The sequence below is a fragment of the Azospirillum griseum genome, from assembly GCF_003966125.1.
Lineage (GTDB): Bacteria > Pseudomonadota > Alphaproteobacteria > Azospirillales > Azospirillaceae > Azospirillum > Azospirillum griseum.
Window position 1 is genome coordinate 1 of sequence record NZ_RXMA01000021.1, and the last position, 57,671, is coordinate 57,671.

Sequence of the window (57,671 nt, forward strand, 5' to 3'; positions counted from 1 at the left end):
CCAGGAACTCACTGCCGACCTTGTTGCCGCTGGCGTCGAAACGTTGGCCGTAGATATCCCAGTAGCTGCTCCCCGAGGCTTGGTTGTAAGACTGCCAGACGGTGACCCAGCCGCCACCTGACAGCGTGACCGACGTCGGCCAACTGCGCTCAGAGGAAGGGGACGCGGCGCTGTTGACCTGCTGTTCGCCGCCGATGCGGGTGTTGGCGGCGTCGAAGCGCTGCTGCCAGATCGACCCGGCGGAGGTGTTGCCGGAGATGGCGCCGTTGGTGCTGTACCAGCCGATGACATAGCCACCGTCGGACAGCGCGGTGACAGTGGCGCCGCCCTGGTTGAGGCTGGTGTTGGTGTTGACCAGGAAGGCTGCCCCGGCCGCCGAACCATCGGCATTGTAGCGGCGGGCATAGATGTCCGACGCATTGCCTTCCGCCGTCCACCAGACCTTGACGTAACCGCCGTCAGTCAGGCTCGCCACATAGGACTGCTCCAGCGGCTCGTAGACCAGGTTTGCCGCCACATCTCGGGATTCGGTGCCCACCATAAGCGATGTAAAGGATCCGGCGCCGGTGCTGGATACAGACACCGTGACGTGAGCGCCGGCTGAGCCGCCATGCCCATCGCCGATCACATAATCGAATCCAGCCGCTCCAGAATATCCCGGGGTCGGAGTGAATAGTACGCGACCGCTGGAGTCAGTGGTTACCGTGCCGTGTGTCGCATTGCCAACACCCGAAACGGTCAGTGAATCGCCGTCCGGATCGACATCGTTGGCAAGGAGGGCAGAGGCCAGGATCGACACCGTCGAGCCGAGGCCGGTGCTGAAATTGTCCGCCCCCGCCACCGGCGCATCGTTCCTTCCCTGGACGGTGACGCTGAGCGTCTGCGCCGTGGTCGCGATGCCGTCGGTCACGCCGTAGCCGAAGGTCAACGTGGCGCTTTCCCCCGCCGCCAGATCGTTGAACTGGGCCGGGTCGAGCGTCAGGGTGCCGCCCGTCCGGGTGACGCTCACCGCGCGCCCGCCGGTCTGGCTGAAGCCGGTCACGGACAGAACGTCGATCAGGTCGGGGTCGCTGGCTCCTTGCAGCAGGTTCACCACCAGCGCCGCCGCGTCCTCGTCGGTCGCCGCAGTCACCGGCCCGCTCGCCACGGGCGCGTCGTTGCGTCCGGCGACCGTCACCGACAGCGTGCGCGCGGTGCTGGCGCTGCCGTCCGACACGGCGTAGGCGAAGGTCAAGGCGGCGGTCTGCCCGGCGGCCAGGCTGTTGAACGGGTTGGGGTTGAGGCTCAGCGTGCCGCCGCTCAGGCTCACCGTCGCCGCCGGTCCGCCGGTCTGGACCAGACCCGTCACCGACAGGGCGCTCCCTTCGAAATCCCAGGCCCCTTGCAACAGGTCCACCACCAGCGGCGTGGCGTCCTCGTTGGTCGCGGCGCTCAGATCGTTCGGAATCAACGGCGCGTTGTTGACGTCGAGCCGGATCGTCGCGTCGGCGAACTGGGCGATCTCGACCCCTTGCAGCGTGTCGGTTCCGTCCGCGCCGCTCAGCGCCTGGATCGTCCAGGTTGCGCCGCTCAGCGCCGCCGCGTAGTCCCGGACGTTGCCGCTGAACACCGCCGTGTCGGTGCCAGCCCCACCGATCAGCGTGTCGTTGCCACCGCACCCCTCCAACCGGTCATCGCCCGCGCCGCCGTCCAACCGATTGGCACCGGAGTCGCCCGACAGCGTGTCATTGCCCGCTCCGCCCGTCACATTCTCGATGCCGGTCAGCGCGTCCCCGGCGGCGTCGCCCGCCGTGCCGGTCCCGCTGGCCAGATCGACCGCCACCCCGGCGCTTGCCGTCGCGTAGCTGGCCGTGTCGGTTCCCGCCCCGCCGTCGATGGTGTCGGCCCCGGCCCCGCCGATCAGCGTGTCGTTCCCCGCGCCGCCCGACAGGTTGTCGGTTCCCGCCCCGCCGTCCAGAAGGTTGGCGGTCCCGTCGCCCGACAGCGTGTCGGCGTGGGCCGAGCCGGTCAGATTCTCGATGGAAACGAGCAGGTCGCCCGCCGTCCCGACGCCGCTGGCCAGATCGACCACCACGCCGGACGTGGCCGCCGCGTAGCTGGCCGTGTCGGTGCCGGTTCCACCGTCCAGCGTGTCGGCCCCGATGCCGCCGATCAACGTGTCATTGCCCGCAAAGCCCGACAGGCTGTCGTCGCCGTCCGCCCCGGCCAGCCGGTTGTCCAGCGCGTTGCCGCCGCCGCTGAACGGCCCCGTCCCGGTGTAGGTCAGCGTCTCGACGTTGGCGCCCAGCGTGTAGGCGGCGAGCGCCGTGCGAACCTCGTCGGTGCCCTGGCCCGCCGCCTCCGTCACCACGTCGCCCGCGTTGTCGACGAGGTAGACGTCGTTGCCCGCCCCGCCGACCAGGGTGTCGGCACCCAGCCCGCCATCCAGGATGTTCGCCCCGCCATTGCCGGTCAGGACGTTGTCCAGAGCGTTGCCGGTCCCGTTGATCGACGCCGCGCCGGTCAGGGTCAGTTTTTCCACATGGTCGCCCAGCGCCCAGGACACCGAGGCGTTGACCGTGTCGACGCCCTCGCCCGTCCATTCCGTCACCACGTCGCCCGCGTTGTCGACGACATAGAGATCGTCGCCGACCCCGCCGACCAGGGTGTCGGCGCCCGCCCCGCCGTTCAGCGTGTCGTCGCCGTCCAAACCCGTCAGCAAATTCGCCGCGCCGTTGCCGGTCAGCGCGTTGTTGACCGCGTTGCCGGTGCCGGTGATGGCGGCGGAGCCGGTCAGGGTGAGGTTTTCGAAATCGGCCAGCAGCGTGTGGGTGATCGAACTCTGCACGGTGTCGACGCCCTCGCCGGGCAGTTCGACCAGGACGTCGCCAACGTTGTCGACGACGTAGGTGTCGTTGCCGGTGCCGCCGATCAGCGTGTCGGCTCCGGCCCCGCCGTTCAGCGTGTCGTTGCCGTCCAGCCCGGTCAGCAGATTGTCCGCCGTCGTGCCAGTCAGGTTGTTGTTCAAGCCGTTGCCGGTTCCGGTCAGGGCGGAGCCGGTCAGCACCAGGGCCTCGACATGGTCGCCCAGCGTGTAATCCAGCGCGCTGCGCACCGTGTCGCTGCCCTCGCTGGACAGCTCCGTGACGACGTCGGCGACATCATCGACGTAATAGGTGTCGTTGCCGGTTCCGCCCGCCATGCTGTCGGCACCCAGGCCGCCGTTCAGCGTGTCGTTGCCCGAACCGCCGTCCAGAACATCCGCCCCGGCCCCACCGTCGAGCGAATCATTGCCCGCCGCCCCGACCAGCGTGTCGGCCCCGCCGCCGCCATGGAGCGTGTCGTTCCCAGCGCCGCCCACGCCGTTGAAATCGCCCGCGCCGGTGTAGGTCAGCACCTCGACGTTGGGCGACAGGGTGAAGGCAGACAGCGACGTCCGCACCTCGTCCACGCCCTCACCCGCGTTCTCCACCACCAGATCGGCGACGTCGTCGATCCGGTACAGATCGTTGCCCGCCCCGCCGATCAGCGTGTCGACCCCAAGCCCACCCGACAGCGTGTCGTTGCCGGTGCCCCCTTGGATCACGTTGTCCAGATCGTTGCCGACGCCGGTGAAGGATCCGCTGCCGGTGTAGGTCAGGGTCTCGACGTTGTCGCCCAGCGTGTAGGCGGCGAGGCCCGTCAGCACCGTGTCGGTGCCCTCACCGGCGGCCTCGACGATCTGGTCGAGCGGATTGACGATCTCGTAGACGTCGTCCCCGGCCCCGCCGACCAGCGTGTCGCCGAGCGGGGCGCCAAGCTCGCCGCCAATCAGCGTGTCGTTGCCCAGACCACCGTTCAGGCTGTCGGCACCAAACGAGCCGTCGAGACGGTCATCACCCTCCAACCCGTCCAAGCTGTCCGCCTCAACCCCTCCGATCAGCGTGTCGCTCCCCAACGTCCCAACGATGATCGCCATCCCCCAAACCCCCATAGAGTGGTTGCGTCCAAGCGCTTTGCCCCCAAAGCGCGTGAAACTTGCATACCACCATACGGATGGATGTGACAGCCATCACACCAGATCGGCCCGGTGTAGGGGGCGTGACGCATTGCGCTGGGAAAATGGCAGTCGAGGGAGTCCGGCAGACGACCCTTTGACGGCCAGCCGCCAAACTGTTTGTTCGGAACCCCGCGTTGACGACGGGTTTCCGGACAAACGGAGCGGACGGTGGCGAACATCGGCCATGCCAGAGTCTCGACCACAGATCAGGAACCAGCTCTGCAACTCGACGCCTTGGCCAAGGCAGACTGCGAGCGGGTCTTTCAGGATCAAGCATCCGGAACCAAGGCTGATCGACCGGGGCTGGCGGCGGCCATCGCCTTCGCACGGGCTGGCGACAGTCTGGTGGTTTGGAAGCTGGATCGTCTCGGCTGATCTCTTCCCCGCACCTGATCGAGACCGTGAACATGCTGGAGGTCCGTGGCGTCGGCTTTCGGTCGCGGACCGAAGCGATCGACACGACCACATCTGGCGGTCGGCTGGTGTTCCACATTTTCGGCGCTCTCTTCAGGTGAAGCTGCTGCACGTGCTTCAGGAGCGCGAGGTGGAGTTCGTGGCGACCCGGTGCGGGACGCGGTGTGGGCTGGGGCCTGATCCCGCACCGCCGATTCACCCTGCGGTTCCGCAGCGTTGCCAAGGCAGCAGAAACCGGCCCCGGATGTTGCCTTGGCAACGCCATCTCCACCACACACGTCGGCTAAACACCTGAAAAGAAACAACACACAACATGGCACCCTTGTTGCCGGACAGACCGGGAAACCGCACAACCGGAGACCGCGACCGTGTCCCGCAAAATCATCGACCTGCGCAGCCGCCCGTCCTTCCTGCATGATTTCTATGGGGCCACCCCCGGCACCCCAGCCTTTGACACCGCGCGTTGGCTGAATCGGCGGGTCGGTGCCCGTGGCGACGACCGCCACTTCACCCGCGCCCACACCCTGGACGGCTTTCTGGCCGAGGTGCGCGACGCCGGAATCACCGCCGCCGCGATCATCGGTCGCGACACGCCCGGCGTCAGCACCTCCAACGACCGGGTGCACGAGCTGGTCACGGGTCGGCCCGAACTGATCGGCGTCGGCTCGGTCGATCCGCAGCGCCAGGGCGTCGCGGCGGCGGTGGCGGAGGCCGAGCGCGCCGTGCGCACGCTGGGGCTGAAGGGCATCAATCTGGAACCCGGTTTCCTCGACCCGGCGCTGCCGTTCGACGATCCATCGCTGCTGCCGGTCTACGACGCCTGCGACCAGTTGAAAACGCCGGTGTTCCTGATGACCGGCCCGACCACCCCGGATCCGCGCTTCAACGATCCGACGCCGGTGGCCCGCATCGCCCGCAACTTCCCCAACCTGAACATCGTGATCCATCACGGTTTCTGGCCGCGCGTGGCCGAGATCATAGGCATCGCCTTCCGCTACCCCAACGTCCACATCGTACCGGACATGTACATCTTCCTGCCCGGCAGCCACCTGTATGTCGAGGCCGCCAACGGTTTCCTGCGCGACCAGCTTCTGTTCGGCAGCTCCTTCCCCTTCCGCCCGATGAAACAGACGGTCGAGGATTTCCTGAAGCTCGGCTTCGACGGCGCGGTGCTGGGCGGGCTGTTGCACGACAACGCCCGCCGCCTGCTGGCGCTGGATCTGTGAACGACGCGGGGAACACGGACATGGACATCTTCTGGTTCCTGCCGGTCTATGGCGACGGCCCCTATCTGGGCAGCCAGATCGACAGCCGCCCGGCCACATTGGCGTATTTGAAGGAGATCGCGCAGGCCGCCGACCGGCGGGGCTATCACGGTGTTCTCGTTCCCTGCGGCAAGGCTTGCGAGGAACCCTACATCGTCTCGGCGGCCTTGATCGAGGCCACGGAGCGCCTGCGCTTCCTGGTCGCCACCCGCCCCTCGTCGATGACGCCGACCTTCGCCGCGCGCCTGGCCGCCGGGCTGGACCGGCTGTCGGGTGGGCGTTTCTATCTGAACGTCGTCGCCGGGGGCGACGCGGCGGAGTTGGCCGGGGACGGCGTGTTCCTGGACCATGACGCGCGTTACGCCCAGGCGGTCGAGTTCTTCACCGTGTGGAAGCGGGTGTTGTCCGGCGAAACGGTGGATTTCACCGGCGACCATGTGACGGTGAAGGGGGCGACGGTCCCCCTGCCGCCGGTGCAGCGCCCTCACCCGCCGCTGTTCTTCGGCGGCTCCTCCCCCGCCGGGCACGCGGCGGTCGCCGCCCATTTCGACACCTATCTGACCTGGGCCGAACCGCCGGAGGCCGTGGCCGCCAAGATCACCGACGTGCGGGCGCGCGCCGCCGCCCATGGCCGCCGCCTGACCTATGGCCTGCGCGTCAACGTCATCGTGCGCGAGACGGAGGCCGAGGCCTGGGCCGCCGCCGACCGGCTCATCAGCAAGATCGACCGTTCGGCGGTGGAGGCGGCGCACAGCGCCTTCCGTCAATTCGAATCCGAAGGCCAACGCCGCATGACCGAACTGGCGTCGCGCCGCGATCTGGTGGTGTCGCCCAACCTGTGGGCCGGGGTCGGGCTGGTGCGCGGCGGGGCGGGGACCGCGCTGGTCGGCACCCCCCGGCAGGTGGCCGACCGGTTGCTGGAATACCGGGATCTCGGCATCGACTCCTTCATCCTGTCCGGCTACCCGCATCTGGAGGAGGCGCACCGGGTTGCCGACCTGCTGTTCCCGCTGCTGCCGGTGGCGGCTCCGCCACCCGCCGCCCAACCGGCCCCGGATGTGTCCTTCGTCAGCCCCTTCGGCACTCTGCAACCGGCGCGGAGCGCATCGTGAGTCCGGCTCCCCTGTCCGCCCCGGAGCGGCGCGCGGCGCTGGACACCCTGTGCCATCATCTGGCCGACACCGCCGTGGCCCGCGACCGGGCGGGCGGCACGGCCAAGGCGGAACGCGACGCGATCCGCCGCTCCGGCCTGCTGTCGCTGGCGATTCCGGAAGCGTATGGCGGCGCGGGCGAGGCGTGGCCCGCCATTCTGGGCGCGGTGCGGACGCTGGCGCGGGTGGATTCCTCCCTGGCGCATCTGTTCGCCTTTCAGCATCTGATGATCGCCTCGGTCCTGCTCTACGCCAACCCGACCCAGCGGGCCGGGCTGCTGACCGCCACCGCGCGGCGCAACCTGTTCTGGGGCAACGCGCTGAATCCGCTGGACCGGCGCACCGCTCTGACCCCATCCGGCGAGGATCGATGGGTGTTGTCCGGAATCAAAAGCTTCTGCTCCGGGGCCACCGATTCCGACCGGCTTCTGGTGTCGGCGGACGGGCCGGACGGCGTGTTGCGGGTGCTGGCGCTGCCCACCGACCGGCCGGGCATCACCGTCCACAACGATTGGGACGCCATCGGCCAGCGCCAAACCGACAGCGGAACCGTCAGCTTCACCGAGGTGGCGGTGTCCGCGTCCGACCTGCTGGGGCCGCCGGGGCCGTTCGGCGACGTCGCCAGCAGCCTGCGCCCTTGCATCGCCCAAGCCATACTGGCCAGCCTGTATCTGGGCATTGCCGAAGGGGCGCTGGCGGCGGCGCGCGACTTCACCCTGACCGATGGGCGACCCTGGCGCGCGTCGGGCGTGGCGACCGCCGCCGAGGATCCGTATCTGCTCCACCATGTCGGGGAGGCGCAGCTCGCCATCGCGTCCGCCGACGCGCTGGGCGGCGTCGCGCTGGACCGGCTGCAAACCGCCTGGAACCGTGGCCGGGGGCTGGAGGCGGCGGAGCGCGGGGAAACCGCGTTGGCCATCGCGACCTTCAAGCTCGCCGCCGCCCGCGCCGGGCTGGACGCCGCCAACCGCCTGTTCGACATCACCGGGGCGCGCGGGGCCGCCGCCCGGCATGGTTTTGACCGCTTCTGGCGCAACATCCGCACCCACTCCCTGCACGACCCGCTGGATTACAAGCTGAAGGAGCTGGGCGTCTGGGCGCTGACCGGGGCGTTGCCGGAACCGGGTTTCTACTCCTGACCCCGCAGAAGTGCGGAAAACTGCGGCGGACGAGTGAGCGGATGGAGCGGATCGAAACACACAACTGGGCAGAGGTCTCCGTCATCCTCATTATGCCCGGCCACACGCGGGATTCCTGACACTCTCCCGTCACCCCGGAAGGGGCGGACTTCGTCGGCAATGTGGCTGACGCACCAACGTCGGTCGATGATGTTTTTCCGCGCAGGACCCGCCCGTTTCGTCCGTATGTCCTGATGCAGGGGATCCCTGCGTCACAGGACGGGGCGGCGGGCCGCGTCGGAACGGAAGGAAGCCGGGTCATGGCGGATGATGCCCTCTCCAGCGTCAGTTCCATGGTGTCGAGCCTCAACGCCTCCATCGCCAACGCGGTGTCGGCGCTCCAGGCTTCGCAAAGCTCCAACTCCGCCGAGGAGGTGACGACCTACGAAAAGACGGTCAAGAAATCCAAGCTGACCAGCGTCGGCGGTGCCACCGACATCGGCATTCTGGCGAAGAACACCACCCGCCTGAACGTCGCCAGCACGTTGGGTGCCAACGACAACGTCGATTTCTACAAATTCAAGACCACCAGCAAGGGCGAAGCGACCTTGGGTCATGTCGGCGACGACGGCGTGCGCGTGCAGTTGATGAACCGGCTGGGCACGGTGCTGGCCGACAGCGATCCCAAATCCGGCGACGATTACGAAGCCTTCAAGTCGCTGGAGAAAGGGGAGCTGACCTTGGACAAGGGCGACTACACCCTGCGCGTCACCCGCAGCAAGGGGGAGTCCGCCGCCACACCGAAAAACTACGCGCTTCAGATGATGATGGGGTCCTACAGCCAGGATTACGACACCGTCGCCAAACAACCGTCCGCCAGCGACAACCCGTTTCAGATGTCCTCCAGCCAGCAGGCGTTGCTGGATGGGTTGAACTCCGCCATCAGTTCGGCGAACTCGATCACCTACGGCCAGACCGGGACCGAAAAATTGATGGGCAGCTTCAGCCTGTTCGTGTGAGGCGCTGCGATGCTATGACGCGTCTCCTGCCCCCCGCCACTGGAGACTCGTCGATGCCCCCGCCCTCGCTTCAGCTGCTGCCCCCCGCCGACTGCCGCCGCGTGCCCTGGCGCAACGGTCTGGGAACCACCACCGAAATCGCGGTGGAGGCGTTTGACGACTCTCGCTTCCTGTGGCGCGTCAGCGTTGCCGATGTCGCCGCCGCCGGTCCCTTTTCCAATTTCTCCGGTTACGACCGTTTGATCGCGGTGATCGACGGCGTTGGCATGACGCTGGCGGTGGACGGGGCCGATCCGGTGACGCGGCGGCGCATGGACCCGGCCTTTGCCTTTTCCGGCGATGCGGCGGTCGAGTGCGCCCTGTTGGACGGGCCGATCTGCGATTTCAACCTGATGGTGGACCGGGCGACCGCCACCGGTGCGCTTGATCTGATGGCGGGGGCCGCCCGTTGCGTCCACCACGCGGACGTGATCCTGGTTCACGCCCTGACCGGAACCGCCATGGTGCGCGCCGGATCCGGGGAATCGCTGGACGTGCCGCCGGGCCACACGCTGCTGCTGCGGAACCAAACGGCGACGATTGCCGTTCCGGAGGAGGCCGAAGCGGTGGTGGCGACGATCAACCGCCGCGCCCTTTGACCGGCATCGGCCACCCATTGCCCACCCATTGCCCACCCATTGACGGCCCGTTGACCGGTGCCGCGATCCAGCGCGCTTGACGTCTCTCGGCCCAGATTGTACCGTTCGGTCAACTTTGGAACGAAAGGTACAGAGATGCGCCGTTACCTGCTGCCACACCTGCCCACCCCGTCACCGCTGCGCTGTCTGCTGGCCGGGCTGGGCGCGATCCTCGCTGTTGGGCTGGTGGGCGGATTGAGCGTTCACATGGGCACGCCGCTGCTGATCGCCCCCTTCGGCGCAAGCTGCGTCCTGTTGTTTTCCGTGCCCAACAGCCCCTTGTCCCAACCGATGCATGTGGTGGGCGGCCATGTCCTGTCCGCCCTGGTGGGGTTGCTGCTGCGGGCGGCGCTGCCGAACGAATGGTGGGCGGTGGCGCTGGCGGTGGGGGCGGCGGTGGCCCTGATGGCGCTGTTCCGTGTGACGCATCCGCCCGCCGGGGCGGATCCCATCGTGGTGTTTGCCGCCGATCCCGGTTTCGCGTATCTGGTGACGCCGGTTCTGGCCGGATCGGTCAGCCTGGTGATGATCGCCGTGCTGTACCACCGCGTGACCAACACCCCCTACCCGTTGAAGCCCGCCTGATGCCCCGGACCATCGCCGAACGCGCCGACGTGCTGCCCGTGCTGGGCGAACTCTTCCGCCGCCATGGCTATGAGGGGGCCAGTCTGGCGGTGATCGCCAAGGCCACCGGCCTGGGCAAGGGCAGCCTTTACAACTTCTTCCCCGGCGGCAAGGAGGAGATGGCGGCGGCGGTGCTGACCAACGTCGAGGAGTGGTTTGAAACCAACCTCTTCACCCCGCTGTTCGCGGTGACGGACCGGGTGGGCGCGGTGGCGGCCGTGGCGGCGATGGTCACGGCGGTGGACACCTATTTCCGGTCGGGGCGGCGGATGTGTCTGGTCGGTGTCTTCGCGCTGGGTGACGTGCGCGATCCCTTCGCCGACCGCATCCAGGGCTATTTCCAGCGCTGGATCGATGGGTTGGCGCACGCCCTGGCCCGATGCGGTCACGATCCCGCCGACGCGCGCGGCATCGCCGAGGAGGTGGTGGCCGGAATCCAGGGAGCCTTGGTGACGGCGCGGGCAACCGATGACCCGGCCCTGTTCACCCGCGTGCTGGATCGTTTGCGGCGGCGCTGCGGCGTCCCGGAATAGCCGCTCAGGCCCGTCCCTGGGGTTCGGCGTTGGCCAGTTGGTCGCGGTCGGCGCGCACGGTCGCCAGGGTCAAGCCTTGCCAATACAGGTCCAGCAACGGTGCGGGCATCCCGCCATTCTCATGCCCCGGCAGGGGCTGGATGGTCGCGGCGTGGGCCAAGGCGGCGTTGGTGGCGTTGACGCTGCGGCTGGCGGCGTCGCCCAACAGGGACAGGGTTTGCGCCAGGGCAGCGGCGTCAAAGCGCAGCCGGGCCGGGGCCACCGTCAATTGCGCCGCACCGCCGCGCAACCGCCCAATCGCCACATAGACGTCCAGCAGATCCTTGCGGTCCTCCGGGCGGATCAGCGCGGTGACGATGCGGTTGCCGGTCAAAGGGCCATGCCCGTCGAACTCGTACAGGGTGGCCCGTTCGGTTTGCCGCGCGGTGGCGAGCGGACGCAGTCGGTCGGTCAATGGGATGGCGGTCTGGCGGGCGGCGGCGTCGAACAGGTCGGCGTGGCCCCCTTCCGTCATCACCACCAGCGGCGCGTCGGTGGCCGCCGCCGTCGCCAACAGCCGGGCGAGTTGGGCCAGCGGGTCGGTGTCCGTCTCTGCCACTGCCTCCGCCTCCGCGCTGTCCTGCGCCATCGCCTGCAACAGATCGGCCCCACGGCGCAGCAGCGCTTCGGCAAAGCTGATGTCGGTGTCCATGGCGTCGGTGTCCCCTTGGTCGCGCGGTTCGGGGGCTGTTTGTAGGACAGGAAACGGGGAGCGCTCAACCCTTCCCTGCTTGATGGCCTCAGGGGAGTGGCTTCAGTGCGGCGGGTAGACGCTGGTGATGCCGGACAGGATGGTTTGCGCGGCGAGCGCGGCCAGCACGATGCCCAACACCCGGCTGACGGTTTGGATCACCGTGCGGCCCAGCATCCGCCGCACCACGTCGGCCCCCAACAGAATCAGCGTCACCCCGCCGATCACCGTGGCCGCCGCGCCCAGCACGCCGATCTGCCCGACCACCGTCGCCCCCGACCGGTCCATCAGCAGCAGGATGGAGGTGATCGCCCCCGGCCCGGCGATCAGCGGAACCGCCAGCGGGAAGACGGCCAGATCATGGGCGTCCTCGTCGGTCAACGCGTCGTCGGTGTCGCGGCCCTTGCGGTCGGACCGTTTGCCGAACAGCATTTCAAAGGCGATCCAGAACAGCAGCGCGCCACCGGCGATGCGGAAAGCGGGCATGCTGATGGTCAGGGTGTCCAGAACCAGCTTGCCGAAATAGGCGAAGAACACCAGGACGATGAAGGCGATGGCGGTCCCGCGCACCGCGATCATCCGCTTTTGCCGCGCCTCGAACCCGCGCGTCAGGGCGATGAAGAGCGGGACCAGACCGGGCGGATCGACCACGACGAAGAAGATCACGAGGTTGCTGATGTAATCGGACATGGGCGCGGCTCCGACGGTCAGGGTTGGGGGGCGAATGGGCGGAGGCTTACGGGGCGATGGGGTCGCCTTGGATGCGGCCGAACCACCGGGCGTCGTGGTAGGCCCCCTTGAACCAGCCGCGCCCGCGCGTGGTTCCTTCGTAGCGAAAACCGGCCTTTTCCAGCACCCGATCCGACGCGCCGTTGCCCGCCAGGGTCCAGGCCTCCATCCGATGAAGGCCAAAGCTGTCGTGGCCGCACACGACCACGGCGCGCAACGCCTCCGTCATCACGCCCCGGCCCCAACAATCGGGATGGATTTCATAGCCGACCCCGGCGCAACTCCAGTCGCGCATGAAATAGTTGAAGCGGATGGAGCCAAGGAAGGCCGCCGTTTGCCGATCCTCGATGATCCAGGAACAGCCCATGCCGCGCGGCAGCGCGTCGGCCATCATGCCGACAAAGTCGCGGCCTTGCTCCGGCGTCGGGTCGTTGGGCCAGTTGGAATGATCGACCACCCCCGGCGTGGCGAGCAACGCGCGGAACGGCTCGGCATCGTCCAACGTGACCGCGCGCAGCAACAGCCGGTCGGTGTGCAGGGTGGGAAATTCCGTGACCTCGGCCATCGGCATCGCGGGGCGCTCCCTCTCATCGCTCGGTGCGGGTGTGGTGGAATGATAGGCGGGCCACCGGGCGGCGTCACGCGTCGTTCAGCGCCGGGCCGAAGGTCTCCAGCCCAGCCAGCCCGGCGGGGGTGAGTTGGTAGGTTCCACGCGCCACCCGCTCGAACCAGCCATAGACGTCGCGTTGCAGCAGGGCCGCCACATCCTTCGGCGCACCGGCGGCGCGCAGGGCGGCGACCGTCTGCGGCTCGTCGCGCAGCAGGCGGGCGCAGCGGATCGCGTCCTGGCGGTAGGCGGTGATGATCGGCACGCGGGTGGAGCCGCCCCGGTTGGGGTCGCCGACCCGGCGCGCGTGCTCCCCCAACAGACGCTTGGTCCGCTTGACGTCCTTGCGCGGGGTGTAGGGAACCGGATCGAGCAGAACGGTGACGCGGTGGCCCTCCGCCAAAGCCGGATCGACGATCATCAAGCCAAGGCCAAGGCGGCGGCACAGCTTCTTGACCCCCGAATCCAGCGGCGACGGCCCGCTCGCCCGTCGCCCCGGCGACGGCACGGCCAGATACACCCGGTCGGTCATCGCCAACCGGTCCACCCCCTGGAGCAGCAGGTCCAGGGTGAAGCGTTTTTTCAACTCCACGATCACCGGCGGTTCGTCGCCGCGCACGCCGACCAGATCGCAGCCCTTGATCTCCCCCTTCACGGCGTAGCCCTGCCCTTCGAGGAAGGCTTTCACCGGGGCGTAGAGGTCGGTTTCGGCGGCGACGGTCAAAAGTCGCCTGTCAGCACATCGATGGCGCGCCGGATGTCGGCGTGGGCGCTCTGCGCCGTGGCGACCACAGCACCAATTCTTGTGACCGACAGCGCGCCGATCTGGGGTGTCACCGCGACAAACTCATCCTCCCCCACCCGAACGCGCGGCATGATCCGTGGGATTGGTTGTTCAACTTCGGACGCCCGGAACAGCGGCACGACCACGCGTGTCCGCTCGACATCCACATAGTCGCCTTGAACGATCAACAAGTAGGGAATGGGGTGTTGCCGTTTTCCCTGCGCCGCTGGATTGAGACAAACATCCAGATAACGCATCAGGAAAACCGTTCGTCGTCACCGAACACACCCAGCCGATCCACCATGGCGTCATAGGCCGCAAACGCGTCGCGGTTGTCCTCCACCCACTGCCGGATCTCGGCGTCGGTCGCACGGGGTGTCTTGCTGGCCGTCGTCGTGACCGGCGTGTCCGCCCCGGTGCGCGGCGGGATGGCGCTATGAACGGCAAAACGGCTCATGGCCACCTTCTCCAACAGCGTGCTGTGGAAGAAGTATGGCGCATGAGCCGAACGGCGTCCAGGGTGCGGAACCAAGAGGCCTTGCGGGCGTTACGCCGCCTGCTTCTTCTTGCGCAGGATCTCCAGGATCTCCGCCGCCGCCTTGGGGATGTTGGTGCCCGGCCCGTAGATGGCCGACGCCCCCGCCTTGTAGAGGTAATCGTAATCCTGGGGCGGGATGACGCCACCGCAGACGACCAGAATGTCACCGGCCCCCTGGCGGCGCAGCTCGTCCACCAATTGCGGCACCAGGGTTTTATGACCGGCCGCCTGGCTCGACACGCCGATGACGTGCACGTCGTTTTCCACCGCCTGGCGCGCCGCCTCGTCCGGGGTTTGGAACAGCGGGCCGATGTCCACGTCGAAACCGATGTCGGCGAAGCTGGTGGCGATCACCTTGGCCCCCCGGTCGTGGCCGTCCTGGCCCATCTTGACGACCAGGATGCGCGGGCGGCGGCCTTCCTCGGCGGCGAAGGCGGCGACGTCCTCCTGAATCTTCTTGAACCCGGCGTCACCGTCATAGGCCGAACCATAGACGCCCGACACCGACCGGATCACCGCCACATGGCGGGTGAAGGCCTTTTCCAGCGCGTCGGAGATTTCCCCGACGGTGGCGCGGGCGCGGGTGGCGACCACCGCCAGGGCCAGCAGATTGCCCGACTTGTCCGCAGCGGCCTGCGTCAACGCGTCGAGCGCGGCGCGGCAGGCGGCCTCGTCGCGGCTGGCGCGGATCGTCTTCAACCGGGCGATCTGGGCCTCGCGCACGGCGGTGTTGTCGATGTCCAGCACATCGACGCTGTCGGGGTTTTCCGGGCGGTACTTGTTGACGCCGACGATGACCTCCTCCCCCCGGTCGATGGCGGCCTGACGGCGGGCGGCGGCCTCCTCGATCAGCAGCTTGGGCATGCCGCTTTCCACGGCCTTGGTCATGCCGCCCATCTCCTCGACCCGCTCGATCAACTCCAGCGCCGCCTTGGCGAGGCTGTGGGTGAGGTGTTCGACGTAGTAGGAGCCGCCCAGCGGATCGACGACCTTGGTCACGCCGGTTTCCTCGGCGATCACCAATTGGGTGTTGCGGGCGATGCGGGCCGACGTGGCGGTCGGCAGGCCCAGCGCCTCGTCAAAGGCGTTGGTGTGCAGCGATTGGGTGCCGCCCAGCACCGCCGCCATCGCTTCCACCGTGGTGCGGATGACGTTGTTGTAGGGATCCTGTTCGGTCAGGCTGACGCCCGAGGTCTGGCAATGGGTGCGCAACGCCAGCGAGCGCGCGTCCTTCGGCGCGAATTTCTGCTGCATCAGGCTGGACCACAGCAGCCGCGCGGCGCGCAGCTTGGCGATCTCCATGAAGAAATTCATGCCGATGGAGAAGAAGAAGGACAGGCGCGGGGCGAATTTGTCCACCGGCAGCCCCTTGGACATCGCCGCGCGGACATATTCCAGCCCGTCGGCGATGGTGAAGGCCAGTTCCTGCACCGCCGTCGCCCCGGCTTCCTGCATGTGATAACCGGAAATCGAGATCGAGTTGAATTTCGGCATGTGCTGGGAGGTGTACTCGATGATGTCGGCGATGATCCGCATCGAGGGTTCGGGCGGGTAGATGTAGGTGTTGCGGACCATGAACTCCTTGAGGATGTCGTTCTGGATGGTTCCGCTCAGCTTCTCCTGCGGCACGCCCTGCTCTTCGGCGGCGACGATGTAGCCGGCCAAAATCGGCAGAACCGCGCCGTTCATCGTCATCGACACCGACATCTTGTCGAGCGGGATGTCGGCGAACAGGATCTTCATGTCCTCGACCGAATCGATGGCGACGCCCGCCTTGCCAACGTCGCCGACGACGCGCGGGTGATCGCTGTCATAACCGCGATGGGTCGCCAGATCGAAGGCGACCGACAGGCCCATCTGTCCGGCCTTCAGGTTCGCCTTGTAAAAGGCGTTGCTGGCCTCGGCGGTCGAAAAACCGGCGTATTGCCGGATGGTCCAGGGCTTCACCGCGTACATCGTCGCGCGGGGGCCGCGCGTGAAGGGCGGGAAGCCGGGAATGGTTTCCAGCTCCAACCCTTCCAGATCGGCGGCGGTGTAGAGCGCTTTGACGTCCAGTCCCTCGGGCGTCTTCCACACCAGCGTGGACGGGTCGGCGTCGGCGCCGAGATCCTTGGCGGCCAGCTTGTCCCAATCGGCAAGGCTCTTCTTTGGGAACTCGGTCATCGACGCTCTCCTGTCCGTGATCGGCGGGCGGGCGGGGCGTCCATCCCCCGGTCCACCCGGTTCCCGCCGTCGGTTGATCCGGCGAGCGGGCTTTTGCGGTTGCCATGCCCCCGCCCGGTGCGAGACGGGCGGGGGCCGGGCGTTTCCTCTCCTGGCTTTTCTTTTTGTCTTTTTTGACGTTGTTCTTTGTCGTTTTTCTTACGCGAATTCCACGATCTTTTGATCGACCGCCAGGCTGCTGCCCGGCGCGGCGTGGATTTTCGCAACCGTTCCATCCTGGGAGGCCCGCAGGATGTTTTCCATCTTCATCGCCTCGACCACAGCCAGCACCTCACCGGCCTTGATCTCCTGCCCTTCCGAGACCGCCAGGGAAACCAGCAGGCCCGGCATCGGCGACAGCAGGAATTTCGACATGTCCGGCGGGGCCTTCACCGGCATCAGCGCGTCCAGACGGGCGGCGTTCGGCGTCAGCACCTTGACCATCGCCTGCGCACCGGAATGGTGCAGGCGGTAGCCGATGCCCACCCGGTCGATCTGGATGCAGACATGCGCCCCGTTGACCGTGCCCCGGAACAGCGGCTCGCCAATCCGCCAATCGGTCCACACCGCGTGGTGCTGGCCCGCGATGTCCACCGTGTAGCCGACGCGCATCGGCCCGTCACTGGCCGGGTGCAGATGCACCGGGTGGGGCGTGCCATCGACGACGACAACCCAATCGTCGCGCACCTTGACCGTGTTGCCGACCATCTTGCCGGAGATCTGGATGTCGCGGTCGTTCAGGCTGCGGTGGATCACCGCCGCCACCGCCACCAGCACCGCCGGATCCTCCGGCGGCAGATCGGACGCGTGGAAGCCGTTCGGGTACTCTTCGGCGATGAAGTTGGTGGTCAGGCGTCCGTCCACGAACCGTTGGTTGGCCATCAGCGAGGCCAGGAACGGGATGTTGTGGCTGACGCCCCGGATGTAATACTGATCAAGCGCCTCGCGCATCCGGGCGATCGCGGCGTCGCGCGTCGATCCCCAGGTGCAGAGCTTGGCGATCATCGGATCGTAGAACATCGAGATTTCGCCGCCCTCGAACACGCCGGTGTCGACGCGGACATGCGGGTCGTCCGACGGCGGGCGGTAATGGGTCAGGCGGCCGGTGGAGGGCAGGAAGTTGCGGAACGGATCCTCGGCGTAGACGCGCGCCTCGATGGCCCAGCCATGCAGGCGGACATCCTCCTGCTTGATCGTCAGCTTCTCGCCCGCCGCGACGCGGATCATCAGCTCGACCAGATCGAAACCGGTGATGAGTTCCGTGACCGGGTGTTCGACCTGAAGACGGGTGTTCATCTCCAGGAAGTAGAAGTTGCGGTCGGCGTCGACGATGAATTCGACGGTTCCCGCCGACTTGTATTGCACCGCGTCGGCCAGGGCCACGGCCTGCTCGCCCATCGCCTTGCGCGTTGCCTCGTCCAGGAAGGGCGAGGGGGCCTCCTCGATCACCTTCTGGTGACGGCGTTGGATCGAGCATTCGCGCTCGCCCAGATAGAGCGAGGTCCCCTGCCCGTCGGCCAGAAGCTGGATTTCTATGTGGCGCGGCTGCTGGATGAATTTTTCGATGAAGACGCGGTCGTCGGCGAAGCTGGAGCGCGCCTCGTTGGTGGCCGACCGGAAGCCCTCGCGCGCCTCCTCGTCGTTCCAGGCCACGCGCATGCCCTTGCCGCCGCCGCCCGCCGACGCCTTGATCATCACCGGATAGCCGATCTCGCGGGCGATCTTCACCGCCTCCTCATCGTCGGCGATGACGCCGAGATAGCCGGGAACGGTGGAGACACCGGCGACCTTGGCCAGCTTCTTCGATTCGATCTTGTCGCCCATCGCCCGCATGGCGTGGGCGTCGGGGCCGATGAAGGCGATGCCCGCCGCCGCAAGCGCTTCCTGGAAAGCGGGCTTTTCCGACAGGAAGCCGTAGCCGGGGTGCACGGCCTGCGCGCCGGTCTGCTTGCAGGCGTCGATGATGCGGTCGATCAGCAGATAGCTTTGCGCCGACGGCGGCGGGCCGATGTGCACGGCCTCGTCGGCCATTTCGACGTGCAGGGCGTTCTTGTCGGCGTCGGAATAGACCGCCACCGTCTTGATGCCCAGGCGGCGCGCGGTGCGGATGACGCGGCAGGCGATTTCGCCACGGTTGGCGATGAGAATTTTCTCAAACATGCGGCCAGCCCTCACAGCGGAATGTTGTCGTGCTTGCGCCAGGGGTTCTGGAGCTGCTTGTTCTTCAGCATGGACAGCGCCTTGGCAACGCGGCGGCGGGTGCCGTGCGGCATGATGACGTCGTCGATGTAGCCACGCGAAGCCGCGACGAAGGGGTTCGCGAATTTCTGACGGTACTCTTCGGTCCGCGCCTCGATCTTTTCCGCATCGCCGATGTCGGCGCGGAAGATGATCTCGACCGCGCCCTTCGACCCCATAACGGCGATTTCCGCCGTCGGCCACGCGTAGTTGATGTCGCCGCGCAGATGCTTGGACGACATCACGTCATAGGCACCGCCATAGGCCTTGCGGGTGATGACCGTCACCTTCGGCACGGTGGCCTCGGCGTAGGCGTAGAGCAGCTTGGCCCCGTGCTTGATGATGCCGTTGTACTCCTGGCTGGTCCCGGGCATGAAGCCGGGGACGTCCACCAGGGTCAGGATGGGAATTTCGAACGCGTCGCAGAAGCGCACGAAGCGCGCGGCCTTCTTGGAGCTGTCGATGTCCAGGCACCCGGCCAGAACCATCGGCTGGTTGGCGACCACGCCAACGGTCGAGCCGTTCACGCGGCCAAAGCCGATGATGATGTTCTTGGCGTATTCCGGCTGAAGTTCGAAGAAATCGCCCTCGTCCACGATCTTCAGGATCAGTTCCTTCATATCGTAGGGCTTGTTCGGGTTTTCCGGAACCAGCGTGTCGAGCGACAGGTCGTCGCGGTCAAGCGGATCGGTGCAGGGGCGCACCGGGGCCTTTTCGCGGTTGGAGGAGGGGAGGAAATCGACGAAGCGGCGCAGTTGCAGCAGCGCTTCCACATCGTTTTCAAACGCCAGATCGGCCACGCCCGACTTGGTGGAATGGGTGATGGCCCCGCCCAGCTCCTCGGCGGTCACGACCTCGTGGGTGACGGTCTTCACCACGTCCGGGCCGGTGACGAACATGTAGGAGCTGTCCTTCACCATGAAGATGAAGTCGGTCATGGCGGGGGAATAGACCGCCCCGCCCGCGCACGGCCCCATGATCAGGGAGATTTGCGGGATGACGCCGGAGGCATCGACGTTGCGCTGGAACACCTCGGCGTAACCGCCCAGCGAGGCCACACCCTCTTGGATGCGCGCGCCGCCGCTGTCGTTCAGGCCGATCACCGGCGCGCCAACCTTCAGCGCCTGATCCATGATCTTGCAGATCTTTTCCGCGTGCGCCTCGGACAGCGAGCCGCCGAACACGGTGAAATCCTGGCTGAACACGAAGACGAGACGACCGTTGACGGTCCCGTGGCCGGTGACGACACCGTCGCCGGGAACCTTCTGGCCTTCCATGCCGAAGTCGATGCAGCGGTGTTCGACGAACATGTCGAACTCTTCGAACGACCCTTCGTCCAGGAACAGGTCGATGCGCTCGCGCGCGGTCAGCTTGCCCTTGGCGTGCTGCCCGGCGATGCGCTTTTCCCCGCCGCCCAGCCGCGCCCCGGCGCGCATGGACTCCAACTTGGCCAGAATGTCTTGCATCGGGCGTTTCCAATCCTGTCGTCGCGTCCTGATCCCCCGCCCCGGCTGCGGCAGACGCGTTCCCTCACCGGATCGAGGCGGATTATTCACAAACTTCGCATGGGTTCAAACGGCCTCTTCGCAAAAACGTGCGATGTTGCGAATGTCTTTGCAATGCTGAGTTTGATTTTGCAAAATCTGCGAAGAATGGCGGAATTCCAGAGGCGGAGAATCGCACGTATGCAAAAGAAACTCTTCCTTGGCTACAAGCTCCGCCGCCTGCGCGAACAGCGTGGAATGACCCAGGCCGTGTTGGCCAAAACGCTCGATCTGTCGCCCAGCTATCTGAACCAGTTGGAAAACAACCAGCGCCCGTTGACCCTGCCGGTGCTGCTGAAAATCTCCAGCGTGTTCGAGGTGGAGCTGACCAATTTCGTCGAGGATGAGGACAGTCGGCTGGTCGCCGATCTGCGCGAGGCGTTGGCCGACCCGCTGTTCGCCGGTGCGCCGCTGACCACGGCGGAGCTGCGCAGCGCGGTGGGATCCAGCCCGGAGCTGGCCCGCCGGGTTCTCAGCCTGCACCAAGCCTATCAGAAGCTGCACGAACGGGTGCATTCGCTGGCCGACAGCCTGTCCAACCAGGAAACGGGCGACGCGTTCGCCGGGCCGCAATTCCCCTATGAGGAGGTGCGGGACTATTTCCATTACTGCAACAACTACATCGGCCCGCTGGACGAGGCGGCGGAAAAGCTGTGGAACGATGAGAAGATCCATTCCGGCTTTCTGCTGAACGAGCTGGCCGCTTATCTGAAGCGCCGCCACGACGTGCGGGTGAAGATCGTCGCCGACGAGGCGGGCGACACCGCCATGCGCAGCTATGATTCCACCACCGGCACGCTGCGGCTGTCCGCTTTGCTGAACGGGCCGAGCCGGGCCTTTCACATGGCCAACCAGATCGCTTTGTTGGGGTTTGGCGACGTCATCGACCAGCTGGTCGAACAGGCGAAATTCTCCAGCGACGACGCCCGGTCGGTCTGCCGGGTCGGTTTGGCGAATTACTTCGCGGGCGCGCTGGTCATGCCCTACCGCGCCTTCGCCGCCCAGGCCCGCGCGCTGCGCCACGATGTCGAGCAGTTGCAAAGCCGCTTTTCCGCCAGCTTCGAGCAGGTCTGTCACCGGCTGTCCACCCTGCAACGGCCCGGCGCGCGCGGCCTGCCCTTCTACTTCGTGCGGGTGGACATGGCCGGGAACATCACCAAGCGCCACTCCGCCACCCGCTTCCACTTCGCCCGTTTCGGCGGGGCCTGTCCGCTGTGGAACGTGCACGACGCCTTTGCCCAGCCCGGCAAAATCCTGGTGCAGTTCGCCCAGATGCCCGACCGCACCACCTACATCAGCATCGCCCGCACCGTCACCAAACGCGGCGGGGCTTATCTGAAACCCTCCCGGCAATTCGCCGTCGGGCTGGGCTGCGAGACCAGCCACGCCTCAGAGCTGGTCTACGCCGCCGGGATCGACACCAGCGACGTCAAGGCCGCCGTGCCGATCGGCGTCAACTGCCGCCTGTGCGAGCGCACCGACTGCCAGCAACGCGCCTTCCCCCCCATCGGCAGCGCCCTGCGCGTGAACGAACACCACCGCAGCTTCGTGCCCTATCTGTTCGATCAGGCAGGGAAAAAATAGAATACCCGCTTCCGCCATATCGTCTAATCAGGGCAGCGGCGCAGGCGGACGTGGCTGTCGTGGACGGCGGCCCCGCCGAAGGGGGCGACGGGGTCGGCCCCGGTCAGGCTGTTGATGCCCCGCCCGCCCTGATGGGCATTGTTGGGCCAGATCGATTCGGCGATGACCACGCCGCGCCGCAGCCCGTCGAACAGACGGACGTGCAGGATCACCGCCCCGCGCCGGTTCGCCACCTCCACCCGGTCGCCGTCGGCCAGCCCCTGCCCCGCCGCGTCGTCGGGGTGGATCATCAGGGTGGGCCGCCGCTCGCGCGCCTGCGATCCCGGCGTTTCGGTGAAGCTGCTGTTCAGGAAGGTCCGGGCCGGGGCCGTCACCAGACGGAAGGGGTGGTCGTCGTCCGCCGCCTCGATCACCGCCCAATGGTCGGGGTAGGCGGGCATGTCGGCCACCGGGCCGAATTGCGCGGGCGCGGGGTAGGTCAGCCCGGTCCAATCGGGTTTCAGCCGGAACCGCCCGTCGGGCCAGTGGAAACCGTCCAAGCAATGGGCGGTGCGAAAATCAGGCTGCGCGTCGATGAAGCGGGCCTGTTCCAGCGCCTCCAGCCGCCCCCAGCCCGAGGCGTCCAGCGTGGCGTCGATCAGGTCGCGCGCGGTCATGGCGAAGCCGGGATGCTGATCCACCCCCAGCCGCTGGGCCAGCGCGGTGATGACGGCGTGGTTGGACCGGCATTGCCCCGGCGGGTCGAGCAGCGCCGGGCCGAACAGGATGTGTTGGTTGCCGCCGGACTGATAGAGGTCGTCGTGTTCCAGAAACATGGTGGCGGGCAGCACGATGTCGGCCATCCGCGCCGTGTCGGTCATGAATTGTTCGTGGACGCAGACGAACAGGTCGTCGCGGGCGAAGCCGCGCCGGACGCGGGTCTGGTCGGGGGCGATGGCCATCGGGTTGGTGTTCTGGATCAGCAGCGCCGTCACCGGCGGCCCGCCCGCGAGCGCGTCGGCGTCGCCGTCCAGGATCGGGCCGATGCGCGACTGGTCGAGCATCCGCACCGACGGGTCGCGCAGATCCAGCCCCTCGATCAGCGTCTTGTTCCAGTGATAGATCGCGCCGTTGGTGTGAAAGGCCCCACCGCCCTCATGCTGCCACGCGCCGCTGACCACGGGGATGCAGGAGGCGGCGTGCATGTTCACCGCCCCGTTGCGCGAGCGGGTGAAGCCATAGCCGAGCCGGAAAAAGGCGCGCGGCGTTTGCCCGACCAACCGGGCGAAGGCTTCGATCTCGGCGGCGGGCAGGCCGGTGATGGCCTCCGCCCACGCCGGGCTGCGGTCGGCCAGATGGGCTTCCAACCCCTGCGCGTCGGCGGCGTGGCTGGCCAGATAGGCGCGGTCGGCCAGCCCGTCGCGGAACAGCACGTGCAGCACCGCGCAGGCCAGGGCACCATCGGTTCCCGGCCGGATCAGCAGGGGAATGTCGGCCTGCTCCATCGACGGGGTGCGGTAGACGTCAACGACGGCGATCTTCGCCCCCCGCTCCTTGCGGGCGCGGGTGGCGTGGGTCATGACGTTGACCTGCGTCGAAACCGGGTTGGTCCCCCAGATGACGATCAGGTCGGAGCGCGCCATCTCGCGCGGGTCCACCCCGGCCAGCCGCCCGGCCCCGGCCAGGAAGCCCGACCAGGCCGGGTTGGTGCAGATGGTGGAGAAAAAGCCCGAATAGCGTTTGGCGTGGCGCAGCCGGTTGATGCCGTCGCGCTGCACCAGCCCCATGGTTCCGGCGTAGAAATAGGGCCAGACGCTTTCCGAGCCGCAGCGCTGCTCGGCGGCGGTGAAGCGCTCCGCCACGATGTCCAGCGCCTCGTCCCAGCCGATGGGGGCGAAGTCGCCCGATCCCTTGGCCCCCACCCGGCGCAGCGGCTGGGTCAGCCGGTCGGGGTGGTGGATGCGTTCGGCGTAGCGGGCGACCTTGGCGCAGATGACCCCGGCGGTGTAGCTGTGATCGGCCGCCCCGCGCACACGCCCGACCCGTTTGCCGCCGCACTCCCCCGACCCATCCGCCGCCGGGTGGTCGTGGATCTCCACCTCCAGCGCGCAGGTGGACGGGCAATCGTGCGGGCAGACGGACGCGTGGATGCGGGGGGCGCTGGGCAGAGGGGCGGGCATGGGCGGGCTTTCGGTCGGTCGTCGCCCCCGGTGTAGCACAGCCTGCAACGGGGGGCGAACGCGGGGTCAACTCCGATGCCCGTGACCATCCTCACCGCAGGCGTCGGATCCGCTCCAGCGGCAGGCTCTCATCGTCGAAATCCTCGTCGTCGTAGGCGACGACGCAGGCGTTGCCCTTGGCGCGCTTGATCTCGCCGGGGAACCACACGCCGTTGTCCTCCGCCACCACGGTCAGACCGACCTGACAGGCGGTGACGGCCCGGCCCGGCCCCTGGGCGGTCCAGGCCACCAGATCCTCGGCATCCACCATCTCGTCGTCGTCGTCCTCGTCGGCGTCCTCCAACCGCACGCGGCAGCGTCCGTCCCGCGCCGGGCCACGGGCGCGGCCCGTGTACCACGCGTCTTCGGACCAGACGAAGACGCGGGCGCGCGGCGCGCACAGACCCGCCGGGGAGTCGGCCCCGGTTCCGGTCGGGCGCACCCCCACCCGCGCGGGCGGCTCCGCGCTGGCGATGGCGTTGGGGATGGCGGGAGCCGCTGGAACCGCCGCCGCGACCATCGCCGCCGGTGCGGTGTCCTGGTCGGAGAAGGCCGCACCGGGGAAGGTTTTCTGGATCCAGGGCCGGATCCCGTTGATGCGGACGAACCAGGAGGAATCGCCATACCCGGCCTTGCCGTCGCCCGCCGTGTTGATGCCGACGATCACCCAGCGCCCGCCATCCTGCATCCAGGCCGACCCGCCGCTGTCGCCGCTGCCCAGCAGCCCGACCAGCCGCGACGCCGGACGGCTGCGATAGTCGCTGCCCAGCGGGTTTTCGATCCGGCCATCCTCGCGCGGCAGGAAGACCGCCAGCGAATTGCCCGCGTCCTGGTCATCGGTGGGGCGGCGCAACGGCTCGACCTCGTCCACGAAGCCCTGGGCGGCGGCCTTGTCCAAACCGGTGTTGAAGCGCTGCTCGTCCTCCCCCACCGATCCGATGCCGCGCGTGCCATAGCCGACGAAGGTGATGACGTGGCCCTTTTCGCCCCGCCCGCCATACAGCACCGGCTGCGGACCGAGATGGGTGATCGGGCGGGTCAGGCGGACGATGGCGGCGTCGCGCCCGCTCCAATCGTCGTTGGAATCGTAATCGGGATGAATCCACAGGCGATCGGCCCGCAGCACCGTGCCGTCGTCGGTGCGGAACCGCGCCTCCTCCACCTCCGTCTCGTCGAAATTGTGGGCGGAGGTCAGGATGTAGGCGTGGCGGTCGTCGTTGCCGATCCAGGTGCCGGAGCCGTCGCCCCAACTGGTCCCCCCATCCAGCGAAATGGACAGCACGGAGCGGAATTGCGGTTCCTGCGCCAACCGGATGTGCGCGCCGAACCCGGCGTTCTCGCGGTCCGGGCGGCCCCCCTCCTCCCGCCATGTGCTGTCCAGAATGACAACAGCGGGGGCGCTGTGGGGCAGCAGCAGCCCAACCAGCAGACACAAGCGGCCAAGCCACGGGACCATGACACCATCCTCTCCACAATCCCCCGAACAAAACCGCAAGCCAATCACCGCCGTCAAGCCGAACCGTGGATGCGTCGGCGCGGCGGCAATGGGTCTATCCCCACGCCTGTGGGGGAAACCCGGGGAACCAGAACTCCGCCTCCTTCACCCAAGGTCTATCCCCACGCCTGTGGGGGAAACGCATCGCAGAACAAGACGCGGTTTTCCGAGGTGGGTCTATCCCCACGCCTGTGGGGGAAACGTTGCGCGGGGTGTTGCAAGGTCCGCAACGCCGGGTCTATCCCCACGCCTGTGGGGGAAACGTTGAGAACTGCGCCCAAAGCCCGCCGGACCCGGGTCTATCCCCACGCCTGTGGGGGAAACTCCGAATGGGTCCGGCTGGAACCGTCGGAGCGGGGTCTATCCCCACGCCTGTGGGGGAAACGCAAGGGGAATATTCCGGCCTGCCTTTCTCAGGGGTCTATCCCCACGCCTGTGGGGGAAACTACGTGAGATAATACCCGATGACGCTCCGGGCGGGTCTATCCCCACGCCTGTGGGGGAAACGTGAAAACGGTGGTCGCCTGTCCGCGATAAACAGGTCTATCCCCACGCCTGTGGGGGAAACTGGGATGGCGAAAGCGTGTCCATCCCCTTCACGGGTCTATCCCCACGCCTGTGGGGGAAACTGGCTTTCGCGCTTCAAGACTACGCAAACAGCGGGTCTATCCCCACGCCTGTGGGGGAAACTAGGGTCTTGTTGCGCGGCGACTTGCTTAGCCAGGTCTATCCCCACGCCTGTGGGGGAAACGGTGAAGGGGGTGAGGCAAAGAAATGCGCTAAGGGTCTATCCCCACGCCTGTGGGGGAAACTCTCTCCTCTAACTCTCTGCAAAAATTCACTTGTTCAAGATCCGACGGGTGAATAATATCGCAGGGCTTCTCCTTTTGCGAGCAGAAAATTCATGCTGAAAGGGCGGTTGGGGCTGGAGACGGCGCGGGTGCCGCACGCGGATCGCCATGGCCTGATCTGGCTGTCGCGCGGGGCGCTGACGGTGGAGCGGGGCTGTCTGCGCTTTGCCACCGCCGGGGGGCCGGACCTGCCCGCCGGGTGTTACGACATTCCCTTTCAGGGCATCAGCCTGATCCTGTTGGGGCCGGGCAGCACGGTCAGCCACGATGCGCTGCGCCTGATGGCGCGCCACGGCACCGGCTTGGCGGCGGTGGGGGATGACGGGGTCCGGGCCTACACCGCCCCGCCGCTGGGCGCGGACGACAGCGGCGTCGCGCGGCGGCAGGCGCGGGTGTGGGCCGACGCCGACGCGCGCCTGTCCATCGCCCGCCGCCTGTACGCCTGGCGGTTGGGGGAGGTGCTGCCCCACCAGGACATCGCCGTTCTGCGCGGGATCGAAGGCGCGCGGATGAAGGAAACCTATCGGCTGATCGCCAAACGGTACGGGGTGGGGTGGGACGGGCGGCGGTACGACCGGGCCAACCCCAACGCCGCCACGGCGGTGGAAGCGGCGGCGGCGCTGGCCGTGGCGGCCACCGCCGCCGTGCCGCAACTGGGTTTCATCCACGAGGATTCGGCCAACGCCTTCACCCTGGACATCGCCGACCTGTACCGGGACCACATGACGTTGCCCATCGCCTTCCAGGCGGTGAAGGCGGCGGAAAAGGACGCGACGGTTCCGTTGGAACGGCATGTGCGCCGCATCGCCGGACGCGCCTTTCGCGACGATGGGCTGATTCCCGGCATGATCGACCGGATCAAAACCCTGTTTGACGCCACCTGACGGGAAAGGCCACCGCCGATGCCCATGACCCTGCTGGTGACGCGCGATGTGCCGGAGCGGTTCCGGGGCTTTCTGGCGTCGGTGATGCTGGAACTGGCCCCCGGCCTGTACGTCGCGCCCAGCCTGACCGCCGGGGTGCGCGCCCGCGTCTGGCGGGTGATGACGGATTGGCACGCCGAATTGGGGGAGGGCAGCGTCGTGCTGGTTTGGCAGGATCGCAACGCACCGGGCGGGCTGGGGATGGCGTTTCTCGGCACACCGGCGCGCGAACTGGTGGATCACGATGGGCTGTATCTGGCCCGGCTGCGGATGGACGGTGTTCTGGCGGAGGGGGCTGTCTGATGGGCGCGCCTTCACCCCAAAATCCCGGCCCGTTTGACGGCCTGCCCCCCGCCCTGGCGCTGGCCAAGTCGAACACGAGGACACGGGACGCGGCGGGCGGAGAGGCGGGCGCGGAACCGCCGATGGCCCTGACCCTGGCCGACCATTCCGCCGACGTCGCCGCCACTTTCCGCGCCCTGCTGCGGTGGCCGATCCAGCGGCGGCGGTTGGCGCGGTTGGCGGGGTTGGATGATCTGTCCGATCAGGCGTGCGACCGGCTGGCCGTGGCGGCGGCCCTGCACGACGCGGGAAAGGTCACGCTGCGGTTCCAAAAACGCATCAAGGGCGACCCGGCGGCGGGCGGCGGCCACATCGGGCCGCTCTGGTCGCTGCTGTGCAGTCGTTCCCAGACGGCGGTGGACCGGCAACGGCACAGCCGTGTGTTGGAGGCGCTGCACGACTCATCCATGCGCGCGTGGTTTGCGGAGGGGTCGCCCGATCTCAGCCTTGAACCCAGCCTCATGGTGTTGAGCGCCGCCCTGGCCCACCATGGCGCGCTGTCGCAGCCATCGACGTCCCCGGACAAAAGCGATTGGATGGCGAAGGACGGCTACGCCCCCCTGGCCACGCTGGACGATCTGTCGCAACGGGTGCGCCGCTGGTTCCCGCTGGCCTTCGCGGCGGACGAGGGCGACGCGCTGCCCATCACCCCACGTTTCACCCACGCGCTGGCCGGGTTGATGGTGTGGGCGGATTGGCTGGGGTCCGACACCGGGGCCTTTCCCCTGATGGGGCTGGCGGACCTGTCGGCCTGGGCCGACGACCGGTTCGCATGGTCCACCGCACGGGCCGATGAGATGCTGCGCGCCCGGCGGCTGGACGCCACCGCCCGCCAACGCCGCGCCGCCGCCCTGCCCTGGGGATTCGCCGGGGTGTTTCCCGCCGCCGCCGCCAAATCCTGGCAGCCGCGTCCGCTGCAAAGCGCGATGCTGGCGCTGGACGCGGCGGCGCTGCCCCCCGGTGCCACCCTGGTGGCGGAGGCCGACACCGGCAGCGGCAAGACGGAGGCGGCGGTCGCCCTGTTCCTGTCCCTGCTGCGGGCCGGGCGGGTGGATGGGATGTATTTTGCCTTGCCCACCCGCGCGTCGGCCGTGCAGATCCACCGCCGCATCCACGCGCTGCTGACGGAGGCGCTGGGCGACGACGCCCCGCCGGTCGGGCTGGCCGTTCCCGGTTATCTGCGGGTGGATGGGGATGATGGGGTGCGCCTGCCCGGCCACCGCGTCGCTTGGCCCGATGGCGACGACGCGCGGCTTGACGACCAGCGATGGGCGGCGGCGCACAGCAGCCGCTATCTCGCCGGACCCGTGATGGTCGGGACCATCGACCAGTTGCTGATGGGCGGGATGCTGGTCCGCCAGGCGCATCTGCGCTCCACCGCCATGCTGCGCCAATTGCTGGTCATCGATGAGGTGCACGCCTCGGATCCGTACATGACCGCCCTGCTGACCCATGTGCTGGACCAGCACCGGGCGGCGGGGGGGATCGCCCTGCTGATGTCGGCGACCCTGGGCGCGGTGGCGCGGGCGCGTCTGACCGACACCACACGCCCCGCTCTGACCGCCGCCGCCGAGGCCCCCTACCCCAGCCTGTTCGGGGCGGGGGCGGTGACGTTGGCGGCGGACAGCCCGGCGCGCACCGTCCGGTTGGAACCGCAGGATCCGGCGGCGCTGGAGGATGTCTTGGGCACCGCCATCGCGGCGGCGCGGGACGGCGCGCGTGTGCTCATCCTGCGCAACACGGTGCGCGACGCCGTCGCCACCCAAATCGCGCTGGAACGCCTGTGCCCCGACCCGGATCTGGTGTTCCAGGTCGCGGGCCGCCCCGCCCCCCACCACGCCCGTTTCGCCGCCGAGGACCGGCACGCGCTCGACACCGCGCTGGAGGCCGATTTCGGCGGCGAACGCTGCCCGCATGGCCGCATCGCCGTCACCACCCAGACGGCCGAGCAAAGCCTGGACATCGACGCCGATCTGCTCATCACCGACCTGTGCCCGGCGGATGTGCTGCTGCAACGTCTGGGGCGGCTGCACCGCCACCGCTGGCGCACTGACCGCCCCAGCGGCTGCGCCGACCCGCGCGCCCTGATCCTCTGCCCCCCGGTCGCGGCGCTGGCCGAGGGGTTGCGCGACGATGGCAAAGCCAAGCCGGGAGCGGGCAGCGGGATCGGGACCGTCTACGGCAACCTGCTGGCTCTGGCGGCAACGGCGGCGGCGATCACGGAAACCCCGCTGTGGACGATTCCAACGATGAACCGCCAGTTGGTGGAATCCATCACACATCCGGAGGCGCTGAAGACACTCGCCGAGCGGCTTGATGGGGAGGGAACGCGGCCGGGCGTCTGGCAAGCCCATCACGGCCACACCCTTGGCAAGGACAGCGCCCACCGCCAGTTCGCCCGTCTGGTGACGCTGGACTGGGACGCGTGGCAGCCGGAGGGACTGGTGCAGGACAGCGGGATCGTCAACGACGTGGCGACCCGCCTGGGTGCCCGCGACCGCCGGGTCGAGCTGCCCCCCGGCACGACCGGGGCCTTCGGCACCCCCATCACCGCCCTGACCATCCCGGCCCACCTGCTGCCCGACCCATTGACGGACGCCACCCCGGTGGTGAACGCAACGGCGGAGGGGCTGACCCTGCGGGTGGGAGAGACTGAATTTGTCTATGACCGCATGGGTTTGCGGCGGCTGGAGGGATAGCGGCGCGCCATTCTCCTGGCTTTGCCGTCTCCGGTGAAACGAACCGGTGATGAGTGCGGCTTTTTCTGCGTGCGGTGTCATCCTTGCCCGCTGATCCACAACCCTTGATGTGGTGTTGTGCAGATCACTCACGGAAGAGCGAGGACGATGCTCAACCTTGCCGATGAAAAGTTGATTCCGGTGGAGATGGAACACGCCATCTCCTGGACCACCCTGCCCGAGGCTCTGGCCCTGCTGTCCGCCGACCGGGTGGAGGGGTTTGAGGGGCTGATGGCCCATCAGCGCCAGCCCTGGTTCCTGTTTCTCGTTCAACTCGCGGCCATGGCGCTGGCGGTGGACGACCAAAGCGAATTGCCCGCCGCCATCGACGCGGACCAGTGGCACCGGCGGTTGCTGGCGCTGACGCCGGGGGTGGAGGGCACGGCGTGGTCGCTGCTGGTCCCCGACCACCAGCAACCGGCCCTGCTGCAACCGCCCATCCGGGATGCGGCGGCCTGGGCGCGGATGCAGCCGTTGGCCAGCACGCCCGACGGCGTCGATGTGCTGATCACCGCCAAGAACCACGATGTGAAACAGGCCCGCATCGGCGCGGCGCAGCCGCACCACTGGCTGTTCGCGCTGGTCAGTCTGCAAACCAGCCAGGGGTTTTTGGGGCGCGGGAATTTTGGCATCGCCCGCATGAACGGCGGCTTCGGCAGCCGCATGCTGCTGGAACTGGTCCCCGGCATGAGCTGGGGCACGCGGTTCCGGCGCGCGGTGGACGTGGCCTTGAACCAGCGCCGCGACTTGCGGAAACACCATCCCGACGACTACGCCTTTGGCCCCGACGCGCACCGCCTGCTTTGGCTGCTGCCGTGGGATCGGGAGGAGGCGTTGCCGATTCCAACACTCGACCCCTGCTTTGTCGAGGTCTGCCGCCGCGTCCGCCTGATCACCGACGCCGATGGCCGCTGCGTCGCCCTGGGGCGGCCCAGCGACAGCACCCGCGTCGAGGCCAAGGAGCGGAAGGGGCTGTTGGACGACCCGTGGATTCCCATCAACCTCGCCACCGGCGGGGCCTACACCGTGTCCGGGGAGGGGTTCCGCTACGACCGCGTCGCCGATTTGCTGTTTGACACGACCAAGGTCAAGCTTCCCGCCGCCGTCCACACCCTGACGGGCGATCCGCAGACCATGCACCTGCATCTGTCCGTCCTGGTGCGCGGCCAGGGCAAGACGGAGGGGCTGCACGACCGGGTGTTGCCGCTCAAACCAGCGGCCATGCGGCGCATCCTGCGGGAGGGGGACCGCGAGCGGGCGCACGAGGTGGCGCGGCGCATGGTGGGTGACGCCAAAACCACCCTCAAGGCCGTGAAAACCGGCCTGCTCTGTCAGATCCAGGGCGCGCCGGAGAAGATCAATTTCGAGGACAAACGCGCCACGCACATGTTGGAGGCTCTGGACGAGGCCATCGACGGCGTTTTCTTCGATCATCTGTGGCGGATTTTGGAGGCGGAGGACGCGGACCCGCGCGACGCCGACGCGATGGACCGCGCGAACCTGGATTGGTGGCGCTCCCTGCACCGGCTGTCGCAGCGGGCGTTCGAACGCGGTTGCCAACAATTGCCGCCCCCGTCGGCCCGGCGGGAGCGCAGCCGGGTCCTGGCCAACGCCCTGTACCGGGGCGTCATGAACAAAAACATGCCCCTGCCGAAGCGCGACGACCCTGACGCGCCGGAGCCGGGCGAATCCCAGACGGAGGACGCGGCATGACCCTCGCCGACCCCCAAACCAAACCACCGAAAACGCTGGAGACGCTGGTGCGCGAGGCCGTGAACGCGCTGGCAGCGACCCTGACCAAGGACCGCCTGGGCACCGGCCCGATGGCGCAATTGCGCCGGATGGACCCGCTGGGCGTTCCGTCGCCGGTCTTCTGGACCCTGCTGGCCGACCGGTTCGGCACCGATCCCCTGCCCGAGCACCAGGAACGCGCCTGGGCCATCATCATCCAGGCCATGGCGGTGATGGCCCCGGACGCGCACCGGATCGGTCGTCCGCCCGGTCGGGTGCTGGCCGAACAGGGCTATCCCGAAGGCCGGTTCCTGCGCCTGCTGCGGGCCGAGGGCGAAGGGCTGGCGGTGGAGGTGCGCACCCTGGCCCGCTGGTCCGCCGCCAAGGCGCTGGCCTTTGACTGGGCCGATCTGGCGCTGTTCGTGCTGGCGCGCTCCGGCCGCGATCCCGATTGGGCGGAACGTCAGGCGATCCAGCTTGCCCGCCCGTATTTCCTGAACGCCGGCAAAAAAGCCGACACCCCCGATTCTGGTGGAGACGAAGCATGACGCTTCCCCGTTTTCTGCAAATCCACACCCTGACCCCCTACGCCGCCGCCCTGCTGAACCGGGATGATGTGGGCCGGGCCAAGCGTCTGCCCTTCGGCGGCGTCAACCGCACCCGCGTGTCGTCGCAATGCCTGAAGCGGCATTGGCGCACGGCGGTGGGGGACTGGTCGCTGGACGGGCTGGGTGCCCCGATGTCGGTGCGGTCGCGTCAGACCTTCGTGCAGCAGATCGCCCAGCCGCTGCGGGCGGAGGGCTTCGCCGACGACGCCATCCTGGCGGTGGTGGAGGCGTTCCAGGCCGTGCTGCTGGGCGAAAGCGCCAAGGCCAAGGCTGAAAAGGCCAAGGGCAAGGACGCCAAGGACAAGGAGGCCGGGAAGGACGCCGAGGCCGACCGCGATCCCCTGGCCGATCTGAAAACCGGTCAGGTGCTGGTGCTGGGCCACCCGGAGGTGGAGTTCATCCGGTCGCAGGCGCGCGCCCTGCTGCAATCCGCCACCACGCCCAAGGACGCGCGCAAGGCGGTGGAGGCGCTGTTCAAGGACAAGGAAACGCTGGCGAATTTCAAGGCGTTGCGTCTGGCCTGCGGGCTGGACGCCGCGCTGTTCGGCCGCATGGTGACGTCCGACATCCTGGCGCGCGGCGACGCCGCCGTCCACGTCGCCCACAGCTTCACCGTGCACGGGGAGGACAGCGAGCCGGAATTCTTCACCGCCGTCGATGATCTGGAAAAGGCGGCGGGAGAACTGGGCAGCGGCATGATGGGCGACAGCGAGCTGACCAGCGGCCTGTTCTATGGCTACGTCGTCATCGATCTGCCGCTGCTGCTGTCCAACCTGGAAGGCGTCCCGGCGCGGGAATGGGAGCAGGCGGATCGCACGCTGGCGCTGGGCGTGGTGGAACGCCTGATCCGCCTGATCGCCTCCGTCTCCCCCGGCGCGAAGCTCGGCTCGACCGCGCCCTACGCCTACGCCCACACGGTGTTGGTGGAGTTGGGGGACCGCCAGCCGCGCACCCTGGCCAACGCCTTTCTGAAGCCGGTGCGCGTCGCCACCGGGGACGATCTGGCGGCCACGGCCAACGCCCGCCTGTCGGAGTATCTCACCCGTTTCGACGCCATGTATGGTGCCGGTGAACAGCGGCTGATCGCCAGCCTGGAGCCGGTGACGGATCTGCCCGCCACCCGCACCGCCGGTCTGGCCGACCTGACCGGGCGGATCACGGCGGCGCTGGGCGGCGCGTCATCATGATCGACATCCTGGTCATGCGGTTGCAGGCCCCGATGATGGCGTTCGGCGGGCCGGTGATCGACGAACGCGGGCCGACGGAGCGGTTCCCCGGTGTTGCCGCCCTGACCGGCCTGCTGGGCAACGCCCTGGGCCTGTCGCACGCCGACGCCGACGCGCTGAACCGTTTGCAGGCGCGGCTGCGCCCGCTGTGTCTGGACCTGACGCCGGAGGCGGAGACGCTGACCGACTACCAGACCGTGGATCTGAGCCAGACCTTCATGAACGGAACCGGCTGGACCACCCGCAACCGGCGGGAGGACAAGGGCAGCGGGGCCGCGACGCGCGGCACCCACATCCGCTACCGCGACCATCGGGTGGACAGCACGGTTCTGGTGCTGCTCCACCTGACCCCGGCCAGCGAAACCCCCACGGTGGCGGAGCTGTTCGACGCTTTGCAGCGGCCCGCCCGCCCGTTGTTCATTGGCCGGAAACACTGCCTGCCCGCCGATTTCATCGGGGTGGCCGTGACCCGCGCGCCCAACCTGTTCGACGCGGCGCGGGCCGTGCTGGCTGGCCCGCCACGGCAACCGCATCAGGACGCTGCCCCCGCCCCCGTGCCCCGCGTCTGGGCCGAATGGATGGCGGGGGAGACCGGCGGCCCGAAGCAGGATGAAGAGCAGCGGTTGGTGGACCGGCGGGATTGGCACAACCAGATCCATGGCGGCGAACGGCGGGTCCATCGGGGCCACATCAACCTCGGGGGGGTGGCATGACGGAACAGTCCCTGTTCATGCTGCAACTGCCGCTGGATGGGCGGCGGGTGACGGCCTTTGCCCTGGCCCATGGGCTGGACGGCGACATCCGGGACGGCGACGGCGGTTATGCCGCGCACGCCCTGCTGGCCGCCCTGTTCGGGCCGCAGGCACCAAAGCCCTTTGTGTTGCAGCCACGCCCGCAAACGCCGGGGGCGGTGGATCTGCTGGCCTACAGCCCGGTTCCGCTGGCCGCGTTGAAGGCGCAAGCGGACCTGACCGCCCCGCCGCTGGCCCACGCGGCGGTCGATTGGGCGGCGGCGGCGGACAAGGTGATGCCGATCCACCTGCCGACCGGCCTCGCGCTTGGCTTTCGGGTCCGGGTGTGCCCGACCGTGCGCCTGGCGCGGGGCGCGCGGAACAAATCCCCCGGATCGGAGGTGGACGCCTTTCTGGCCGCGCTGGATCGGTCGTCCGACCCCACGCCGGGGCTGCTGGATCGGCAGGCCATTTACCGGGATTGGCTGCTGGCACACCTGCCCGGCGCGGCGGTGCTGGATCTGCGCCTGGACTCCCTGCGCCAGATCAGCCTGACCCGCCGGGCCGCAGCGGTTGGGGACACCCGCCCGCTGAGGTCCGTCCGCAAACCGGACGCCCTGTTCACCGGACGGCTTCAGGTGGCGGACAGCGCCCAGTTCATCGACACCCTCACGCGCGGCGTCGGACGGCACCGGGCGTTCGGGTTCGGCATGCTGCTGCTGCAACCAGCCCGCTGAAAACCAGCCCGCTGAACCGCCGGGCAAACCGTTTGGCGACACGCCTTGCGCAAGAGTGGTGGCCGGGACCGGTGCGCATCACCCATCCCGGCCCCACCCCGGCACCGCGTGACACGTCACACAACAATCCTCTCGCAAAAAGGGAAAACACGGCGTATTGTTCACCCAAGGAATCTTGGACAAGTGAATGTTTGCAGGGAGTTACGGCACAGAGTTTCCCCCACACCCGTGGGGATAGACCCACGGCGCTGTACCGCTATCTCGCCGAGATGGCGTTTCCCCCACACCCGTGGGGATAGACCTCCTCGTCCGATTTCCAAACCATGGTGTCTCCGGTTTCCCCCACACCCGTGGGGATAGACCCCACCGGCGGACAGCTCTTCAGCTACACGGTCAGTTTCCCCCACACCCGTGGGGATAGACCCTGGTCGGCCTCTCGGCTGATCTCGCGATCTGTGTTTCCCCCACACCCGTGGGGATAGACCTGTGCTGGTTGATTGCGGTGTCGCCGGGGGCAAGTTTCCCCCACACCCGTGGGGATAGACCTTGTTCGGCAAACGGCTTGACCTCAAACTCCGCGTTTCCCCCACACCCGTGGGGATAGACCCTCCACAGCCTCGATGAGTTCGTCTCTCGTGGGGTTTCCCCCACACCCGTGGGGATAGACCCTGGATTTCCCCGAAGTGCCGGAAGCGGACGGCGTTTCCCCCACACCCGTGGGGATAGACCCCTGGGATCCCTCGGCATGGGCTTGCGACATGGCGCGCCACGGCTCATCATTGCGCGTCGCGCGCAACGGCCCCCCATCGGTCGACCGTAAGACCCTGGGGCGGGGCGACGCGGCTACCGTCGCCGGGGGATCCATTTCCCATCAGGTCGTGCAGCAGAGCCGACGCGCTGTGGGGTTGGGGGTGGGCAAAACAGCCCCGCTCATCACCCCTCCGCCGTCAACCGCAACTCCATCCGGTGCACATACCGCTGCCCTGGATCCAACCGGGCGGTTGGGAAAGCGCCGATGTTCGGGCTGTTGGGGAAGCGCTGGGTTTCCAGCGCAATCCCGGCGAAGGGGCAATAGGCTTGGCCGCCCTTGCCGATGATCGCCGCGCTGAGATAGCCGCCGGTGTAGACCTGCAAGCCCGGCTGGTCGCTCCACAATTCCAGGCGGCGGCCCGAGGGCGGGTGTTCCAACCGCGCCACGGGGCGCACAGCGCCGGTGCCGCCATCCACACACCAATTGTGATCGAAACCGACCGTTCCGCCCAGCGCGGTAAGCGCGTCGCCCAACAGCGGCCCGTTGCGCAGGTCGAACGGGGTCTGGTCCACCGGCAACCGTTCGCCGGTGGGGATCAGGCCGCTGTCCACCGGGGTGATCGCGCCGCCCAGCACGGTCAAACGATGGTCGCGCGCGTCGCCCGCCGCGTGACCGGCGAGGTTCCAATAGCTGTGATGGACCAGATTGACCATGGTCGGCGCGTCGGTCGTCGCCGTCATGGTGATGGCGAGCGTCCCGTCCGCCGTCAGGCGGTAACGGGTTTGGGCCAGCAGTTCCCCCGGATAGCCCTGGTCGCCGTCGGGCGAGCGGAAGGTGAAGGTGACGGCGTTCTCCGCCTCCTCCAACGCCATCGCCCACAGCCGCCGGTCAAAGCCATCGGCCCCGCCATGGAGATGGTTGGGCGGTTCGTTGACGCTCAGGCCATGGCGCACGCCGTCGAGGGTGAAGGCGGCCCCGCCGATGCGGTTGCCGTACCGCCCGCAGGTCGCGCCGAAATAGGCGGTGCTGTCCAGGTAGTCCGCCAGCCGGTCAAAGCCCAGCACCACATCGGCCAGCGCCCCGGCGCGGTCGGGGGCGGTCAGCCGGACCAGACGCGCGCCGTGCGCGATCAGGGTGGCCGACAGCCCGGCCGGGCTGGTCAGGGTCACAGCCTCCACCGGGGTGCCGTCGGCGGTGTGGTCGAAGACGAAACGGTCGATGGTCACAGGCTGGATGCTCACAGGCTCAGGCCTCCGCCGGTTCGCCGCCACGGTCGGACCAGACCGCCAGCAAACCCTTTTGCAACAGGATGAAGACGAACAGCAGAACGCCGATGGCGATCTTGGTCCACCAACTGCTCATGGTTCCATCGAAGGTGATGTAGGTCTGGATCAGCCCCTGGATCAACACCCCGCCGAAGGTCCCCAGCACCAGGCCATAACCGCCGGTCAATTGCGTGCCGCCAATGACCACGGCGGTGATGGTGTCCAGCTCCACCCCCGTCGCCGCCAGCGAATAGCCCGCTCCGGTGTAGAGCGAAAAGACGATCCCGGCCAGCCCGGCCAGCAGGCCCGACAGGGCATAGACCGCCACCGTCGTCCGCGCCACCGGCACGCCCATCAGCTCCGCCGAATGGCGGTTGCCGCCCAGCGCGTAGATGTTGGCCCCGAACCGCGTCCAATGGGCCAGCAGCATCGACAGCGCGAACACCCCCAGCATCAGCATGGCGGGCAGGCTCAAGCGGCCCCCGGCGGCGAAACGCCACGCCACATCGTTGAGATCGCTGTAGAGCGGGTGGTTGATCGGGATGGAATCGGTGGTCAGGACAAAGCTGACGCCGCGCGCGATGAACATCCCGGCCAGCGTGACGATGAAGGGCGGCATCTGGAACCAGTGGATCACCGCCCCCATCGCCGCGCCAAAGCCGGTGCCGACCGCCAGCGCAACGGCAAAGGCGACCGCCGGGTGCAGGCCGACCTGCTCGATCAGCACGGCGAGCAGCACGGTGGTGAAGCCGATCACCGCGCCGACCGACAGATCGATCCCACCCGACAGGATGACAAAGGTCATGCCCGCCGCCGCGATGCCGACAAAGGCGTTGTCGGTCAACAGATTGCCCACCACCCGCCAGGACGCGAAGTTTGGGAACTGCGCCGCGCACAGAAGAAAGCCGACGACCAGCACCATCATGGTGACGATCAACGGCAGGAAACGCTGGATCATGGGGCGGATCCTTCCTTGTGGGCTTTGCCGGGGGCCTTGCCGGTCACTTTGGCCGCGATGGGCCGCGCGTTCGCCGGGCTGCGCGGGCGGGGCAGCAGCAGGGACAGGGCGGGCGATTGCGCCAGCAGCACCACCATCAGCACCGCCGCCTTGACGATCAGGTTGAATTCCGGCTTGAAACCGCTCAGCAGGATGCCGGTGTTCATCGCCTGGATGATGGCCGCGCCGACGATGGACATCAGCAGGCCAAACCGCCCTCCCAACAGGGAGGTGCCGCCGACCACCACCGCCAGGATGGCGTCCAGCTCCAGCCACAGACCGGCGTTGTTGGCGTCGGCCCCGCGAATGTCGGCGGTGACGATCAGCCCGGCGACGGCGGCGCACAGCCCGCACCAGACATAGACCGCGATCAGGATCACCGGCGTGTTCACCCCGGCGTAGGCGCTGGACAGCCGGTTGACGCCGACGGATTCGATCATCAGCCCCAGCGCCGTGGCGCGCACCAGCAGCGCCGTCACCGCCAGCGTCGCGGCGGTCAGCACCACCGGCGTCGGCACGGTCAGCACCGCCCCGCTGCCGATGGCGGCCAGACCGGGGCTGACAAAGGTGACGATCTGCCCCTCGGTGATGAGCTGGGCGATGCCGCGCCCGGCCACCATCAGGATCAAGGTGGCGATGATCGGCTGGATGCGCAGCACGGCGACCAGCACGCCGTTCCACAGCCCGCACAGCAGCCCGGCCCCAAGGGCCGCCAGCAGCACCAGCGGCAGGCTCCACCCGGCTTGCGTCATCGTCGCGGCGATCGCCCCGGAAATCGCCATCACGGCCCCGACCGACAGATCGACGCCGCGCGTGGCGATGACCATGGTCATGCCGATGGCGAGCAGCGCCACCGGCGCGCCCCGGTTCATCACGTCGATCAGGCTGCCGAACAGGCGGCCATCCTGCACGCGGATGGAAAAGAAATCGGGAAACAGCAGCCAATTCGCCAACAGCACGGCGATCAACGCGCCGCATTGCGGCAGGTTGCGGCGCAGGGCGGAGGAGGACAGGGTCACGGTCGGGCCTCCGCAACGGGTGGGGACGATTCGGACGCGATGGCGGCGACGATGCGCTCGACGCAGACATCCTCCCCGCTCAGCGCCGCGACGTGGTGGCGGTCGCGCAGAACGACGACGCGGCGGCTGTAGGCGACGATCTCCTCCAACTCCGAGGACACCACCAGCAGCGCCATGCCGTCGGCGCACAGCCGTTCGATCAGACGGATGATTTCGGCGTGCGCACCAACGTCGATGCCGCGCGTCGGTTCATCCAGGATGAGGAAGCGTGGTTCGGTCGCCAGCCAGCGCGCCAGCAGCGCCTTTTGCTGGTTGCCGCCGGACAGCAGTTGGATCGGCCGTTCGGCGTCGGGCGTGCGGATGTCGAGCAGGCGGATGAAGCGGTCGGCGATCTCCTCCTGGCGGCGGCGCGGGATGGGGTTGAGCCAGCCTTGCCGGGCCTGGAGCGCCAGGATGATGTTCTCGCGCACCGACAATTCACCGACGATGCCCTCCTTCTTGCGGTCCTCCGGGCAATAACCGAAGCCGAGCCGGATCGCTTCGCGCGGGCCGCGCAGCGCCACCGGCGCGCCATCGACGGTGATGGTTCCGCTGTCCGCCCGGTCCACGCCAAAGGCCAGACGCGCGGTTTCCGTGCGCCCCGAACCGAGCAGCCCGGCCAACCCCACCACCTCGCCGGGGCGGATGTCCAGATCGAAGGGGGCGACGCTGCGCGCCTTGCCCACCCCCTGGAACCGCAGCAGCGGCGGGGCGCTGTCGTCAAACTGCGTCGGTTGGGCCAGCCGGTGAGCGGCGGCCTCCAACTCCCGGCCCAGCATCATGGCGACCAGATCCAGGCGCGGCAGTTCGGCGGTGCGCCGTTCCCCGACAAGACGCCCGTTGCGCAGCACGGTGATGCGGTCGCACACCGCGTAGACCTGATCGAGGAAATGAGTGACGAAGACGATGCCGATGCCGCGCGCCTTCAGCCCGCGCATCACATCGAACAGCACCGCCACCTCCTGCGCGTCCAGGCTGGCCGTCGGTTCGTCCAGGATCAGCACCTTGGCCGACATGTCCACCGCCCGCGCGATGGCGACGATCTGCTGGGTGGCGACGGAAAAGCGTTGCAACGGGGCGGCCACGTCGATGGACAGGCCGTAGCCGTCCAGAATGGCGCGCGCGCGCCGCCGCATCGCCGCCCGGTCCACCAGCCCGAAGCGCATCGGCTGCCGCCCCAGGAACAGGTTTTCCGCCACCGACAGATTGGGCAGCAGATTGACCTCCTGATACACCGTGCCGATGTTCAGGCGCTGGGCGTCCTCCACACTGCGCGGCGCGATCTCCGCGCCGTTCAGCGCGATGGTCCCGCCGTCGCGCTGGTAGACGCCGGTCAGCGTTTTGATGAGGGTGGATTTGCCCGCCCCGTTTTCCCCCAACAGGGCATGGATTTCGCCGTGGCGCAGGGTGAAATCGACGCCGTCGAGCGCCTGGACCCCAAGAAACGCCTTGGACAGCCCCCGGATCGCCAACAGCGGCGGGGCGTGGGGATTCGTCATGAGAAACCTCGCCGGACGGACCAGATACGCGATGCCGCGCGCGCCATCGCCGACGCGGCCAGAACAAGCCTGTGGTGACGGGGATCCCGTGATGGAACAGGGGTTGCGGTGCCCGCGTCACCGGCACCGCAACCCCCGTGTCCGTCCGGCGCGTCCCCCAACAGCGCCGTCACTCACATCCGATCAATAGGCGTCCTTGCGGCGCTCGTACTCGGCCTTGGCGGTGTCCGGGGTGAAGAGGGCGGATTCCGTCTGGATCCACTTCGGCGGCACCTTGCCGGACTTCTTCATCTCGATCAGCGCGTCATAGGCCGGACCCGCCATGTTCGGGGTCAGTTCGACGGTGGCGTTCGCCTCGCCCTCGGCCATCGCCTTGAAAATGTCCGGCACGGCGTCGATGGAGACGACCAGGATGTCGGTGCCGGGCTTCAGACCGGCTTCCTTGATCGCCTGGATGGCCCCGACGGCCATGTCGTCGTTGTGGGCGTAGACGGCGCAAATGCCCTTGCCGCCATTTTCGGCCTTGATGAAGCTTTCCATCACCTCCTTGCCCTTGGCGCGGGTGAAGTCGCCGGACTGGGTGCGGATGATCTTCATGCCGGGGTTCTTGGCGACGACCTCGTCAAAGCCCTTCTTGCGGTTGATGGCGGGGGAGGACCCGACGGTTCCCTGCAATTCGACCACCGGGCATTTGCCGCCGGTCTTCTTGGCCAGCCATTCGCCCGCCACCCGGCCTTCGTGCACGGTGTCGGAGGTGACGGCGGTCAGATACAGGCTGTTGTCCTTGGTTTCGATCTGGCGGTCGAGCAGGATGACCGGGATCTTGGCCTCCTTGGCTTCCTTCAACACCGCGTCCCAACCGGTGGCGACCACCGGGGCGATGAAGATGGCGTCCACGCCCTGCGCCACAAAGGAGCGCACGGCCTTGATCTGGTTTTCCTGCTTCTGCTGGGCATCGGAGATCTTCAGCTCGATCCCGCGCTTCTCGGCTTCGGCCTTGGCGGTCTTGGTTTCCGCCGCGCGCCAACCGGATTCCGAACCGATCTGCGAGAAGCCGACCACCAGCTTGCCACCGGCGGCCTGGGCCGGGGAGAAACCGGCGCACAGCGCGACAACCGCCGTGGCGGCAAAGGCGGACGTCAGCCAGGTCATGGACATCGTTCCTCACTCCCTAAAATTTTTATGGGTCGTTTTCGCAAGGGGGCGCAGTGCGGGACGGCGCAACGCGCCCCGATTGGGTTTGACGATGGGTCGCAGAGTCAGGGTCGGTCCGGCCGTCCCTGGACATCTTCGGTCGGTGGATCGTTTCAATGATTGTTTGATGAACGCACTTTAAGCAACGATGCCATAACTGTCCAATGCGATTTATAATAATATTGATATTCAAATGATTATCTATGCCATTCGGCAGGGGCCGATTCAGGGTTTCCACGCCCCCAACAGCGTGTCGTGAAAACGCGCGGCCATCGGTGACAGCACCGCGCCGTGGCGGCGGACGATGCCGATGGTGCGCGAGATGTTGGGGTGTTTCAGCGGCACGGTGCGGATGATCGGGTGGCCCTGCGCCGGAGTCGCCAGCTTGGGCAGCAAGGCCACGCCCAGACCGGCTTCGACCAACCCCAGCGACCCCGACAGATGCATGACCTCGTAAGACCAGGTCAGCTTCAGCCCATGTTCGGCCAGCGTGGTGTCGATCAGGGCGCGGTTGCCGCTGGTCCGGCCCACGGTGATGATCCGGTGCGCCGACAGCTCCGCCCACGACACCGACTCCCGCCCCGCCAGCGGGTGATCGTGGCGGCAGGCCAGCACGAAGGGATCCTCGGCCAACGGCTGGAAATCGATGTCGGGGTGTGACGCGCCGATGAAGTTGATGCCGAAATCCGCCTCGCCGCGCGCCACCGCCTCCAACCCCTCGTTGGCCCCCAGATCGAGGATGCGGAAACGGATGCGGGGAAAGGCGGCGCTGAATCCGCTGATGGCGCGGGGCAGGAAATAGAACACCGTCGTCGGCACCGCCGCGATGGAGATCTGGCCGCCGCTGCGCGTGCCCAAATCGTGGATTCCCATCAGCGAGCTTTCAAAATCATCGAGCAGCCGCTGAACCTTCGGGATGAAATCGCGCCCGACCATGGTCAGCGCGACGTGGCGGGTGGAGCGTTCCAGAAGCGCCACCCCCAGCGTGTCTTCCAGTTTCTGGATGCGGCGGCTCAAGGCCGGTTGCGACAGGTTCAGCAGCTTGGCCGCCCGGTGGAAACTGCCCAATTCCGCCACCGCGACGAAGGCTTTCAAATCGATCAGTTCGAAATTCATGGTGTGGGCCGCTCCGCCGTTGCCCCGGATCATGGGTCCGGCATTGATCCGGTTTTCGCAATAATTGCTTCGATCTTTGCATTTCACAGAAATGCGGGCAAGGCCGATAGTCGGCCCATCGACCGTGGCCACGGCACCCCGTCATCGGATGGACTTCAGGCACTCCCATGAACGAACAGATTCGCATCCCCTGCGTGATGATGCGGGGCGGAACCTCCCGTGGCCCCTTCTTCCTGGCTTCCGACCTTCCCGCCGATCCGGCGGCGCGCGACGCGCTGCTGTTGTCGGTGATGGGGGCGGGGCATGATCTGGAAATCGACGGCATCGGCGGCGGCAACCCGCTGACCAGCAAGGTGGCGATCATCGGCCCGCCCAGCGTGACCGGGGCCGATGTGGATTACCTGTTTGCGCAGGTGAAGGTGCGCGAACGGGTGGTCGATACCTCGCCCAACTGCGGCAACATGCTGGCGGCGGTCGGTCCCTTCGCCATCGAAGCCGGTTTGGTGGCCGCGAGTGACGGCGTCACCGTTCTGCGCATCCACAACGTCAACACCCGCAAACTGATCGAGGCACGGGTGCAGACCCCCGGCGGCCACGTCACTTACGAGGGCGACGCCACCATCGACGGCGTGCCCGGCACGGCGGCCCCGATCCATTTGACCTTTCTCGACGCCGCCGGGGCCAACACCGGACGGCTGCTGCCCACCGGCCAACCGATGGAGACGATCAACGGTGTGGCCGTGTCCTGTTTGGACGCCGCCATTCCGGTGATGATGGTGCGCGCCGCCGATCTTGGCAAAACCGGTGCCGAACCGGCGGACAGCTACCGCCTCGACCGCGCCTTCATGAGCCGGTTGGAGGGGTTGCGGCTGGAGGCCGGGCGGCGGATGGGCTTTGCCAACACTGGCGATCTGGTGATCCCCAAGCCGGTTCTGCTGGCCCCGGCCACGCGCGGCGGCACCCTGTCGGTGCGCTATTTCATGCCACACGACTGCCACAAGGCGTTGGCGATCACCGGATCGGTGGCCATCGCCACCGCCTGCGCCACCCCCGGCACGCTGGCCGCGTCGATGATCGGCGCGCTGGGGTTGCCCGCCGACGTGACGCTGGAACACCCATCGGGCCGCCTCACCGTCCGCCTGGACGGGACGGCGACGCCGCAGGCGGCCGTCCAGCGCACCGCGCGGCGTTTGTTCGAGGGGGCCGTCTTCGCCCGCCCGGACGCCGCCCCCCACCGGTTCGCCCTGGCCAGTTGATCGCTTCCGGTCGATCGACACCGTTTGATCGCCCCACCCGAAGACCACCGAAAATCCCAATCAAAACCCGGCCGGAACAGCCATAGACTGGCACCGGCCCGTCGGAGGAAACCACCATGACCCGCACCGTTGCCGCCCTGCTGCTGGCCTCCACCGCCTTGTTTGCGGCCCCCGCCCTGGCCGACAAGCCGATCATCATCAAATTCAGCCACGTCGTCGCCCCCGACACGCCCAAAGGCATCGCGGCGGCCCAGTTCAAAAAGCTGGCCGAGGAGCGCACCGGCGGCAAGGTGGTGGTGGAGCTGTACCCGAACAGCCAGCTGTACAAGGACAAGGAGGAGTTGGAGGCCCTGCAGTTGGGAGCGGTGCAGATGCTGGCCCCGACCGCCAGCAAGTTCGGCCCCATCGGGCTGAAGGACTATCAGGCCTTTGACCTGCCCTATCTGTTCCCCGACCGTGCCGCCGTGCACAAGGTGACGAACGGACCGCTGGGGGCCGGGCTGCTGCGCAGGCTGGAAGACCGTGGCATGGTCGGTTTGGCCTTTTGGGACAACGGCTTCCGCGCCATGAGCGCCAATTCGCCGCTGCGCCTGCCCACCGACGCGCGCGGTTTGAAGATCCGCATCAACTCGTCCAAGGTGAACGCCGAAACCATCAAGGCGTTGGGCGGCCTGCCGCAAACGCTGGCGCTGTCGGAGGTCTATCAGGCGCTCGACACCGGCGTGGTGGACGGCACCGACGGGCCGCTTTCCAACCTCTACACCCAAAAACAGCACGAGGTGCAAAAGCACGTCACCCTGACCGACCACAGCTTCAGCGCCTACGTCGTCGTGGTGAACAAGACATTCTGGGACGGGTTGCCCACCAACATCCGCACCACGCTGGACGGCGCGATGAAGGAGGCCACCCGCCTGAACGACCAGCTGGCCGAAGAGGATGAGCGCAAGACCATCGACGCCATCCGCAATTCCGGCAAGACCGCCGTCCACACTCCGACGCCCGACGAGAAAAAGGCGTGGGTCAAGGCCCTGATGCCGGTGCAGACCAAGATGGCCCAACAGCTTGGCCTGACCGAACTGGTGGCGGCGGTCAACCGCGACCAGACCGCCGAGCGCGGCCAGTAATCCGTCGGCCAGCAACCCGTCGACAAATCACCCCTCGGCGCGACCCGTTCGGCGCTGTGTTGGGGCGGGATCGGTGGCGTTTGCCCCGGTCCCCCCGCAGGGAAGGACACACCACACCATGAGAGTTCTTGATGCGCTGGAGGAGTGGATCATCTCCACCCTCATGGCGGCGGCCACGCTTGTCATTTTCGTTGCGGTGCTGCACCGCTACCTCGTCGGCGTGCCCGCGTTGCAGGACATGATGCTGCGCTTCGATTTCACCTGGGCGCAGGAGCTGTGCATTTACCTGTTTGTCTGGATGGCCAAATTCGGTGCCGCCTATGGCGTGCGCACCGGCATCCATGTTGGCGTCGATGTCGTCATCAACCGGTTGGACAGCCCGCTGCGCGCCCGCTTCATCGTGTTCGGCCTGCTGGCGGGCGCGCTGTTCACCGGCGTCGTCGGGTCGCTGGGGGCGAATTTCGTCTATCACATCGCCCAGACCGAGCAGGTTTCCGCCGATCTGGAAGCGCCGATGTGGCTGGTCTATCTGGCCATTCCGCTGGGGTCCTTCCTGATGAGCTTCCGCTTTCTTCAGGTCTGCGTCGCCTTCCGGCGCACCGGCAGCCTGCCCCACCACGATCACGGCCATGTCGAAGGGCTGGACAGCGGCGCGGACGAGGCGGCGGACATCAATTGGTACGCGTTGGACGATGGCCTGCACCCACATGACCTCGCCCATCCCAGCCAATCCGACCGCAAACCCGGCACCAAGCCCGGCTCCGGCCGCCCGCAGGAGAACGCACGATGAGCGCCGCCGTCATCTTCGGCCTGCTGCTGGTCCTGATGCTGACCGGCATGCCGATTTCCATTTCACTGGGTCTGACCGTTCTGACCTTCCTGTTCACCATGACCGACGTGCCGATCAACGCCGTCGCGCTGAAGCTGTTCACCGGCATCGAGAAGTTCGAGATCATGGCGATCCCCTTCTTCATCCTGGCGGGCAACTTCCTGACGCACGGCGGTGTCGCGCGCCGCATGATCAACTTTGCGACATCCATGGTCGGCCATTGGCACGGTGGGCTTGGGCTGGCCGGTGTGATGGGCTGCGCGCTGTTCGCGGCGGTGTCGGGATCCAGCCCGGCCACGGTCGTCGCCATCGGGTCGGTGATCCTGCCCGCCATGGTGCAGCAGGGCTTTCCCCGCCAGTTCGGCGCGGGCGTCATCACCACGGCGGGCGCGCTGGGCATCCTGATCCCGCCGTCGATCTGCATGGTGATGTACGCGGTGGCCACCGCCGGGAATCCCAAGGCGGCCTCCATCGGCCAACTCTTCATGGCGGGTGTGGTTCCGGGCCTGATCCTGGCCTTCCTGCTGGGGCTGACCACCTGGCACCGCGCGCGCAAGAACAACTACCCCCGCCTGCCAAAGGCCAGCCTCGGCCAGCGCCTGCGCACCTTCCGCGAAGCGGTGTGGGGCCTGCTGCTGATCGTGGTCGTCATCGGCGGCATCTACAGCGGGGCGTTCACCCCGACCGAAGCGGCGGCGATGAGCGCGGTCTACGCCTTCGTCATCGCCGTGTTCGTCTACAAGGACATGCCGCTGTCCAGCGTGCCGAAGGTGCTGCTGTCGTCGGCCAGCATGTCGGCCATGCTGCTCTACATCATCACCAACGCCGTGCTGTTCTCCTTCGTCCTGACCTCCGAAAGCATCCCGCAGGCGATCGCCGACTGGATCACGGCGCAGGGGCTGGGCGTGGTCGCCTTCCTGCTGGTGACGAACATCCTGCTGCTGATGGCGGGCAACTTCATGGAGCCGTCCTCCATCGTCCTCATCATGGCCCCGATCCTGGTCCCGGTCGCCCTGCGCCTGGGGATCGACCCGGTCCATTTCGGCATCATCATGGTGGTGAACATGGAGGTCGGCATGTGCCACCCGCCGGTCGGCCTCAACCTCTACGTCGCCAGCGGCATCACCAAGATGGGCATCACCGAACTGACCGTGGCGGTGTGGCCGTGGCTGCTGACCATGCTGGCCTTCCTGGTCGCCGTCACCTACCTGCCGATCCTGTCGCTGTGGCTGCCGCGCACGCTCGGCATGCTCTGAACAACCACAAGCCTTTCCCTCACTGCGGGGTGTCTTCGGTCGCCCCCCCTGCTGATACGGCGTCACGCAGGTCGGTGCCGCGTTGCTGGTCCCGCAGCAGCGCGGCAACCGCGTCGGCGGTCATCGGGCGGGCGTACAGGTAGCCTTGCCCCTCCTCGCAACCCCGCGCGCGCAAAAACGCCCGCTGCTCCTCGGTTTCGATTCCTTCGGCAATGGCGACCATGTTCAGCTTGTGGGCCATGGCGATGATCGCCTCGGCAATCGCTTCGTCGTTGCGGTCGTGGGGGATGTCCTGGACAAAGCTGCGGTCGATCTTGATGCGGTCGATGGGCAGGGACTTCAACGACCCCAGACAGGAATAGCCGGTGCCGAAATCATCAATGGCCAGCGACACCCCCAGCGCCTTCAGCGCGTGCAGCGTGGCCACACAGCGTTCGCTATCCTGCAAGGTGCTTTCCGTGATCTCAATCTCCAACAGAGCCGGATCAAGACCCGTGCTGTCCAGAATCTGACGGACGACGTTGGGCAAACGGTCGGGCTGCATCTGGCGGGCCGACACGTTGACCGCCATGCGCAGCGGCGGCAACCCGGCCTCCTGCCAGGCCCGCGCCTGCCAGCAGGCTTCGCGCAGCACCCAATCCCCCAGTTCCATGATCAGGCGGCTTTTTTCGGCGACCGGAACCACGTCGTTGGCACCGCACAGCCCATGAATCGGATGCTGCCAACGGATCAACGCCTCGACCCCGATGATCGCGCCGGTGGCCAACTCCACCTGCGGCTGATAGTGGAGCCGCAATTCATCCTTTTCAAAGCCGCGCCGCAGGTCGCGGTCGCGTTCCATCGACAGGGCCGCCTGCTCGGTCATTTCCTTGCGGTAGAACGCAAAGCCGCTGCGCCCGGCGTCCTTGGCCGCGTACATGGCCGTGTCTGCGGCGCGGATCAGATCCTCCTTCCTCGTGCCGTCTTCGGGAAACAGGCTGATGCCGACGCTGGCGGTGATGGCGAATTCCATCCCCAACAGCGTGACCGGTCGGGACAGGGTGGCGATGATGCGATCCGCCAGCTCTCCCAGCGCTTCGGGATGCTCGACCCGATCCACGATCACCATGAACTCGTCGCCACCCAGCCGGGCCACGGTGTCCTCGGCGCGCACGGCAAGCCGCAAGGCCTTGGCCACCGCGCGCAGCAGGTCATCGCCCACGCTGTGGCCGAGCGTGTCGTTGATCTGTTTGAAATGGTCGAGATCAACGAACAGCAGGCCGACCTTGCCCTGGTTCCGCTCGGCCGCCTGCATCGCGTGTTCCAGCCGATCCATCGCCAACAGGCGGTTGGGCAGGTCGGTCAGCGGGTCGAAATGGGCCAGATGCTGGAAGCGCTCCTGCGCCAAGCGGATCGCGGTCAGATCGGAAAACAACAGGATGTAGTGCGACACCTGACCGCTGCGGTCGGCGACCGCCGCGATGTTCGCCAGCACCGGCAGTTCCTTGCCGTCGCGCCGACGCCCTTGGATTTCCCCATGCCATTGCCGATCCGCAACCAGGGTGTTCTGCATGGTCTGCCAGTCGGCCGGGGACAGACACAGCGGCGACAGCAGGGGGGCGGGGCGGCCGATCACCTCGTTTCGGTCGTAACCGGTTATGGCGCAATAACCAGGGTTGCAATCCAGGGTGACAAAGCGATCATCCAGAATCAGGATGCCTTCCTGCGTCGCCTCGAACACCATGGCGGCCTGACGCAACTGGGCCTCGGCGCTACGGCGCGCCGTCACGTCCTGGATCACCCCGATCAGTCTTTTTCGTGCGCTGGATTCAGCGGTGAAGATCCGCCCCTGGACCTTCAGCCAATGGACGCTGCCGTCGGGATGGACGCTGCGAAACTCGATCACCCCCAAACCGTGGCCGTCCAGCGTCCGTTCCAACGCCCGATCGACCAGATCCCGGTCCTCCTCGTGCACCGTTTCCAGAAAACGCTCCCACGGCCCGGAAAACACCTCGTGCCCATACCCGAACAGGCGTTGGGCCTTGCCGACGTGCAACAGGGTGCGGCTGGTCACGTCCAGTTCCCAAGACGCCATTTCCGCCGCCTCCAGCGCCAGATGCAGCCGCTCCTCGCTTTCGCGGATCGCCGAGTCGGTGGCGCTGCGCTCCAACGCCATCTGGATCGTCGCGTGCAATTCGCGTTCGCTGAACGGTTTGACCAGATACCCATAAGGCTTGGTGCCGCGCGCCCGCTCCAGGGTCGCGGCTTCGGAATAGGCGGTCAGATAGATGATCGGCGTGTGGAACTCCTTTTGGATTTCCGACGCGGTCTCGATCCCGTCCATCGGGCCTTCGATGTGGATGTCCATCAGCACGATGTCGGGCAACTCGCTGCGGACGCGTGCCAGGGCCTGCTCCCCCGATGCCACGGGGGACGATGGATCGTAGCCCAGGGACCTCAACCGTTGCTGAAGATGCAGAGCGACGATCCGCTCATCCTCAACCACCAGAACGCGGGCTTGGGACATGCGGTGACTCCGTCTGTTTGGCGCTTGGGAATCTCAAGGAAAAGCGCGTCGGGTTCGCTCTCTGGATCGCCAGGGAACCGCCCAGCTGCTCGGTCAAAAGGCTGACCAGTTGCAAACCAAGCGTGCCGGTCACGTCTGGATCGATGTCGTCCGGCAGGCCGACGCCGTTGTCGCTGACCGTCAGCGAGACCTCCGTCGGGGTTTCGTTGACCAACCGGACCTCGATCTCTCCGCCGCGCCCGTCGGGGAAGCCATGCTTGATGGCGTTCGAAATCAATTCGTTCACGATCAGACCGCAGGGGATGGCCGCGCTGATCGGCAGTTGGACACCGATGGTGTGGACCATCAGGGCGATGCGGGAGGGATCGATCTCGTAGGAGGCGATGAGGGTCGGGGCCAGGGAATCAAGAAAGCTGGCGAAGTCGACCCGCGCGAAGTCTTTCGACTGGTACAGGGTTTGATGGATGAGCGCCATCGACCGGATGCGCGTCTGGCTGTCGCGCAGCATCGCCAAAACCTGTGCGTCGTCGATGCGCGCCGATTGCAAACCCAGAAGACTGTCGATGACCTGAAGATTGTTTTTCACGCGGTGATGGATTTCCGCGAGCAGAAGATCCTTTTCCTTCAGAGCTTGTTGGATCCGTTCTTCTTTCTGCTTGCGGTCGGAAATGTCGACGATGGCCGACAGCACCATGGTTCCATCTTCGGTTTCAATCGGATTCAAGCCGATTTCGACCGGAAACTCACTGCCATCCTTGCGCAAACCATACAGGTCACGCCCCTCTCCCATGGGTCGCGACTGGGGCTGCGCGAAGAAGGATGCCCGCAAGGCCGGATGGTGGGCGCTGAAACGGACGGGAACCAGGAGTTCGATCGGTTGCCCCAGCAATTCACTGCGGGCGTAGCCGAACACGCGCTCGGCCTGGGCGTTGATCATCTCGATCAGCCCACGGCTGTTGATCATGACCATGGCGTTGGGGGCGGATTCGACGACCTGCCGAAACCGCTCCTCGCTTTTGCGCAGGGCGTGCTCGATCCGCAGACGATGCACATCCTGGAGCAGCGTGGGTTCGTCCTGCACGCGCAACCTCCACCCGTGTTTCTCCGGCGGATGTGTTCCGTCGGTCGCGTCTTGCTCCCTGAACCGGCAACATTTCAATTGCCTCAATAGACAACAAATGGCGAAAGACAAAAACGGCACCGTGAGGAGAATGCCGCCCCCCCCCAACCGCAAGATCGGACGTGCGGCTTTCATGAAAAATTTAAGAAATTTAAGAATTTCCACATACACGATCACGCTGCGCACTTCACACGCCGCGCATTGCGCACAATGTGAGAGGGTAGGACAATTATAACATGCTGTCCACCCGCCATTTGGTAAGTGTTCATACTTTCCGAGCGTCCCGCACCAGCGCGACAAGGCCCGCCCATCACGCGATGGGCGGGCCTTGAAACGACCAACGGGGACAAAAGCAGATCAGGACAACCGACGGCCCTGATCCTGGGCGCTCACTCCGCCGCGACGCTCTGGGCCGGTTCCTCGGCCGGAACGGTGCGGATCAGGTGGTCGAAGGCCGACAGGGCGGCCTTGGCCCCTTCGCCCATGGCAATGATGATCTGCTTGAACGGCGTGGTCGTCGCATCGCCCGCCGCGAACACGCCGGGCAGCGAGGTTTGGCCACGGGCGTCCACCTCGATCTCACCGCGCGGCGACAGGGCGAGCGTGCCCTTCAGCCATTCGGTGTTCGGCACCAAGCCGATCTGCACGAAGATGCCTTCCAGATCAACACGCCGCAGCTCGCCGCTGTTGCGGTCCTTGTAGGACAGGCCCGTCACCTTCGTCCCGTCGCCGTGCACCTCCGTGGTCTGGCCCGAGGTGATGACGGTGACGTTGGGCAGGCTGAACAGCTTGCGCTGCAGCACCGCGTCGGCGCGCAACTGGCTGTCGAACTCGATCAGGGTGACGTGCGAGACCAGACCGGCCAGATCGATGGCCGCTTCGACACCGGAGTTGCCGCCGCCGATCACCGCCACCCGCTTGCCCTTGAACAGCGGGCCGTCGCAGTGCGGGCAATAGGCCACGCCCTTGTTGCGGTATTCCGCCTCGCCCGGCACGTTCATCGACCGCCAGCGCGCGCCGGTGGACAGCACGACCGTGCGGGATTTCAGCGTCGCGCCGCTGGCAAGCTTCACCTCGATCAAGCCGCCGGGGACCGCCGCCGGAACCAGAGCCTGCGCGGTTTGCAGGTTCATGATGTCAACGTCGTATTCCTTGACGTGCTGCTCCAGCGCGGTGGCCAGCTTCGGCCCTTCGGTGTGGCGGACGGAGATGAAATTCTCGATCGCCATGGTGTCGAGCACCTGACCGCCGAAGCGTTCCGACGCCACACCAGTGCGGATGCCCTTGCGCGCCGCATAGACCGCCGCCGCCGCACCAGCCGGACCGCCACCGATCACCAGCACGTCGAACGCGGCCTTGGCCTTGATCTTTTCGGCCTCGCGCGCCGCCGCACCGGTGTCGAGCTTGGCGACGATCTGCTCCAGCCCCATGCGGCCCTGGCCGAAGGGTTCGCCGTTCAGGTAGATCGACGGCACGGCCATGATCTGGCGGCTCTCGACCTCCGCCTGGAACAGCGCGCCGTCGATGGCGACATGCCGGATCCGGGGGTTCAGAACGCTCATCAGATTCAGGGCCTGCACCACGTCGGGGCAGTTCTGGCAGGACAGCGAGAAGTAGGTTTCAAACTGGAAGTCGCCGTCCAGATCCTTCACCCGCTCGATCAGGTCGGCGGATTCCTTGGACGGGTGACCGCCGACCTGCAACAGGGCGAGCACCAGCGAATTGAATTCATGGCCCATCGGCAAACCGGCGAACCGCACGGCGATGTCGGTGCCAACGCGGGCGATGGCGAAAGAGGGCGTGCGGGCGTCATCGGCGCGCCGCAGCGTGATCTTGTCGGTCAACGACGCGATGTCCTCCAACAGCCCCAGCATCTCCTGGGATTTGGCGGAGTCGTCGAGGGACGCAACCAGTTCGACGGGCTGCGTGATCCGCTCCAGATACGCTTTCAGTTGACCTTTGAGCGTGGCGTCCAGCATGGCAATGGTTCCCGATTGGAAAAGGCGTCGGATCGAACCGAGTGCGCGTCGGTGGTGGTCCGGCAGGGAGAATTTGAAAGCACGGTTTTAAAAACGGACGGCTGCCGCCTGCGCGATGCCGTGCGCGTCGCACCCGTTCGCAACAATCCCCGGCGTGATCGCTCGGAGGGGAGCACCGGCCCGCCGCGCCCGTGTTGCTGGGGCGGCGGGCCGGTGCCGGTCAAGCGACCGGACGCTTAGATCTTGCCGACGAGGTCGAGCGACGGGGCGAGGGTCTTCTCGCCTTCCTTCCACTTGGCCGGGCAGACTTCGCCGGGGTGCGAGGCGACATACTGCGCGGCCTTGACCTTGCGCAGCAGCTCACCGGCGTCGCGGCCGATGCCACCGGCGGTGACTTCGACGATCTGGATGACGCCGTTGGGATCGACGACGAAGGTGCCACGATCGGCCAGACCGGCTTCTTCGATCATGACGTCGAAGTTGCGGGTGATGGTCCCGGTCGGGTCGCCGACCATGGTGTAGCCGATCTTGCCAATGGCGGGCGAGGTGTCGTGCCAAGCCTTGTGCGAGAAGTGGGTGTCGGTCGACACGGCGTAGATTTCGACGCCCAGAGCCTGGAAGGCGGCGTAGTTGTCGGCCAGATCCTCAAGCTCGGTCGGGCAGACGAAGGTGAAATCGGCGGGGTAGAAGAACACGACCGACCACTTGCCCTTCAGATCGGCGTCGGTGACGTCGATGAACTTGCCGTTCTTGAAGGCGGTGGCCTTGAAGGGCTTAATCGCGGTGTTGATCAAAGACATTGTGCTCTCCGAAGGATGAACAAGGTTTGGGGTTTGGCCCCGGTCCGGGGTCCGGCGACGCGTCCGGATCGGTGCGGCGTCTCCCCAGGGTTGCTTGACCAGAACAGAGATAGGGGAAATCGCTGACCAAGAGAAACACAAAATACCGATTGCATTGATCGGCAAATCCGATCAATGCTTCCGACCATGAAGCCCCTGCCCACCCTGCGCCAGCTCCGCTATCTCGTTGCCGTGGTTGACCGTTGCCATTTCGGCCAAGCCGCCGAGGCCTGTCTGGTCAGCCAGTCGAGCTTGAGCGCCGGGATCCAGGAGTTGGAGGATCTGTTGGGCGCGCCGCTGCTGGAACGCACGCGCCGCACGGTGATGCCGACTCCGCTGGGGCGCGAGATCGCCGAACGCGCCCGCGCGCTGTTGAAGGACGCGGAGGATCTGGTGGATCTGACCCGCAGCGCCGCCGATCCGATGGCCGGGCCGCTGCATCTGGGGGTGATTCCGACCATCGGGCCGTTCCTGATCCCGCGCGTGATGCCCGATTTGCGGGCGGCCTTTCCCAATCTGAAACTGTATCTGCGCGAGGACCAGACCGCCCGCCTGCTCGACCGGCTGAACGGCGGGGAGTTGGACGCCGCCCTGCTCGCCCTGCCCTACCCGATGGGCGACATCGAAGCGCTGGACATTGCCGAGGATCATTTCTTCTTCGTCTGCCTGCCCGAACACCGGCTGTGCGCCTCGGCCACCGCCCACCCGATCGACGTGGCGATGGAGGATTTGCTGCTGCTGGAGGACGGCCATTGCCTGCGCGATCACGCGCTGGCCGCCTGCGCGCTCGACAGCGCCCCGCGCAACACCGTGTTCCAGGGCACCAGCCTGCTGACCCTGGTGCAGATGGTCGCCAACGGGCTGGGGGTGACGCTGCTGCCGCAGATGGCGGTCGAATCGGGCATTCTGCGCGGCCTCAACCTGGAGGTCCGCCCGCTGGACGGCGAACGCCCCTTCCGCCGCATCGCCCTGGTCTGGCGGCGCAGTTCGGGCCGCAAGGAAACCTTCCGCCGTCTGGCCGCGACGCTGAAAGCGTCGCTGGCGGTGGTGTCGGCACCGCCAGCGACGCCCTGATCGCCGGATCCGTTTCAACCGACCGGTGGCCCCGGTTCAGACGGTGTGGATCCGCTTGACCAATTGCCCGGACCGGCCTTCCTGCCGGGCACGGACGTCGTCTTCGATGTGCGTCAGTTGGGCAAGACGCCGCGCCACCACACGCGGGGTCAGGCTGCGCCCGGTGAACAGGCGGCGCATCTCGGTTTCCAGATCGCTGAAACGCCGCTTCGGACCGATGATCCCCGGTATCGCGCGCGCCGCTTCGAACAATTTGCGGTCATCGTCATAGCTGTTCATCAACTCCAGAAACTCGATCCCGATTCCCGCGTCCAGGGCGGGCATCACGAACCGCCCGGAATATCGGTGCTCCAACTCATCCAGTGTGGCCTTGGGGATGGCGCTGGCGGCCCGATCAAAATAATTGGTGTGCAGCATCCACTGGACAACGGCCCCCGGTTCGGTGCCGCACAACACGCAATGGCGGCTGGGGTCATCCTCGACATGGTGCAGCAGATGCGACACCAATTCGTCGGGGGCCAGACGGTGCACCCCCCCGCTCCTGGGCAAACCGATCAGAGTGAGACAGATCGGGCAGCGCTCGACATGCTCCCGCAGATCGTCCCAGGGGAGCAGCAGGGCGGGATCATGGTGGTCATGGCAGGAATCGCACACCTCACCGGAATGGTCGGCGATCGTCGCACGATGGATCTCGGCGGCGGTGCTCCAGGGTGTTCCTCCCGCCGGGCAGCCAAAGATGTTCCGACAGAAACCGGGCATGGACAGGCCGTCTTTCGGTGCCAGATCGAAATCGCGCGGGTGGCGATGCATCAGGTTGCTGCATCGGGGGCAGCGGTCCGGCCCATGATCGACGGCCAGGGGCTGGAACAGCGCGTGGTCGCGGTGGGAGCAGTAATGACATTCGCGCAACGCCCGTTGACAGCGCGGGCACGTCACCTTGCGGCCATCGCGGATGGCTTCCAGCTGACGGTCGGTGATGGGGAAACCGCAGTGGAAGCAACTGTGTTCGATGTGGGATCCGTCGCGCGTTGAAATGAAATGCCCGCCTTCGCGATAGACGTGGAGCCAACGGCGCTTTCCAGCCTCCATCACCTCAATGGACGGAAAGATCAGGTGCCGTGATCCGGCGGTGTGTTTGCACCGGATGTCCAGCTCCAGCCGCTCCGCTTGCAGCTCGAACGTGGCCAGCTCGCTGGGTCTGACGCCGTTGAACAGGAAACGGGTCATGGACGCCGGGATCATCAACGGGTGCTGGGGATCACAGCCCGGGCAGGGCAGCGGCGTTTCCTTGGCGTTGCGGCGGCTGACCAGATGAAGCGGGCGGATCCCCTGCTCATACTCCGCCATGCAGCTCGGGCAAATCTCCTCGGTCCATGGGATTTGAATGTCCTCATGGTTGGAATCCGTGCAGGTCCAGGCCGCGCGGCGGGGTTGGGCCTGGTTGTTTCCTTCCATCAGATCGGGCAGAGCGGCGGCGTCGCTCGTGATGTGGTGCAACGCGCGTTGCTCTTCCGGAACCGCCGTGTAGCTGCGGTGGTAGCGGTCGATGTCGACGATTTCGGCGCCGGATCGGTACAGTTGTTCGTAATACACGATGGGGCGCGCCGTCGGCTCGCGGCAGAACATCGGCGCCTGATTCATCGTGGCCTGGGCGGCGATGCGGAAGCTTTGCTCCAGACGGCTGCGGGTGTTTGACCGCTGTTCGGCCGACCCATCCACCACCAGCGGCTTGCCGATCACCAGCTTGTCCTGCTGGATCGACGGGGCGACCGATCCCTTGCCGAACACCCGGCTGCGGCAATTGGCCAAGGTTTCGCGCATGCCGTCCTCGCCCCCCAACCGGGCCAGCACGAACTCCTCCTGTTCAGCCCAATAGCGGATGAAGGCGGTGAACACCACGCGCATGCGGGCCAGACGTTTCTTGAATCGCTGTTCGTCCCGCGCGTCCTCGACGTTCCATTCCGGATGAAAATGCGTTTCCAGCAGGCGGGCCAGACGGGTGACGAACCGCTCGGAACTGTGGGCGGCGTCGGTGGTCAAGGCGGGGGACAGCGCGCGCAGCAACGCTGCCCACAGCTTCACCTGCTCCTCGTTGGCTTGGAAATCGATGGCCAGCGGCAACGCCGGACTGTTCTGCGCGCGTGCGACGGATTCGGCCAGACGGGCCAAGCGTTCAGCCGCCGCGTCGGTCGCCTTCACCGATTCCTCGCTGGTCAGCCGGTCCAGCGCCGCGACCAGCGTCGTGCCAAGCGCCTGTTCGAACCGTTCGAACGGACCGTCCGGATCCGGATAGATGTGCGACAGGCGGCCATGGCCAAGCGACAGGACATGATCCGCCCGCTCCCGCATCATCCGCTCGTGGCCATCCGCAGCGTCCAGCAGTGTTTTCAGATGATCCTTCACCGTTGCCCTGTTTTTGACGATGTAACCGGCAAAGGCCAGGCTCAGGCCGT

General features: G+C 67.0%; 45 protein-coding genes and 2 CRISPR repeat arrays (1 of these 47 running past the window's edge). Of the genes, 22 read left to right on the plus strand and 23 right to left on the minus strand.

Annotated features, from left to right (window positions below; translation table 11 throughout):
* A partial coding sequence (locus tag EJ903_RS18860; RefSeq protein WP_246015744.1) for a beta strand repeat-containing protein occupies positions 1-3,937 on the minus strand: 3,937 nt, incomplete at its 3' end.
* A 249-nt stretch (positions 3,938-4,186) separates the two neighbouring features.
* Here EJ903_RS18860 and EJ903_RS28165 point away from each other — a divergent pair.
* The 8 genes from EJ903_RS28165 to EJ903_RS18900 all read left to right on the plus strand — a co-directional run bounded on the left by EJ903_RS28165 (position 4,187) and on the right by EJ903_RS18900 (position 10,819).
* Positions 4,187-4,393 carry a recombinase family protein gene (locus EJ903_RS28165; protein ID WP_425455507.1) on the plus strand — a complete coding sequence of 69 codons (207 nt, stop codon included), beginning with the start codon at positions 4,187-4,189 and terminating at the stop codon, positions 4,391-4,393.
* Between the two features lie 407 nt (positions 4,394-4,800).
* Positions 4,801-5,658 (plus strand): amidohydrolase family protein, encoded by an 858-nt coding sequence (locus EJ903_RS18870; protein WP_126618354.1) that lies wholly within the window; start codon positions 4,801-4,803, stop codon positions 5,656-5,658.
* 20 nt (positions 5,659-5,678) lie between these two features.
* A complete protein-coding gene (ssuD, locus tag EJ903_RS18875; protein ID WP_126618356.1) occupies positions 5,679-6,809 on the plus strand; it encodes an FMNH2-dependent alkanesulfonate monooxygenase in 1,131 nt (376 codons plus the stop codon).
* On the plus strand, positions 6,806-7,987 hold the full coding sequence (locus EJ903_RS18880; protein WP_126618358.1) for an acyl-CoA dehydrogenase family protein: 1,182 nt from the start codon (positions 6,806-6,808) through the stop codon (positions 7,985-7,987). The genes ssuD and EJ903_RS18880 overlap by 4 nt, the downstream gene beginning before the upstream one ends.
* Before the next feature lie 299 nt (positions 7,988-8,286).
* A complete protein-coding gene (locus EJ903_RS18885) occupies positions 8,287-8,985 on the plus strand; it encodes a hypothetical protein (RefSeq protein ID WP_126618360.1) in 699 nt (232 codons plus the stop codon).
* Positions 8,986-9,038: 53 nt separating this feature from the next.
* Complete coding sequence (locus EJ903_RS18890; RefSeq protein WP_126618362.1) at positions 9,039-9,623, plus strand: HutD/Ves family protein; 585 nt, start codon at positions 9,039-9,041, stop codon at positions 9,621-9,623.
* 135 nt (positions 9,624-9,758) lie between these two features.
* A complete protein-coding gene (locus EJ903_RS18895) occupies positions 9,759-10,247 on the plus strand; it encodes an HPP family protein (RefSeq protein WP_126618364.1) in 489 nt (162 codons plus the stop codon).
* On the plus strand, positions 10,247-10,819 hold the full coding sequence (locus EJ903_RS18900) for a TetR/AcrR family transcriptional regulator (protein ID WP_126618366.1): 573 nt from the start codon (positions 10,247-10,249) through the stop codon (positions 10,817-10,819). The genes EJ903_RS18895 and EJ903_RS18900 overlap by 1 nt, the downstream gene beginning before the upstream one ends.
* Positions 10,820-10,823: 4 nt before the next feature.
* On the opposite strand, the gene EJ903_RS18905 is transcribed toward EJ903_RS18900, so the two are convergent.
* From EJ903_RS18905 to EJ903_RS18945, 9 genes are all read right to left on the minus strand, one after another.
* Complete coding sequence (locus EJ903_RS18905; protein ID WP_126618368.1) at positions 10,824-11,510, minus strand: hypothetical protein; 687 nt, start codon at positions 11,508-11,510, stop codon at positions 10,824-10,826.
* Between the two features lie 102 nt (positions 11,511-11,612).
* Entirely contained in the window at positions 11,613-12,239 is a 627-nt protein-coding gene (locus tag EJ903_RS18910; RefSeq protein ID WP_126618370.1) for a MarC family protein, read from the minus strand.
* A 46-nt stretch (positions 12,240-12,285) separates the two neighbouring features.
* Positions 12,286-12,849 (minus strand): GNAT family N-acetyltransferase, encoded by a 564-nt coding sequence (locus EJ903_RS18915; RefSeq protein ID WP_126618372.1) that lies wholly within the window; start codon positions 12,847-12,849, stop codon positions 12,286-12,288.
* 67 nt (positions 12,850-12,916) lie between these two features.
* On the minus strand, positions 12,917-13,609 hold the full coding sequence (locus EJ903_RS18920) for a DUF2161 domain-containing phosphodiesterase (protein ID WP_126618374.1): 693 nt from the start codon (positions 13,607-13,609) through the stop codon (positions 12,917-12,919).
* Positions 13,606-13,926 (minus strand): CcdB family protein, encoded by a 321-nt coding sequence (locus tag EJ903_RS18925; protein ID WP_126618376.1) that lies wholly within the window; start codon positions 13,924-13,926, stop codon positions 13,606-13,608. Before EJ903_RS18925 ends, EJ903_RS18920 begins: the two co-directional genes overlap by 4 nt.
* A complete protein-coding gene (locus EJ903_RS18930; protein ID WP_126618378.1) occupies positions 13,926-14,126 on the minus strand; it encodes a type II toxin-antitoxin system CcdA family antitoxin in 201 nt (66 codons plus the stop codon). The genes EJ903_RS18925 and EJ903_RS18930 overlap by 1 nt, the downstream gene beginning before the upstream one ends.
* Before the next feature lie 90 nt (positions 14,127-14,216).
* Positions 14,217-16,370 carry a methylmalonyl-CoA mutase gene (scpA, locus tag EJ903_RS18935; protein ID WP_126618380.1) on the minus strand — a complete coding sequence of 718 codons (2,154 nt, stop codon included), beginning with the start codon at positions 16,368-16,370 and terminating at the stop codon, positions 14,217-14,219.
* A 198-nt stretch (positions 16,371-16,568) separates the two neighbouring features.
* Positions 16,569-18,569: an acetyl-CoA carboxylase biotin carboxylase subunit gene (locus EJ903_RS18940; protein ID WP_126618382.1), complete on the minus strand. Its 2,001-nt coding sequence runs from the start codon at positions 18,567-18,569 to the stop codon at positions 16,569-16,571.
* A gap of 11 nt (positions 18,570-18,580) precedes the next feature.
* A complete protein-coding gene (locus EJ903_RS18945) occupies positions 18,581-20,113 on the minus strand; it encodes an acyl-CoA carboxylase subunit beta (RefSeq protein ID WP_126618384.1) in 1,533 nt (510 codons plus the stop codon).
* Between the two features lie 219 nt (positions 20,114-20,332).
* On the opposite strand from EJ903_RS18945, the gene EJ903_RS18950 reads away from it, so the two are divergent.
* Positions 20,333-21,775, plus strand: a complete 1,443-nt coding sequence (locus tag EJ903_RS18950) for a helix-turn-helix domain-containing protein (RefSeq protein WP_126618386.1) — start codon at positions 20,333-20,335, stop codon at positions 21,773-21,775.
* 23 nt (positions 21,776-21,798) lie between these two features.
* Here EJ903_RS18950 and EJ903_RS18955 read toward each other — a convergent pair whose 3' ends face one another.
* Positions 21,799-23,934: a molybdopterin-containing oxidoreductase family protein gene (locus tag EJ903_RS18955; RefSeq protein ID WP_126618388.1), complete on the minus strand. Its 2,136-nt coding sequence runs from the start codon at positions 23,932-23,934 to the stop codon at positions 21,799-21,801.
* 91 nt (positions 23,935-24,025) lie between these two features.
* Complete coding sequence (locus EJ903_RS18960) at positions 24,026-25,429, minus strand: agenet domain-containing protein (RefSeq protein ID WP_126618390.1); 1,404 nt, start codon at positions 25,427-25,429, stop codon at positions 24,026-24,028.
* A 91-nt stretch (positions 25,430-25,520) separates the two neighbouring features.
* Positions 25,521-26,280: direct repeats of the CRISPR family, unit length 28 nt; unit sequence GGTCTATCCCCACGCCTGTGGGGGAAAC.
* A gap of 92 nt (positions 26,281-26,372) precedes the next feature.
* Between EJ903_RS18960 and cas1e the strand changes: the two genes are divergently transcribed.
* From cas1e to EJ903_RS19000, 8 genes are all read left to right on the plus strand, one after another.
* Positions 26,373-27,203, plus strand: a complete 831-nt coding sequence (gene cas1e / locus EJ903_RS18965; protein ID WP_126618392.1) for a type I-E CRISPR-associated endonuclease Cas1e — start codon at positions 26,373-26,375, stop codon at positions 27,201-27,203.
* A gap of 18 nt (positions 27,204-27,221) precedes the next feature.
* The gene (cas2e, locus tag EJ903_RS18970; RefSeq protein ID WP_126618394.1) at positions 27,222-27,545 is read left to right on the plus strand and encodes a type I-E CRISPR-associated endoribonuclease Cas2e; all 324 of its coding nucleotides are present in this window, start codon (positions 27,222-27,224) and stop codon (positions 27,543-27,545) included.
* A complete protein-coding gene (gene cas3, locus EJ903_RS18975) occupies positions 27,545-30,283 on the plus strand; it encodes a CRISPR-associated helicase Cas3' (protein WP_126618396.1) in 2,739 nt (912 codons plus the stop codon). The genes cas2e and cas3 overlap by 1 nt, the downstream gene beginning before the upstream one ends.
* 147 nt (positions 30,284-30,430) lie before the next feature.
* Positions 30,431-32,035, plus strand: a complete 1,605-nt coding sequence (locus EJ903_RS18980) for a type I-E CRISPR-associated protein Cse1/CasA (protein ID WP_126618398.1) — start codon at positions 30,431-30,433, stop codon at positions 32,033-32,035.
* Positions 32,032-32,601 (plus strand): type I-E CRISPR-associated protein Cse2/CasB, encoded by a 570-nt coding sequence (casB, locus tag EJ903_RS18985; protein WP_126618400.1) that lies wholly within the window; start codon positions 32,032-32,034, stop codon positions 32,599-32,601. The genes EJ903_RS18980 and casB overlap by 4 nt, the downstream gene beginning before the upstream one ends.
* Positions 32,598-33,848 carry a type I-E CRISPR-associated protein Cas7/Cse4/CasC gene (gene cas7e, locus EJ903_RS18990; RefSeq protein WP_126618402.1) on the plus strand — a complete coding sequence of 417 codons (1,251 nt, stop codon included), beginning with the start codon at positions 32,598-32,600 and terminating at the stop codon, positions 33,846-33,848. Before casB ends, cas7e begins: the two co-directional genes overlap by 4 nt.
* On the plus strand, positions 33,845-34,600 hold the full coding sequence (gene cas5e, locus EJ903_RS18995; protein WP_210211479.1) for a type I-E CRISPR-associated protein Cas5/CasD: 756 nt from the start codon (positions 33,845-33,847) through the stop codon (positions 34,598-34,600). Before cas7e ends, cas5e begins: the two co-directional genes overlap by 4 nt.
* A complete protein-coding gene (locus EJ903_RS19000) occupies positions 34,597-35,355 on the plus strand; it encodes a type I-E CRISPR-associated protein Cas6/Cse3/CasE (RefSeq protein ID WP_126618404.1) in 759 nt (252 codons plus the stop codon). The genes cas5e and EJ903_RS19000 overlap by 4 nt, the downstream gene beginning before the upstream one ends.
* A gap of 213 nt (positions 35,356-35,568) precedes the next feature.
* Positions 35,569-36,084: direct repeats of the CRISPR family, unit length 28 nt; unit sequence GTTTCCCCCACACCCGTGGGGATAGACC.
* A gap of 204 nt (positions 36,085-36,288) precedes the next feature.
* On the opposite strand, the gene EJ903_RS19005 is transcribed toward EJ903_RS19000, so the two are convergent.
* The 6 genes from EJ903_RS19005 to EJ903_RS19030 form a co-directional block, all read right to left on the minus strand.
* Positions 36,289-37,347 carry an aldose epimerase family protein gene (locus EJ903_RS19005; protein WP_246015746.1) on the minus strand — a complete coding sequence of 353 codons (1,059 nt, stop codon included), beginning with the start codon at positions 37,345-37,347 and terminating at the stop codon, positions 36,289-36,291.
* 4 nt (positions 37,348-37,351) lie between these two features.
* Positions 37,352-38,329, minus strand: coding sequence for a galactofuranose ABC transporter, permease protein YjfF (yjfF, locus tag EJ903_RS19010; protein ID WP_126618406.1), 978 nt, complete (start codon positions 38,327-38,329; stop codon positions 37,352-37,354).
* Positions 38,326-39,387 carry an ABC transporter permease gene (locus EJ903_RS19015; RefSeq protein ID WP_126618408.1) on the minus strand — a complete coding sequence of 354 codons (1,062 nt, stop codon included), beginning with the start codon at positions 39,385-39,387 and terminating at the stop codon, positions 38,326-38,328. The genes yjfF and EJ903_RS19015 overlap by 4 nt, the downstream gene beginning before the upstream one ends.
* A complete protein-coding gene (gene ytfR, locus EJ903_RS19020) occupies positions 39,384-40,925 on the minus strand; it encodes a galactofuranose ABC transporter, ATP-binding protein YtfR (RefSeq protein ID WP_126618411.1) in 1,542 nt (513 codons plus the stop codon). The genes EJ903_RS19015 and ytfR overlap by 4 nt, the downstream gene beginning before the upstream one ends.
* A gap of 183 nt (positions 40,926-41,108) precedes the next feature.
* Positions 41,109-42,077, minus strand: coding sequence for a galactofuranose ABC transporter, galactofuranose-binding protein YtfQ (gene ytfQ, locus EJ903_RS19025; protein ID WP_281274767.1), 969 nt, complete (start codon positions 42,075-42,077; stop codon positions 41,109-41,111).
* 267 nt (positions 42,078-42,344) lie between these two features.
* Positions 42,345-43,235, minus strand: coding sequence for a LysR family transcriptional regulator (locus EJ903_RS19030; protein WP_126618488.1), 891 nt, complete (start codon positions 43,233-43,235; stop codon positions 42,345-42,347).
* Between the two features lie 167 nt (positions 43,236-43,402).
* On the opposite strand from EJ903_RS19030, the gene EJ903_RS19035 reads away from it, so the two are divergent.
* The 4 genes from EJ903_RS19035 (at position 43,403) to EJ903_RS19050 (ending at position 47,700) form a co-directional block, all read left to right on the plus strand.
* Positions 43,403-44,491, plus strand: a complete 1,089-nt coding sequence (locus tag EJ903_RS19035; RefSeq protein WP_126618413.1) for a 4-oxalomesaconate tautomerase — start codon at positions 43,403-43,405, stop codon at positions 44,489-44,491.
* A gap of 116 nt (positions 44,492-44,607) precedes the next feature.
* Positions 44,608-45,615 carry a DctP family TRAP transporter solute-binding subunit gene (locus EJ903_RS19040; protein ID WP_126618414.1) on the plus strand — a complete coding sequence of 336 codons (1,008 nt, stop codon included), beginning with the start codon at positions 44,608-44,610 and terminating at the stop codon, positions 45,613-45,615.
* Between the two features lie 118 nt (positions 45,616-45,733).
* Positions 45,734-46,405 (plus strand): TRAP transporter small permease, encoded by a 672-nt coding sequence (locus EJ903_RS19045; protein ID WP_126618416.1) that lies wholly within the window; start codon positions 45,734-45,736, stop codon positions 46,403-46,405.
* A complete protein-coding gene (locus EJ903_RS19050; protein ID WP_126618418.1) occupies positions 46,402-47,700 on the plus strand; it encodes a TRAP transporter large permease in 1,299 nt (432 codons plus the stop codon). The genes EJ903_RS19045 and EJ903_RS19050 overlap by 4 nt, the downstream gene beginning before the upstream one ends.
* Before the next feature lie 19 nt (positions 47,701-47,719).
* Here the strand turns inward: EJ903_RS19050 and EJ903_RS19055 are convergent, their stop codons facing one another.
* The 4 genes from EJ903_RS19055 to ahpC form a co-directional block, all read right to left on the minus strand.
* Positions 47,720-50,206, minus strand: a complete 2,487-nt coding sequence (locus EJ903_RS19055) for a two-component system response regulator (RefSeq protein ID WP_126618420.1) — start codon at positions 50,204-50,206, stop codon at positions 47,720-47,722.
* Positions 50,178-51,512 carry a sensor histidine kinase gene (locus tag EJ903_RS19060; protein WP_246015748.1) on the minus strand — a complete coding sequence of 445 codons (1,335 nt, stop codon included), beginning with the start codon at positions 51,510-51,512 and terminating at the stop codon, positions 50,178-50,180. Before EJ903_RS19060 ends, EJ903_RS19055 begins: the two co-directional genes overlap by 29 nt.
* A 203-nt stretch (positions 51,513-51,715) precedes the next feature.
* Positions 51,716-53,305, minus strand: coding sequence for an alkyl hydroperoxide reductase subunit F (ahpF, locus tag EJ903_RS19065; RefSeq protein WP_126618422.1), 1,590 nt, complete (start codon positions 53,303-53,305; stop codon positions 51,716-51,718).
* A 236-nt stretch (positions 53,306-53,541) separates the two neighbouring features.
* Positions 53,542-54,105, minus strand: a complete 564-nt coding sequence (gene ahpC / locus EJ903_RS19070) for an alkyl hydroperoxide reductase subunit C (protein WP_126618424.1) — start codon at positions 54,103-54,105, stop codon at positions 53,542-53,544.
* Positions 54,106-54,291: 186 nt separating this feature from the next.
* Between ahpC and EJ903_RS19075 the strand changes: the two genes are divergently transcribed.
* Positions 54,292-55,218, plus strand: coding sequence for a hydrogen peroxide-inducible genes activator (locus EJ903_RS19075; RefSeq protein ID WP_126618426.1), 927 nt, complete (start codon positions 54,292-54,294; stop codon positions 55,216-55,218).
* Between the two features lie 36 nt (positions 55,219-55,254).
* Here the strand turns inward: EJ903_RS19075 and EJ903_RS19080 are convergent, their stop codons facing one another.
* A protein-coding gene (locus tag EJ903_RS19080) for a tubulin-like doman-containing protein (protein ID WP_126618428.1) crosses the window boundary here: on the minus strand, positions 55,255-57,671 show its 3' portion. The gene runs 2,149 nt beyond the window's last position; only the last 2,417 of its 4,566 coding nucleotides appear in the window; the start codon falls outside the window, past its right edge; its stop codon occupies positions 55,255-55,257.

Bases quoted from the DNA above. Each gene is read 5' to 3' on its own strand.
- EJ903_RS19045 (WP_126618416.1), top strand. From the start codon at position 45,734: ATGAGAGTTCTTGATGCGCTGGAGGAGTGGATCATCTCCACCCTCATG.
- ytfQ (WP_281274767.1), bottom strand. From the start codon at position 42,077: ATGACCTGGCTGACGTCCGCCTTTGCCGCCACGGCGGTTGTCGCGCTG.
- EJ903_RS18885 (WP_126618360.1), top strand. From the start codon at position 8,287: ATGGCGGATGATGCCCTCTCCAGCGTCAGTTCCATGGTGTCGAGCCTC.
- cas2e (WP_126618394.1), top strand. From the start codon at position 27,222: ATGCCCATGACCCTGCTGGTGACGCGCGATGTGCCGGAGCGGTTCCGG.
- EJ903_RS19050 (WP_126618418.1), top strand. From the start codon at position 46,402: ATGAGCGCCGCCGTCATCTTCGGCCTGCTGCTGGTCCTGATGCTGACC.
- ytfR (WP_126618411.1), bottom strand. From the start codon at position 40,925: ATGACGAATCCCCACGCCCCGCCGCTGTTGGCGATCCGGGGGCTGTCC.
- EJ903_RS18950 (WP_126618386.1), top strand. From the start codon at position 20,333: ATGCAAAAGAAACTCTTCCTTGGCTACAAGCTCCGCCGCCTGCGCGAA.
- cas3 (WP_126618396.1), top strand. From the start codon at position 27,545: ATGGGCGCGCCTTCACCCCAAAATCCCGGCCCGTTTGACGGCCTGCCC.
- cas7e (WP_126618402.1), top strand. From the start codon at position 32,598: ATGACGCTTCCCCGTTTTCTGCAAATCCACACCCTGACCCCCTACGCC.
- EJ903_RS18945 (WP_126618384.1), bottom strand. From the start codon at position 20,113: ATGCAAGACATTCTGGCCAAGTTGGAGTCCATGCGCGCCGGGGCGCGG.
- EJ903_RS18960 (WP_126618390.1), bottom strand. From the start codon at position 25,429: ATGGTCCCGTGGCTTGGCCGCTTGTGTCTGCTGGTTGGGCTGCTGCTG.
- EJ903_RS18900 (WP_126618366.1), top strand. From the start codon at position 10,247: ATGCCCCGGACCATCGCCGAACGCGCCGACGTGCTGCCCGTGCTGGGC.
- EJ903_RS18925 (WP_126618376.1), bottom strand. From the start codon at position 13,926: ATGCGTTATCTGGATGTTTGTCTCAATCCAGCGGCGCAGGGAAAACGG.
- EJ903_RS18905 (WP_126618368.1), bottom strand. From the start codon at position 11,510: ATGGACACCGACATCAGCTTTGCCGAAGCGCTGCTGCGCCGTGGGGCC.
- EJ903_RS18955 (WP_126618388.1), bottom strand. From the start codon at position 23,934: ATGCCCGCCCCTCTGCCCAGCGCCCCCCGCATCCACGCGTCCGTCTGC.
- cas1e (WP_126618392.1), top strand. From the start codon at position 26,373: ATGCTGAAAGGGCGGTTGGGGCTGGAGACGGCGCGGGTGCCGCACGCG.
- EJ903_RS18940 (WP_126618382.1), bottom strand. From the start codon at position 18,569: ATGTTTGAGAAAATTCTCATCGCCAACCGTGGCGAAATCGCCTGCCGC.
- ahpC (WP_126618424.1), bottom strand. From the start codon at position 54,105: ATGTCTTTGATCAACACCGCGATTAAGCCCTTCAAGGCCACCGCCTTC.
- EJ903_RS19030 (WP_126618488.1), bottom strand. From the start codon at position 43,235: ATGAATTTCGAACTGATCGATTTGAAAGCCTTCGTCGCGGTGGCGGAA.
- EJ903_RS19035 (WP_126618413.1), top strand. From the start codon at position 43,403: ATGAACGAACAGATTCGCATCCCCTGCGTGATGATGCGGGGCGGAACC.
- scpA (WP_126618380.1), bottom strand. From the start codon at position 16,370: ATGACCGAGTTCCCAAAGAAGAGCCTTGCCGATTGGGACAAGCTGGCC.
- EJ903_RS18915 (WP_126618372.1), bottom strand. From the start codon at position 12,849: ATGCCGATGGCCGAGGTCACGGAATTTCCCACCCTGCACACCGACCGG.
- EJ903_RS19000 (WP_126618404.1), top strand. From the start codon at position 34,597: ATGACGGAACAGTCCCTGTTCATGCTGCAACTGCCGCTGGATGGGCGG.
- ssuD (WP_126618356.1), top strand. From the start codon at position 5,679: ATGGACATCTTCTGGTTCCTGCCGGTCTATGGCGACGGCCCCTATCTG.
- casB (WP_126618400.1), top strand. From the start codon at position 32,032: ATGACCCTCGCCGACCCCCAAACCAAACCACCGAAAACGCTGGAGACG.
- EJ903_RS19075 (WP_126618426.1), top strand. From the start codon at position 54,292: ATGAAGCCCCTGCCCACCCTGCGCCAGCTCCGCTATCTCGTTGCCGTG.
- EJ903_RS19055 (WP_126618420.1), bottom strand. From the start codon at position 50,206: ATGTCCCAAGCCCGCGTTCTGGTGGTTGAGGATGAGCGGATCGTCGCT.
- ahpF (WP_126618422.1), bottom strand. From the start codon at position 53,305: ATGCTGGACGCCACGCTCAAAGGTCAACTGAAAGCGTATCTGGAGCGG.
- EJ903_RS18910 (WP_126618370.1), bottom strand. From the start codon at position 12,239: ATGTCCGATTACATCAGCAACCTCGTGATCTTCTTCGTCGTGGTCGAT.
- cas5e (WP_210211479.1), top strand. From the start codon at position 33,845: ATGATCGACATCCTGGTCATGCGGTTGCAGGCCCCGATGATGGCGTTC.
- EJ903_RS18930 (WP_126618378.1), bottom strand. From the start codon at position 14,126: ATGAGCCGTTTTGCCGTTCATAGCGCCATCCCGCCGCGCACCGGGGCG.
- yjfF (WP_126618406.1), bottom strand. From the start codon at position 38,329: ATGATCCAGCGTTTCCTGCCGTTGATCGTCACCATGATGGTGCTGGTC.
- EJ903_RS18890 (WP_126618362.1), top strand. From the start codon at position 9,039: ATGCCCCCGCCCTCGCTTCAGCTGCTGCCCCCCGCCGACTGCCGCCGC.
- EJ903_RS18895 (WP_126618364.1), top strand. From the start codon at position 9,759: ATGCGCCGTTACCTGCTGCCACACCTGCCCACCCCGTCACCGCTGCGC.
- EJ903_RS19040 (WP_126618414.1), top strand. From the start codon at position 44,608: ATGACCCGCACCGTTGCCGCCCTGCTGCTGGCCTCCACCGCCTTGTTT.
- EJ903_RS18980 (WP_126618398.1), top strand. From the start codon at position 30,431: ATGCTCAACCTTGCCGATGAAAAGTTGATTCCGGTGGAGATGGAACAC.